At 69.2% G+C, this 57671-nt stretch carries 50 protein-coding genes (2 of these 50 only partly in view); 27 read left to right on the top strand and 23 right to left on the bottom strand.

What is annotated here, in order from left to right:
• A protein-coding gene (locus AB0H50_RS17795; RefSeq protein ID WP_357453234.1) for an alpha/beta fold hydrolase crosses the window boundary here: on the top strand, window positions 1-189 show its end. 858 nt of this gene lie to the left of the window's left edge; the window shows 189 of its 1047 coding nt (coding positions 859-1047); the start codon falls outside the window, past its left edge; it ends in the stop codon at window positions 187-189.
• Between the two features lie 72 nt (window positions 190-261).
• Entirely contained in the window at window positions 262-957 is a 696-nt protein-coding gene (locus tag AB0H50_RS17800) for a ferritin-like fold-containing protein (protein ID WP_357453237.1), read from the top strand.
• 215 nt (window positions 958-1172) lie between these two features.
• Here the strand turns inward: AB0H50_RS17800 and AB0H50_RS17805 are convergent, their stop codons facing one another.
• Window positions 1173-2012 carry a helix-turn-helix transcriptional regulator gene (locus AB0H50_RS17805; RefSeq protein ID WP_357453240.1) on the bottom strand — a complete coding sequence of 280 codons (840 nt, stop codon included), beginning with the start codon at window positions 2010-2012 and terminating at the stop codon, window positions 1173-1175.
• A gap of 101 nt (window positions 2013-2113) precedes the next feature.
• Between AB0H50_RS17805 and AB0H50_RS17810 the strand changes: the two genes are divergently transcribed.
• Both AB0H50_RS17810 and AB0H50_RS17815 read left to right on the top strand, forming a co-directional pair.
• Window positions 2114-2665 carry a YceI family protein gene (locus AB0H50_RS17810; RefSeq protein ID WP_357453243.1) on the top strand — a complete coding sequence of 184 codons (552 nt, stop codon included), beginning with the start codon at window positions 2114-2116 and terminating at the stop codon, window positions 2663-2665.
• A gap of 153 nt (window positions 2666-2818) precedes the next feature.
• On the top strand, window positions 2819-3046 hold the full coding sequence (locus tag AB0H50_RS17815; protein ID WP_357453246.1) for a DUF3107 domain-containing protein: 228 nt from the start codon (window positions 2819-2821) through the stop codon (window positions 3044-3046).
• Window positions 3047-3143: 97 nt separating this feature from the next.
• Here the strand turns inward: AB0H50_RS17815 and AB0H50_RS17820 are convergent, their stop codons facing one another.
• Window positions 3144-3830 carry a TetR/AcrR family transcriptional regulator gene (locus AB0H50_RS17820; protein ID WP_357453249.1) on the bottom strand — a complete coding sequence of 229 codons (687 nt, stop codon included), beginning with the start codon at window positions 3828-3830 and terminating at the stop codon, window positions 3144-3146.
• 569 nt (window positions 3831-4399) lie between these two features.
• On the opposite strand from AB0H50_RS17820, the gene AB0H50_RS17825 reads away from it, so the two are divergent.
• The 3 genes from AB0H50_RS17825 to AB0H50_RS17835 all read left to right on the top strand — a co-directional run bounded on the left by AB0H50_RS17825 (window position 4400) and on the right by AB0H50_RS17835 (window position 7916).
• Window positions 4400-5392: a DUF3152 domain-containing protein gene (locus AB0H50_RS17825; protein WP_357453500.1), complete on the top strand. Its 993-nt coding sequence runs from the start codon at window positions 4400-4402 to the stop codon at window positions 5390-5392.
• A 94-nt stretch (window positions 5393-5486) separates the two neighbouring features.
• Window positions 5487-6671 (top strand): adenylyltransferase/sulfurtransferase MoeZ, encoded by a 1185-nt coding sequence (moeZ, locus tag AB0H50_RS17830; protein ID WP_357453252.1) that lies wholly within the window; start codon window positions 5487-5489, stop codon window positions 6669-6671.
• Window positions 6672-7064: 393 nt separating this feature from the next.
• Window positions 7065-7916 (top strand): TIGR02569 family protein, encoded by an 852-nt coding sequence (locus tag AB0H50_RS17835; protein WP_357453254.1) that lies wholly within the window; start codon window positions 7065-7067, stop codon window positions 7914-7916.
• 258 nt (window positions 7917-8174) lie between these two features.
• On the opposite strand, the gene AB0H50_RS17840 is transcribed toward AB0H50_RS17835, so the two are convergent.
• Together AB0H50_RS17840 and AB0H50_RS17845 are read right to left on the bottom strand one after the other, a co-directional pair.
• Window positions 8175-9650, bottom strand: a complete 1476-nt coding sequence (locus tag AB0H50_RS17840; protein ID WP_357453257.1) for an MFS transporter — start codon at window positions 9648-9650, stop codon at window positions 8175-8177.
• 256 nt (window positions 9651-9906) lie between these two features.
• Complete coding sequence (locus tag AB0H50_RS17845) at window positions 9907-10578, bottom strand: FCD domain-containing protein (RefSeq protein ID WP_357453260.1); 672 nt, start codon at window positions 10576-10578, stop codon at window positions 9907-9909.
• Between the two features lie 173 nt (window positions 10579-10751).
• On the opposite strand from AB0H50_RS17845, the gene AB0H50_RS17850 reads away from it, so the two are divergent.
• From AB0H50_RS17850 to AB0H50_RS17895, 10 genes are all read left to right on the top strand, one after another.
• Window positions 10752-11900, top strand: coding sequence for an MFS transporter (locus tag AB0H50_RS17850; protein ID WP_357453503.1), 1149 nt, complete (start codon window positions 10752-10754; stop codon window positions 11898-11900).
• 264 nt (window positions 11901-12164) lie between these two features.
• Window positions 12165-13619, top strand: a complete 1455-nt coding sequence (locus AB0H50_RS17855; RefSeq protein WP_357453262.1) for a nitrate/nitrite transporter — start codon at window positions 12165-12167, stop codon at window positions 13617-13619.
• 28 nt (window positions 13620-13647) lie between these two features.
• On the top strand, window positions 13648-16185 hold the full coding sequence (nirB, locus tag AB0H50_RS17860) for a nitrite reductase large subunit NirB (protein WP_357453265.1): 2538 nt from the start codon (window positions 13648-13650) through the stop codon (window positions 16183-16185).
• Between the two features lie 64 nt (window positions 16186-16249).
• On the top strand, window positions 16250-16645 hold the full coding sequence (gene nirD / locus AB0H50_RS17865; protein ID WP_357453268.1) for a nitrite reductase small subunit NirD: 396 nt from the start codon (window positions 16250-16252) through the stop codon (window positions 16643-16645).
• Between the two features lie 6 nt (window positions 16646-16651).
• Complete coding sequence (locus tag AB0H50_RS17870; protein ID WP_357453271.1) at window positions 16652-17896, top strand: uroporphyrinogen-III synthase; 1245 nt, start codon at window positions 16652-16654, stop codon at window positions 17894-17896.
• On the top strand, window positions 17893-18672 hold the full coding sequence (locus AB0H50_RS17875; RefSeq protein ID WP_357453274.1) for a sirohydrochlorin chelatase: 780 nt from the start codon (window positions 17893-17895) through the stop codon (window positions 18670-18672). The genes AB0H50_RS17870 and AB0H50_RS17875 overlap by 4 nt, the downstream gene beginning before the upstream one ends.
• A gap of 173 nt (window positions 18673-18845) precedes the next feature.
• Window positions 18846-19535, top strand: coding sequence for a triacylglycerol lipase (locus AB0H50_RS17880; RefSeq protein WP_357453277.1), 690 nt, complete (start codon window positions 18846-18848; stop codon window positions 19533-19535).
• A gap of 128 nt (window positions 19536-19663) precedes the next feature.
• Window positions 19664-19999 (top strand): TfoX/Sxy family protein, encoded by a 336-nt coding sequence (locus AB0H50_RS17885; RefSeq protein WP_357453280.1) that lies wholly within the window; start codon window positions 19664-19666, stop codon window positions 19997-19999.
• A gap of 182 nt (window positions 20000-20181) precedes the next feature.
• The gene (locus AB0H50_RS17890) at window positions 20182-20625 is read left to right on the top strand and encodes a cupin (RefSeq protein WP_357453283.1); all 444 of its coding nucleotides are present in this window, start codon (window positions 20182-20184) and stop codon (window positions 20623-20625) included.
• A 108-nt stretch (window positions 20626-20733) separates the two neighbouring features.
• Complete coding sequence (locus AB0H50_RS17895; protein ID WP_357453286.1) at window positions 20734-21186, top strand: VOC family protein; 453 nt, start codon at window positions 20734-20736, stop codon at window positions 21184-21186.
• Window positions 21187-21268: 82 nt separating this feature from the next.
• Here AB0H50_RS17895 and AB0H50_RS17900 read toward each other — a convergent pair whose 3' ends face one another.
• The 5 genes from AB0H50_RS17900 to AB0H50_RS17920 form a co-directional block, all read right to left on the bottom strand.
• On the bottom strand, window positions 21269-21481 hold the full coding sequence (locus AB0H50_RS17900) for a hypothetical protein (protein ID WP_357453289.1): 213 nt from the start codon (window positions 21479-21481) through the stop codon (window positions 21269-21271).
• A gap of 127 nt (window positions 21482-21608) precedes the next feature.
• Entirely contained in the window at window positions 21609-22367 is a 759-nt protein-coding gene (narI, locus tag AB0H50_RS17905) for a respiratory nitrate reductase subunit gamma (protein WP_357453291.1), read from the bottom strand.
• Complete coding sequence (narJ, locus tag AB0H50_RS17910; RefSeq protein ID WP_357453294.1) at window positions 22364-23044, bottom strand: nitrate reductase molybdenum cofactor assembly chaperone; 681 nt, start codon at window positions 23042-23044, stop codon at window positions 22364-22366. The genes narI and narJ overlap by 4 nt, the downstream gene beginning before the upstream one ends.
• A complete protein-coding gene (gene narH, locus AB0H50_RS17915; protein WP_357453297.1) occupies window positions 23041-24816 on the bottom strand; it encodes a nitrate reductase subunit beta in 1776 nt (591 codons plus the stop codon). Before narH ends, narJ begins: the two co-directional genes overlap by 4 nt.
• Before the next feature lies 1 nt (window position 24817).
• Complete coding sequence (locus AB0H50_RS17920; protein ID WP_357453506.1) at window positions 24818-28498, bottom strand: nitrate reductase subunit alpha; 3681 nt, start codon at window positions 28496-28498, stop codon at window positions 24818-24820.
• 511 nt (window positions 28499-29009) lie between these two features.
• Between AB0H50_RS17920 and AB0H50_RS17925 the strand changes: the two genes are divergently transcribed.
• From AB0H50_RS17925 to AB0H50_RS17935, 3 genes are all read left to right on the top strand, one after another.
• Window positions 29010-29444: a YdeI/OmpD-associated family protein gene (locus AB0H50_RS17925; protein ID WP_357453300.1), complete on the top strand. Its 435-nt coding sequence runs from the start codon at window positions 29010-29012 to the stop codon at window positions 29442-29444.
• Between the two features lie 449 nt (window positions 29445-29893).
• On the top strand, window positions 29894-30754 hold the full coding sequence (locus AB0H50_RS17930) for a helix-turn-helix transcriptional regulator (protein ID WP_357453303.1): 861 nt from the start codon (window positions 29894-29896) through the stop codon (window positions 30752-30754).
• A 402-nt stretch (window positions 30755-31156) separates the two neighbouring features.
• Window positions 31157-31819, top strand: coding sequence for a hypothetical protein (locus AB0H50_RS17935; RefSeq protein ID WP_357453306.1), 663 nt, complete (start codon window positions 31157-31159; stop codon window positions 31817-31819).
• A 51-nt stretch (window positions 31820-31870) separates the two neighbouring features.
• Here the strand turns inward: AB0H50_RS17935 and mtnC are convergent, their stop codons facing one another.
• The 9 genes from mtnC to AB0H50_RS17980 form a co-directional block, all read right to left on the bottom strand.
• Window positions 31871-32554, bottom strand: a complete 684-nt coding sequence (gene mtnC, locus AB0H50_RS17940; RefSeq protein WP_357453309.1) for an acireductone synthase — start codon at window positions 32552-32554, stop codon at window positions 31871-31873.
• Entirely contained in the window at window positions 32551-33126 is a 576-nt protein-coding gene (locus tag AB0H50_RS17945) for a cupin (RefSeq protein WP_357453312.1), read from the bottom strand. Before AB0H50_RS17945 ends, mtnC begins: the two co-directional genes overlap by 4 nt.
• A complete protein-coding gene (mtnA, locus tag AB0H50_RS17950) occupies window positions 33123-34790 on the bottom strand; it encodes an S-methyl-5-thioribose-1-phosphate isomerase (protein WP_357453315.1) in 1668 nt (555 codons plus the stop codon). Before mtnA ends, AB0H50_RS17945 begins: the two co-directional genes overlap by 4 nt.
• 80 nt (window positions 34791-34870) lie before the next feature.
• Complete coding sequence (locus AB0H50_RS17955) at window positions 34871-35218, bottom strand: DUF1330 domain-containing protein (RefSeq protein WP_357453318.1); 348 nt, start codon at window positions 35216-35218, stop codon at window positions 34871-34873.
• Window positions 35219-35513: 295 nt separating this feature from the next.
• Complete coding sequence (locus AB0H50_RS17960; protein ID WP_357453321.1) at window positions 35514-35675, bottom strand: hypothetical protein; 162 nt, start codon at window positions 35673-35675, stop codon at window positions 35514-35516.
• A 125-nt stretch (window positions 35676-35800) separates the two neighbouring features.
• Window positions 35801-37540: an NTP transferase domain-containing protein gene (locus AB0H50_RS17965; protein WP_357453324.1), complete on the bottom strand. Its 1740-nt coding sequence runs from the start codon at window positions 37538-37540 to the stop codon at window positions 35801-35803.
• Between the two features lie 96 nt (window positions 37541-37636).
• Window positions 37637-38380, bottom strand: coding sequence for a VOC family protein (locus AB0H50_RS17970; RefSeq protein WP_357453327.1), 744 nt, complete (start codon window positions 38378-38380; stop codon window positions 37637-37639).
• A gap of 9 nt (window positions 38381-38389) precedes the next feature.
• On the bottom strand, window positions 38390-38710 hold the full coding sequence (locus tag AB0H50_RS17975) for an MGMT family protein (protein WP_357453330.1): 321 nt from the start codon (window positions 38708-38710) through the stop codon (window positions 38390-38392).
• A 77-nt stretch (window positions 38711-38787) separates the two neighbouring features.
• Window positions 38788-39564, bottom strand: coding sequence for an alpha/beta hydrolase (locus AB0H50_RS17980; RefSeq protein ID WP_357453333.1), 777 nt, complete (start codon window positions 39562-39564; stop codon window positions 38788-38790).
• Between the two features lie 172 nt (window positions 39565-39736).
• Between AB0H50_RS17980 and AB0H50_RS17985 the strand changes: the two genes are divergently transcribed.
• Both AB0H50_RS17985 and AB0H50_RS17990 read left to right on the top strand, forming a co-directional pair.
• Window positions 39737-43372 carry an ATP-dependent DNA helicase gene (locus AB0H50_RS17985; RefSeq protein ID WP_357453336.1) on the top strand — a complete coding sequence of 1212 codons (3636 nt, stop codon included), beginning with the start codon at window positions 39737-39739 and terminating at the stop codon, window positions 43370-43372.
• The gene (locus AB0H50_RS17990) at window positions 43369-46989 is read left to right on the top strand and encodes a UvrD-helicase domain-containing protein (protein WP_357453339.1); all 3621 of its coding nucleotides are present in this window, start codon (window positions 43369-43371) and stop codon (window positions 46987-46989) included. Before AB0H50_RS17985 ends, AB0H50_RS17990 begins: the two co-directional genes overlap by 4 nt.
• Here AB0H50_RS17990 and AB0H50_RS17995 read toward each other — a convergent pair.
• The gene (locus tag AB0H50_RS17995) at window positions 46975-47373 is read right to left on the bottom strand and encodes a hypothetical protein (RefSeq protein ID WP_357453342.1); all 399 of its coding nucleotides are present in this window, start codon (window positions 47371-47373) and stop codon (window positions 46975-46977) included. The genes AB0H50_RS17990 and AB0H50_RS17995 overlap by 15 nt on opposite strands.
• A 142-nt stretch (window positions 47374-47515) precedes the next feature.
• Between AB0H50_RS17995 and AB0H50_RS18000 the strand changes: the two genes are divergently transcribed.
• Complete coding sequence (locus AB0H50_RS18000) at window positions 47516-48580, top strand: potassium channel family protein (protein ID WP_357453344.1); 1065 nt, start codon at window positions 47516-47518, stop codon at window positions 48578-48580.
• Between the two features lie 25 nt (window positions 48581-48605).
• Window positions 48606-49505: an NAD(+) diphosphatase gene (gene nudC, locus AB0H50_RS18005; protein ID WP_357453347.1), complete on the top strand. Its 900-nt coding sequence runs from the start codon at window positions 48606-48608 to the stop codon at window positions 49503-49505.
• A 3-nt stretch (window positions 49506-49508) separates the two neighbouring features.
• On the opposite strand, the gene AB0H50_RS18010 is transcribed toward nudC, so the two are convergent.
• Window positions 49509-49739, bottom strand: a complete 231-nt coding sequence (locus tag AB0H50_RS18010; protein WP_357453509.1) for a mycoredoxin — start codon at window positions 49737-49739, stop codon at window positions 49509-49511.
• Between the two features lie 143 nt (window positions 49740-49882).
• Here AB0H50_RS18010 and AB0H50_RS18015 point away from each other — a divergent pair, with 143 nt between their 5' ends.
• A complete protein-coding gene (locus tag AB0H50_RS18015; RefSeq protein WP_357453512.1) occupies window positions 49883-52036 on the top strand; it encodes an ATP-dependent DNA helicase UvrD2 in 2154 nt (717 codons plus the stop codon).
• A gap of 632 nt (window positions 52037-52668) precedes the next feature.
• Window positions 52669-52959 carry a WhiB family transcriptional regulator gene (locus AB0H50_RS18020; protein WP_068067598.1) on the top strand — a complete coding sequence of 97 codons (291 nt, stop codon included), beginning with the start codon at window positions 52669-52671 and terminating at the stop codon, window positions 52957-52959.
• Between the two features lie 147 nt (window positions 52960-53106).
• Here the strand turns inward: AB0H50_RS18020 and AB0H50_RS18025 are convergent, their stop codons facing one another.
• The 3 genes from AB0H50_RS18025 to AB0H50_RS18035 form a co-directional block, all read right to left on the bottom strand.
• Window positions 53107-54453 (bottom strand): AarF/UbiB family protein, encoded by a 1347-nt coding sequence (locus AB0H50_RS18025; RefSeq protein WP_357453350.1) that lies wholly within the window; start codon window positions 54451-54453, stop codon window positions 53107-53109.
• A gap of 55 nt (window positions 54454-54508) precedes the next feature.
• Window positions 54509-55375 carry a hypothetical protein gene (locus tag AB0H50_RS18030; RefSeq protein WP_357453353.1) on the bottom strand — a complete coding sequence of 289 codons (867 nt, stop codon included), beginning with the start codon at window positions 55373-55375 and terminating at the stop codon, window positions 54509-54511.
• An 89-nt stretch (window positions 55376-55464) separates the two neighbouring features.
• Window positions 55465-56880 carry a zinc-dependent metalloprotease gene (locus tag AB0H50_RS18035; protein ID WP_357453356.1) on the bottom strand — a complete coding sequence of 472 codons (1416 nt, stop codon included), beginning with the start codon at window positions 56878-56880 and terminating at the stop codon, window positions 55465-55467.
• Between the two features lie 163 nt (window positions 56881-57043).
• Here AB0H50_RS18035 and AB0H50_RS18040 point away from each other — a divergent pair, with 163 nt between their 5' ends.
• Window positions 57044-57671, top strand: the 5' portion of a protein-coding gene (locus AB0H50_RS18040; protein ID WP_357453359.1) for a PDZ domain-containing protein. The gene runs 398 nt beyond the window's last position; only the first 628 of its 1026 coding nucleotides appear in the window; its start codon is at window positions 57044-57046; its stop codon lies off the right edge, out of view.

Consider the following 57671-nt stretch of genomic DNA (forward strand, 5'->3'; position numbering starts at 1 on the left):
CTGGTCGGCGGGCCGACCGACGTCATCACCCCCGCCGCGGCCGTCGAGGCGGGTACCCGCACGCTGACCGGCGCCGCGTCCGTTCGCTACGAGACCGCGCCCGGCAGTCACCTCGGCATCCTCGCCGGTGAGACCGCCCGCGATACCACCTGGGTCTACCTCGACAAATTCCTCGCGGAACAGGACTGATCGCGCGGCATTCTCCGGCGCGCGCGGGCTGTCGGCCGCCTTCGCCGGGCCGAGCCTATTAAGCTGGGCGGCATGGGAGCACAGTCATCTGCAGCGCTTGGCGTTTCGTTCGATCCAACCTCGCCCATCGCCGCAGACCACCCCGGCGTGACCGAGCTGTTCGCCGTGCTCGCCTACGGTGAGATCTCCGCGTTCTACCGGCTGGCCGAGGAGGCCAAGCTGTCGCCGACCCTGCGCGGGAAGGTCGCCGTCGCGAAGATGGCCTCCTCCGAGATGGACCACTTCAAGACCCTCGAGGCGGCGCTGGCCGAGCGCGGGATCGAGGTGTTCGACGCGATGGCGCCGTTCGTGCGCGCGCTCGACGCCTATCACGCGTCCACCGATCCCTCGACCTGGCTCGAGTCGATGGTGAAGTTCTACGTCGGTGACGGCATCGCGGCCGACTTCTACGGTGAGATCGCGGGCGCGCTGTCGCCCGACGTCGCCGCCGTCGTCCGCGACGTGCTCGCCGAGACCAGCCACTCCGAGTTCGTGGTCGAAGAGGTGCGGCGCGCGGTGTCGGCCAGCCGCTCCCAGCGCGACCGGCTCACGCTCTGGGGCAGGCGGCTGCTCGGTGAGGCGATCACCCAGGCCCAGTACGTCATGGCGCAGCGCGACGAACTCACCGATCTGGTGCTCACCGCGACCGGCGATCTCAACGGCATCGCCGCGCTGTTCGAGCGCATGCAGGACAGCCACGCCAAGCGGATGGCCGTTCTCGGGATCTGAGGCTCCGCCTGAGAAGGCGCAGCCGGACGGCGTCTGTCGGCAGGGCGCGTGTAGCCGGAGCGAAGGCGACGTGCGCCTTGATGGACGTAGTCCGGCGTAGCCCGTCGGCAGGCCGCGCACGGCCGCGGCGCGCAGGGGGAGTGCGCCTTGATGGGTGCGGTCAGGCGTCGCCCGTTGGCAGATGACACCTGGCTGGAGCGTCGGCGGAGGTACGCCTACTCGTTCGCGGCACGGTTGTGCACCAGCCGCAGCCCTTGGGAGCGGGTCGCGGCCTGATCGAGCAGCCAGACGATGACGCTCTGGTCGCGGTCGGTCTCCATGGTCTCGAATGGCACGTCGATCGGGCCGTGCACCGGGTGATCGAACTCCAGCACGCTCGACACCGGCCCACCGCCGACCCGGTGCGGCTTCCACCGCTGCAGGAACTCCGGCTCGCGCTTGAGCGCGTCGACCATCCCGAGCAGTTCGTCGTCGCCGGGCCAGCGCAGCTTCGCCCGCAGCAGCGCGGTCGCGAACGTGTCCGCGGCGGCGGTCCAGTTGCGCAGCGTCCGCCGCGCCCGCGGATCCGTGAACGTGTACCAGACCAGATTGGCCTCGCCGTGCTCGCCGATCAGGCCGAGCGGGGACGCGAAGTCGGCCCAGGCGTGGTTCCAGCCGAGCACGTTCAGCCGCCTGCCGATGACGAACGCGGGGGTCGGTTGCAGCGCGTCGAGTACCGCGCGGGTCGTCTCGGCCAGCTGTTCCGTGGGGGATTCGCTACCCGGACAACGGGATTCATTGCCGGAGGCCATCGCGAGCAAGCTGAAGTGATGCCGCTGCGCGCCGTCGAGCAACAGCGCGTCGGCGAGCGCGTCGACGACCGCCACCGACGGGTTGGTGTCGCGACCTTGCTCCAGCCGGGCCAGGTAGTCGGCGCTCACTCCCGCCCGCACCGCGACCTCCTCGCGGCGCAGCCCCGGCGTGCGGCGCCTGCCGCCCTCGGGCATCCCGACGTCGGCGGGCCGGAGCTCACCGCGGCGGGCGACGAGGAATTCGGCGAAACCATTGCGTGCCATGCCACCATCGTGCCCGTTCCCCGGACATCGAGCCTCGCCCTGGCAGGTCCAGGATAACGGCGGTCTGGCTACCGGACCGCGGTCCGGACAAGGTCGATGGCATGACGAACACTTCCGCACCCAGCACCGACACCCAGCAGCTGAAGCCCGGATCCTGGGCGCTGGACACCGCCCACTCCTCGGTCGCGTTCACGATCCGCCATCTCGGCATCTCGAAGGTGCGCGGCGGATTCACCCGCTTCGAGACCGAATTCGTCGTCGACGACGCGGGCGCCGCGACCCTCGGCGCCACCATTTACCTCGACTCGTTCGATACCGGCAACCCCGACCGCGACGCGCACGTCCGCAACGCCGACTTCCTCGACGTGGCCAACCGGCCGACGCTGACCTTCCGCGCCGCGCGGCCGGTGACGATCGCCGAGACCTTCACCGTCGATGGCGAGGCCACCCTCGGCGCGATCACCAAGCCCGTCACCCTCGAGGTCGAATGGGGCGGCGTCCAGGACTTCGGCCCGACCGGCGAGCGGCACGCCGGATTCTCGGCGACCGGCACCATCAAGCGCACCGACTTCGGCGTCGGCGGCCCGATGCCCGGCATGCTCAGCGACGCGGTGAAGATCGAGCTGGATATCGAGCTGATCGAACCCAAGTGACGGACCGTCGCGCCGACCGGGTTTCGCGATCAGCGTAGGCAGTGCGCTGCTGTGCGGCCGTTGCCCTGCACTAGCCTTGGACCGGACAGCAAGAGCGCTCGGGCGGACGCGACGTCCGACCGCCGCACAGGACTCTAGGTTCGGAGGTTGGCCGTGGAGGTCAAGATCGGTATTTCGGATAGCCCGCGCGAACTCGTGATCAACAGCGGGCAGACTCCGGAAGAGGTCGAGGCGATGGTGTCCGAGGCGCTGAGCGGCCCGAGCGGCGTGGTGGCGCTCACCGACGACAAGGGCCGCAAGTTCCTGATCCAGGCCTCGAAGGTCGCCTACGTCGAGATCGGCACCGCGACCAGCGGCCGGGTCGGTTTCGCCGCCGTCTGACGACATCCAGACAACGAGCCCTCGGATTCCCGGTCATCGACCGAGAATCCGAGGGCTCGTTCGCGTTTGCTGTGCGTTACCGAGACCGCGCGGGCGATCAGAAGCGGGAGTTGCCCGAGTTCTCGATCGGATGCAGCGGGACGTGCGACAGGCCGCCCCAGGCCAGCACGACGGTGGTGTCGACGGCCTCGTCCTTGGGGATCGGACGGTCCGCCTCCAGCCAGTAGCGCGCCGTGAACTGGCTCGCGCCGACCAGGCCGACGGCCAGGATGCGCGCGCGATAGGGATCCAAACCGGAGTCGTGCGCGACCAGGTCGAAGACGGCGTCCACGCACGCCTCGGTGGCCTGCTCGACCCGGCGCTGCACCTGCGGCTCGCTGGTCAGGTCGGATTCGAAGACCAGCCGGAAGCCCTGCATCTCGTTGTCGACGAAATCGAAGTAGGCCTGCACGGCGGCGCGCACGCGCTGGCGGTTGTCGGTGGTGGAGCGCAGCGCCTGCCGCACGCTCGACACCAGCATGTCGACATAGTTCTGCAGGACCGCGAGGTACAGCTCCAGCTTGCTGGTGAAGTGCTGGTACAGCACCGGCTTGCTGACACCGGCGACTTGCGAGATCTCGTCCATGCCCGCCGCGTGATAGCCACGGAGCACGAACACCTCGCTCGCCGCGTGGAGTAGCTGCTGCCGCCGTTCGTCGCGCGGCAACCGTGTACCGCGTTTGGTCGGCACCATGGCCTCGGACGACATTCTGCGGGACGTCATCCGGTCCACGAGGTCTGTCATTTCGGCTCTCCCAGTCGATTCCCCGGCAAAAGGGGTGGTGCACCGGGTATCCAAAGAACGATACCCGGTTGTAGCTCACATGCCGATCGGGGTCGTCGATCTCGTCCGGCCAATGAGACTTGACGCACAGCCGGACGCCGCTCCTGGGCGCAGGGCGCGCGGGCCGAGCGGCCGCGCATCGCGCCGAACCCCCGCTCAGGACGCACTCGACCGGCTGTCGTCGGCTCTGTGAGAACCTGTCTTATGTGACCCTGCGTGCAAACGGGGATCGGGCGCGTGATTCCGGCCCGTCCATCGTGTCCGGCGGCGGGCGCGATGCGCTCGGCCGCACTGGCTCCGGGTTGCCCGATTCCGTAGTCTCTGGACCCGTGGCAAGGTCCGGTCCCGAAACGCGTTCGGGTGCGGCTGCCCGATCGGGCGCTGTACCGCGGTCCGGGACCGCAGGTCGGCCCGGCCGATCCAGACCCGAGCGCGGGAGCCGCATCGACCCGTGGCCGCGGAAACCCGACGGCGACGAGGCGGCCACCGCGCCGACACACCTGCCGCCACGTGACGCCAAAGGCGTCGAGATCTACGACCCTCTCGGTCTCTATCCGGCCGCCGCCAACCGCTCCCACCAGCCACTGCGGGCGCGCTGGGACCCCACGGCGCCCGATCCGAATCGCGCCCGTGGACCACGACCCGAGCGCAACACCAAGAAGCAGAGCGCGCTCGGTCGTTTCGTCTCCACCTACGGCTGGCGCGCGTACGCCCTTCCCGTGCTGTTCGTCGTCACCGTGCTGGTGATCGTCGACGCGGTGCGCGGCGGCGCGAGCGGCGGTGGTTCGAGCGTGGCCCCCAGTTTCGGACGGCTCAGTCCGCGCACCGCGACCGCGGGCATCATCGGCGCACCGCCCGGCGACGGAAAGTTCCCCGCCGACCTGCCCACCGGTGCGTTGCCAGAGGGTGGCCCGTTCACCGAGAACGGAGCGGGCACCTGGCGGGTGGTCCCCGGCACGACCGCCGAGTTCGGCGCGGGCGTGGAGTACCGCTTCAGCTACACCGTCGAGATCGAGGACGGTGTCGACACCTCCGGCTTCGGCGGCGACGAGTCGGTGGCCAAGATGATCGACAGCACCCTGGCCAACCCGAAGAGCTGGGCGCACGACAAGAAGTTCGCCTTCCGCCGCACAGATCAGGGCAAGCCGGATTTCCGGATCTCGCTCACCTCGCGCCAGACCGCCAGGAAATCCTGCGGTTTCGACATCCCCATCGATTCCTCGTGCTTCAACGCCGGCCTGGACCGGGTGGTGCTCTCCGAGGTGCGCTGGGTGCGCGGCGCGCTCGCCTTCGAAGGCGACATCGGCTCCTACCGGCAGTACCAGATCAACCACGAGGTCGGCCACGCCATCGGCTACCACCAGCATCAGCCGTGCGAGACCGAAGGCGGTCTCGCGCCGATCATGATGCAGCAGACCTTCGGCACCAAGAACAACGACATCGCTGCGCTCGATCCCGACGGCCTGGTCCCGATGGACGGCAAAAGCTGTCGCTTCAACCCTTGGCCGTACCCGCGCGGCTGATCGCGGGAGTGGTGCGCGACGATAGTGGGAAGAACGGTTCGATCGTCGGCGTTGCATATCGCGATCGGTCAATTCGATTCGAGGAGTCCTGGACGTGTCATCACCGAAGTCCCTGCCGCCGCTGGTCGAGCCGGCCGCGGAGCTGAGCAAGGACGAGATCGCCCGCTACAGCCGTCACCTGATCATTCCCGACGTGGGTGTGGACGGGCAGAAACGTCTGAAGAACGCCAAGGTGCTGGTGATCGGCGCGGGTGGGCTCGGCTCGCCGGCTCTGCTCTACCTGGCCGCCGCGGGTGTCGGCACCCTCGGCATCGTGGAGTTCGACGAGGTCGACTCCTCGAACCTGCAGCGCCAGATCATCCACGGTGAATCCGACATCGGCCGTCCGAAGGCCGACAGCGCGCGCGACTCCATTCTGGAGATCAACTCCGGCATCGACGTGCGGCTGCACAAGATCCGCTTGGAGCCGGAGAACGCGGTCGAGCTGTTCCGCGACTACGACCTGATCCTCGACGGCACCGACAACTTCGCCACCCGCTACCTGGTGAACGACGCCGCGGTGCTGGCGGGCAAGCCGTATGTGTGGGGTTCCATCTACCGCTTCGAAGGCCAGGTCTCGGTCTTCTGGGAGGACGCCCCCGACGGCCGCGGCCTGAACTACCGCGACCTCTACCCCGAGGCCCCGCCGCCCGGTATGGTCCCGTCCTGCGCCGAAGGCGGCGTGCTCGGCGTGCTGTGCGCGTCCATCGGCTCGATCATGGTGACCGAGGCGATCAAGCTGATCACCGGCATCGGCGACCCGCTGCTCGGCAGGCTGATGGTTTACGACGCACTGGACATGAGCTACCGGACCATCAAGCTGCGCCGCGATCCGGAACGTCAGCCGATCACCGAACTGATCGACTACGAGGCGTTCTGCGGTGTGGTGTCCGAGGAGGGCCAGGCCGCTGCGGCCGGCTCGACCATCACCGCGCGCGAGCTGAAGGAACTGCTCGACGCGGGCAAGGACATCGAGATCATCGACGTGCGCGAGCCGGTCGAATGGGACATCGTGCACATCGAGGGCGCGCGGCTCATCCCGAAGGACCGCATTCTCTCCGGTGAGGCGCTGGCCGAGCTGCCGCAGAACAAGCCGATCGTGCTGCACTGCAAGACCGGCGTCCGTTCCGCCGAGGCGCTCGCGGTGCTGAAGAACGCGGGCTTCTCCGACGCCACCCACGTGCAGGGCGGGATCGTCGCCTGGGCCAACCAGATCGACACCAGCCTGCCGGTCTACTAGGCCGAGCTCCGGCTGCGTTTCGGCTGTGTGGAGTCCGGTGCCGGGCTCCACACGGCTGCGCCAGCCGGGACCGTCGCTTCGATTGGCCCGTGCGGGAACGGCGGCGGACTGGATTCGGCCTGATCATCGAGGCTTCGCGTCGACCGGGCGCGGCGTACGGGTGTACTCCGGCCCGGCTGCTCGGGCGCACCTCCGCTCTCGGTCCGGCCTTGCATGGGCGTCGGGCAGACCACGCGGCTTTCGCGGAGCGCGGTTGGTTCGCTTGGCGGACGCGCGCGGGCAGGATACGCCGGATACGCGCCGCGCAGGGACTGTATCCGTGCGGTAACCAGCCGCGCGCCCGGACCGGCGCGGCGTCCGAATCCGGCCCTTCACCGGCGGTACCGTACGGCCGTGACTTCTGTGGAACCCCCCGAGCACGTGCGCGCCACGTTCGGTCTGCGCGAAGTGACGCCGGTCCCGCTCGGAGACTGGGACGGTGGTTGGCGCTGCGGTGAGGTGGTGCTGACCCCGGTCGCCGATCACGCCAGGGCGGCATGGTCGGCCAAGATCCGCGAGACGCTGAAGGTCGACGGGTTGCGCGTCGCCCGACCGGTGCGCGCCACCGACGGTCGCTACGTGGTCTCCGGCTGGCGCGCCGACACCTACCTGGAAGGCAGTCCCGAGCCGCGCCACGACGAGGTCGTCTCGATCTCGTTGCGCCTGCACCAGGCGACCACCGAACTCGAGCGGCCCCGCTTTCTGGTGCAACCGCCGGTCGCGCCGTGGGTCGACGTGGACGTCTTCGTGGCCGCCGACCGCGCCGCCTGGGAGGCGGTGCCGCTGCGCAGCCTGCGCGCTGGCGGCGCGATGCCGGCCACCTCGCCCGACGGCAGGCGCAGCATGGAACTCATCGGCCAGCTGGCCACCCTGCGCAAGCCGGTGCAGACCCCCGCCCAGCTGGTGCACGGCGACCTGTTCGGCACCGTCCTCTTCGCGGGTGCCTTCACCCCTGGCCTCACCGACATCACTCCCTACTGGCGCCCCGTCGCCTGGGCCGCGGGCGTCATCGTCATCGACGCCCTCTCCTGGGGCGGCGCCGACGACGGCTTGCTCGACCGCTGGTCCGACCTCCCCGAATGGCCCCAGATGCTGTTGCGCGCAGTCATGTTCCGCTTGGCCGTGCACGCCCTTCATCCCCGCTCCACACCCCAAGCCTTCCCCGGGCTGGCCCGCACCGCGGACATGGTCCGGCTGATGCTGTGACCGGGACGGGTTTCGCCGCAATCCGATAGCGACCCAAAAGCCGATCGGCAGAGCGCGATTGGCCGCCGACGAAGCCGAAACTTCCACGATTTCGCGCGGACCGGGCGAACGATGCAGGCACGGCAATGCCGAATGCCGCTGGGAGGCCCTTGTTCCCAGCGGCATTCGGGGGCTCGGCAGGCCCGGAGGGGGTTTCGGGCTGCCTGGCCCTGACCGGTATTCGGGGTTCGGGGTCGAATACCGGACGGCGGGTGCGGTTTACACCTTCGCGTAGGCCAGCGAGGGGACGCGGCCGACGGCGAAGGAGGAGCGCAGGTAGAAGAACCAGGTGACGGAGGCCATCACGATGAAGGCCGCCGCGTAGGTCCAGAAGGCGGGCGCCATGCTGCCGAAGTTGATGTTGGACAAGCGAAGTGCCTGCTGCAGCAGGTATCCGCCGGAGGCGCCGACCGCGCCGATGACGCCGATCGCCGCGCCCGCCTGTCGCTTGGCCGACGCCGCGGCTTCGGTGATGTCCATGCCGTGCTCGGCGGCGTACTTCTTGGCCTCCGCGCTGAAGATCGACGGGATCATGCGGTAGGTGGAGCCGTTGCCGATGCCGGTGAGGATGAACAGCGCGAGGAAGGCGGCCAGATAGAGCGGGAAGCTCTTCAGTTCCAGCGCCGCCATGATCGCGGCAACCGCGACGGACATGCCGCCGAAGACGAACACGGTGATCTTGGCGCCGCCGACCTTGTCGGAGACCCAGCCGCCGAACGGACGGCTGAACGATCCGACCAGGGCGCCGAGGAAGGCCAGGTTGCCGAGCGTGGTGATCCAGCCGATCTTGGCCAGGTCGGGGAAGTTCGCCTTGATGAGGGTGGGAAACGCGAAGGAGAACCCGATGAAGGAGCCGAAGGTGCCGATGTAGAGGAACGACATCACCCAGGTGTGCCGGTTGGTGAGCGCCAGCTTGTAGGACTTGCCGTCGGACTTGGCGGTGCTGATGCTGTCCATGTAGCGCAGCGCGCCGAAGGTGGCGATCAGGATGAACGGCACCCAGACCAGCACCGAGAGCGTGATACCGAAGCGGTAGCCTGCCGGATCCTTGGCCATGAGATGGGTGCCGAGAGTGATCAGCAGCGGCAGCACCAGCTGGGTCTGCGCGACGCCGAGATTGCCGCCCGCGGCGTTGATGCCAAGGGCCGCACCCTTTTTCCCTTCCGGGAAGAAGAACGAGATGTTGGCCATCGACGAGGAGAAGTTGCCGCCGCCGAAGCCCGCCAGCGCCGCGAGCACCATGAACACCCACATCGGCGTGCCAGGCTGGTTCACGAAGTAGGCCAGGCCGAGAGTCGGTACGAGCAACATGGCCGCGCTGAACGCGGTGAAGGCGCGCCCGCCGAATTTCGGAATGGCGAAGGTGTACGGAATGCGCAGTGCCGCACCGACGAGCGTCGGGGTGGAGGTGAGCAGCAGCGCGTTGCTGACCGCGGTGGGGTTGCCCTTGCCGAGCCCGGCGAGGAAGTCGAAGCCCGCCGCCCCCATGCTGGTCACCACGGTGCCCCAGATGACCCACACGCTGAAGCCGAGGTTCTCGGCGAATACCGAGAAGGCCAGGTTTTTCCGCGCGGTCAGTTTTCCGCCCGACTCCCAGAATTTCGCATTGTCCGGTTCCCAGTGTTCCAGCCAGCGGCCACGCTTCTGGTGGCTGAACGATTCCTGCTGGCCGGTGGCAGCGACTGTGGCAGTCATCGGCTTCCTCTCGATCATGCTCGACCGACCCTCATCGCGGCAATCGTCGCGCCGTTGCGACGTTGTTCGTCTCGGGACGCCCCTCCATTCGACAGAGGGGCCGTCGAGTTGCCTTGTACGGTCGAGACAAAGGTAGAAGCCGGTTGTTGCGAGCCAATGGCGTTCCGTGACGTTCCGGGCAAATCCGACTCACATGGGGGAAACGCCCTCGGTGACCGGTTGGTTACCTGGTCGCCTGCTCTATGACCGGTTGGAATTATCGGGCATCCGGGTATTCGGCGATGAGCGATCCGAGGAAGCAGCGCGCGGCTTGCGCGGCGCGATCGGCGTCGCCGTCGATGACGGCTTGCACCAATTCATTGTGCTCCGCGTCGTAGGAGTCGTCGGATTTCGAAGTCCGCGAGCGGATCACCTGTTCGATGGTGGGCAGCAAGGAGTCGTAGAACTCGAGGTACACCGCGTTGTGGCTGGCGACCACGATCGCGCGGTGCAGCGCCACATCGACGGTGATGGCGGTGCGGGTGTCCTCGTCCCAGTGGTGGCTGCGTTCTTCGAGCAAACGGCGCAGGTTCGCGATGTCGGCGTCGTCGCGGCGGCGCGCGGCCAGTGCGGCGGCGGTGGTGTCCAGGGCAAGGCGCAACTCGAGGACGTCACGCTCCTCGGCATCGGCGAAGTACTTGCCCAGCGTGCCACCGACTTCCGACGCGGCGATCACATAGGTGCCCGAGCCCTGGCGTCGTTCCAGCATGCCGGCGTGCACCAGCGCTTGGACGGCCTCGCGCACGGTGTTCCTTCCCGTACCGGTGAGCTCGGTGAGCTCCGGTTCGGTCGGGATGCGGGAGCCGATAGCCCAACGGCCGGAACGAATTTCGGCACGCAGCTGTTCGGTTACCTGGGCGATGAGGCTGGTGCGCCGGACGGGTTGCACCGGAACAGAGTACCGCCCGTCACAAATTGTTGCCGCTGATCATGGGGTCATCCTATGATTTCTCGGTGACAGCGACCCTTCCGGCCACCGCGACCCATCACGAATCCGCCGCCCCCGAGCAGCGTAAGCGTGCGCTCGTCGAGGGCAGACTGCTCGTTCTCACCGCGATCGTGATGTCCGCACTGGTCCTGCGCGTCGCCGTCACCGCGTTCAGCCCCCTGGCCGAGCGGATCGGCGCCGACATCGGCTACTCGACGGCCGTCGTCGGCGTCTTCGGCATGATCCCGACCGCGATGTTCGCCCTCTCGGGCCTGCTGACGCCGCTGCTGGTGCGCCGCCTCGGCTTGGAGCGCACCGCGTTGACCGCGATGCTGATGGCGGGCCTCGGCATGCTGATCCGCGCCTCGGTGCACGGCACCGCCGAACTGCTGATCTTCTCCGCGCTCGCGCTCGGCGGCATGGGCATCGGCAACGTGGTGATCCCGCCGCTGGTCAAGCGGTACTTCCCGGACCGGCTCGCGGTCATCAGCTCGCTCTACATCACCATGGTGCAGCTGGGTACCGTGGTGCCAGCCCTGATCGCCGTGCCGGTGGCCGAGGCGCACGGCTGGCGGATCTCGGTCGGCCTGTGGGCGCTGCTCGGTTTCGCCGCCGCGGTGCCATGGCTCGGGGTGCTGCGCGCTCGGCGCGGCCGCGACCTGGCCGACACCACCGGTGTGAACGCGGAAAACGAGCCCGCGGGGCAGGCCTGGCGTTCGCCGGTGGCGTGGGGGATGGCCGGCATGTTCGGCATGACCTCGCTGACCACCTACGCGATCTTCGCCTGGCTGCCGAAGATACTGAGCGAAGCCGGCGCGAGCGCCGCGTTCGGCGGCACCATGGTCGGTCTGTTCGCACTCGTCGGGTTGGTTGCCGCGCTCTCGGCGCCGACCCTGGTCGCGCGTTTTCGCAACCCGTTCCCCGTCGTCGTGGTCTGCGCGACCTTGTTCTTCGTCGCGTTCGCGGGTCTGCTGATCGCGCCGATGGGCGCGCCGGTGCTGTGGGTGGTGATCCTCGGCCTCGGCCCGAGCACCTTCCCGATGGCGCTGACCCTCATCAATCTGCGCACCAGGACGCCGCGCGGTTCGGCGGCGTTGTCCGGATTCACCCAGGGCATCGGATACGCGGTGGCGTGTGCGGGACCGTTGCTGTTCGGCATGCTGCACTCGGCGACGGGCGGCTGGCTCGCGCCGTTCGCGATGCTGAGCGTCGCGGTGCTGATCTTGCTCGCGGGCGCGTGGCAGGCGTGCAAACCGCGCGTGCTCGAGGACACCTGGATCTGATCGCCGGGAGCCGTGCCGTTCGAGTTGCGGGTCGGCGCGGCGCGGCGCATGCTGTGCGCGTCACACCTCACTGACCGCTGTGCGCGAAATCGGCTGTTTGTCACCCGTGGAAACCCTTGTGTCACACGGGTGAAACATTCGGTTGAAACTCACCCCGATATCGGGGTAATCGTGAGCAACCGTTGATTTGACGGTCATTTCCCGCAGCATTTCGGCAATACCTGTTTCCTACCGTTGGGGCCAACCGATTTTGGGAGGCCCTTGTTGAGCACGCTGACGCGTAACCACAACATCGAGCACTGGGATGCCGAAGACGTCGCGGCCTGGGAGGCGGGCGGCAAGGACATTGCCAAGCGCAACCTGATCTGGTCGGTCTTCGCCGAGCACGTCGGATTCTCGGTCTGGTCGATCTGGTCGGTGATGGTGCTGTTCATGCCCGCCGACAAGTTCGGCATCGACCCCGCAGGCAAGTTCTTCCTGGTCGCGATGCCGACGCTGGTCGGCGCGTTCCTGCGCATCCCCTACACCGTGGCCACCGCCCGGTTCGGCGGACGCAACTGGACCATCTTCAGCGCGTTCCTGCTGCTCATCCCGACCCTGCTGACGCTGTACTTCGTCAACCAGCCGGGCACTTCGTACACCACCTTCCTGATCGTGGCGGCGTTCGCGGGCTTCGGCGGCGGCAACTTCGCCTCCTCGATGACCAACATCAACGCCTTCTACCCGCAGCGGCTCAAGGGCTGGGCCCTCGGCATGAACGCGGGCGGCGGCAACATCGGCGTTCCGGTCATCCAGCTGCTCGGCCTGCTGGTCATCGCGACGCTCGGCGACGGCTACGCCTCGCTGATCTGCGCGATCTACCTGGTGCTCGTCGCGCTGGCCGGTGTCGGCGCCGCGCTCTACATGGACAACCTGAAGAACCAGAAGGCCGACCTCTCCTACATGGTCATGGCGCTGAAGGTCCCGCAGTCCTGGGCCATCGCCTTCCTCTACATCGGCACCTTCGGTTCGTTCATCGGCTACAGCTTCGCCTTCGGCCAGATCCTGCAGATCAGCTTCAAGGCGGGCGGCGACACCGCCGCGCAGGCCGCGCTGCACGCCGCGCAGATCGCCTTCATCGGCCCGCTGCTCGGTTCGCTGGCCCGCCCCTACGGCGGCAAGCTGGCCGACCGGATCGGCGGCAGCAAGGTGAGCTTGTACGTCTTCGGCGCCATGATGGCGGCCACGCTCATGGTCGGTGTGGCGAGCACCGTCGCCGACGGCAACGGCGGCGTCGCCAGCGGCGGCGTGATGACCGTGCTTGTCATCGGCTTCATCGCCCTGTTCGTGCTCTCCGGCTTCGGCAACGGCGCGGTCACCAAGATCATCCCGTCGGTCTTCGACGCCAAGTCCAAGAGCCTGGACGCCGGTCCCGCCGCGCAGGCCGCCTGGTCGCAGAACACCTCCGGCGCGCTCATCGGCTTCGTCGGTGCGATCGGCGCGCTCGGCGGCGTCGGCATCAACCTGGTGCTGCGCTCCTCCTACGCCTCGACCAACTCGGCGACAACCGCCTTCTGGGTGTTCATGGCCTTCTACGTGGCCTGCGCCGCGGTGACCTGGCTGGTCTTCCTCCGCCGTCCCACCATGGCCGTCGACACCGATGTCGTGCACGAGGCCGAGGCGCTGGTCCTCGAGGCCGAGGCCGCCGCAACCAAGTCCAACTCGTCGGCTCGCGCCTGACGCCCGAACCATCCCCAGGGAGGTCACAATGAACCCCACAGTCGATCCCACCCAGCGCAAGACCGCGGTGGTCGTCGGCCACGGCATGGTCGGGCACCGCTTCGTCGAGGCGTTGCGTTCACGTGACGAGGCCGACCAGTGGCAGATCGTCATCCTCAGCGAGGAGCAGCTGCCCGCCTACGACCGCGTCGGACTGTCGTCCTACGTCGGCAGCTGGGACGCGAGCCTGCTCGCGCTGCCCGGCAACGAGTACGCCGGTGACGCGCTGGTCGAGCTGCGCCTCGGCCAGCGCGCCGAGAACATCGACCGCGCGGCGCGCAAGGTCGTCACCTCGGCGGGCGACACCATCGCCTACGACGCGCTGGTGCTGGCCACCGGTTCCTACGCCTTCGTGCCGCCGGTGCCCGGCCACGACTTGGACGGCTGCTTCGTCTACCGCACCATCGAGGACCTGGACGGCATCCGCGCGAGCGCCGAGGCTGCGGGCCCCGGCGCGGTCGGCGTGGTGATCGGCGGCGGTCTGCTCGGTCTGGAGGCGGCCAACGCGCTGCGTCTGCTCGGCATGACCCCGCACGTCGTCGAATTCAACGACCGGCTGATGCCCGCGCAGGTCGACGCGGGCGGTGGCGCGATCCTGGAGCGCCTGGTCACCGACCTCGGCCTGAACGTGCACACCGGGGTCGGCACCCAGGCGATCGAGGAAGCGGGCGAGGGCAAGCTGAAGCTGACCCTCTCCGACGAGTCGACCATCGACGCCTCGCTCGTGGTGTTCTCCGCGGGTATCCGTCCGCGCGACCAGATCGCCCGCGACGCGGGCATCGAGGTCGGTCCGCGCGGCGGCATCATCACCGATCTGGGCCTGCAGACCTCGGACCCGAACATCTGGGCCATCGGCGAGTGCGCCGCGGTCGAGGGCGTCTGCTACGGCCTGGTCGCCCCCGGCTACAGCACCGCCGAGGTCGTGGCCGACCGGCTGCTCGGCGGCGCGGGCGAGTTCCCCGGCGCCGACATGTCCACCAAGCTGAAGCTGCTCGGCGTCGACGTGGCCAGCTTCGGTGACGCGCACGGCACCACCGAGGGCGCGCTGTCGGTCGTGCTGCACGACGCGGCCAAGGGCACCTACGCCAAGCTCGTCGTTTCCGACGACGCGCAGATCCTGCTCGGCGGCATCCTGGTCGGCGACGCCTCCGCCTACTCCGCGCTGCGTCCGCTGGTCGGACGTCCGCTGCCCGCCGACCCCGCTTCGCTGATCTCCCCGGCGGGCGCGGAACTCGGCGCGGACGCCCTGCCCGACGACGCGCAGATCTGTTCCTGCAACAACGTCAGCAAGGGCGCGATCTGTGGCGCGATCGCCGATGGCGCTTGCGACGTGCCCGCCATCAAGAGCTGCACCAACGCGGGCACCTCCTGCGGTGGCTGCGTGCCGATGCTCAAGAAGCTGCTCGAGCAGTCCGGCGTCGAGGTCTCCAAGTCGCTGTGCGAGCACTTCACCCAGTCGCGCGCCGAACTGTTCCAGATCGTCCAGGTCACCGGCATCCGCACCTTCTCCGGCCTGATCGCCAAGTACGGCAAGGGAACCGGCTGCGACATCTGCAAGCCCACCGTCGCCTCGATCCTGGCCTCCACCTCGAGCGATCACATCCTCGACGGCGAGCAGGCCGCGCTGCAGGACACCAACGACCACTTCCTGGCCAACCTGCAGAAGAACGGCACCTACTCGGTGGTGCCGCGGATGCCCGGCGGCGAGGTCACCGCAGAGCAGCTGATCACCATCGGCGAGGTGGCCAAGGAGTTCGGCCTCTACGTCAAGGTCACCGGCGGCCAGCGCATCGACCTGTTCGGCGCGCGCGTCGAGCAGCTGCCGCAGATCTGGCAGCGCCTGGTGGACGCGGGCATGGAATCCGGTCACGCGTACGGCAAGTCGCTGCGCACCGTCAAGAGTTGCGTCGGCTCGACCTGGTGCCGCTACGGTCAGCAGGACTCGGTCGGGATGGCCGTGCTGCTCGAAAAGCGCTACCGCGGACTGCGTTCCCCGCACAAGCTGAAGCTGGCCGTCTCCGGCTGCGCCCGCGAATGCGCCGAGGCGCGCGGCAAGGACGTCGGCGTGATCGCCACCGAGAACGGCTGGAACCTCTACGTCGGCGGCAACGGCGGTCTGACCCCGAAGCACGCGGTGCTGCTCGCCGGTGAACTCGACGACGAGACGCTGATCAAGTACATCGACCGCTACCTGATGTTCTACATCCGCACCGCCGACCGGCTGCAGCGCACCGCGCCGTGGCAGGAGGCGCTCGAGGGTGGCATGGACTACCTCAAGGCGGTCGTCTGCGAGGACAGCCTCGGCATCGCCGACGAGCTGGAGGCCGCGATGTCCAAGCACGTCGACGGCTACAAGGACGAGTGGGCCGCGGTGCTCGAGGACGAGGAGAAGCTCTCGCGCTTCGTCTCGTTCGTCAACGCGCCGGAAGAGGCCGACCCGACCATCTCGTTCGACGACAGCGGCGAGCGGAAGGTGCCGGTGCTGTTGGGTGTGCCACAAATGCCGGCCGCCACGCACGGGAAATAACAACTTAACCGTGCGGAAACAGGACGCCGGTACCAATGAGTAAGGCGTTCGGAGGAGGAACCCGATGACCGTGATCGATACACCCAGCATCTCGCCAGCTACGGCCACCGGTTGGACACAGGCTTGCCGACTCGACTATTTGATACCCGGCCGCGGCGTTGCGGTGTTGCTGAAGGGTGGCCAGCAGGCCGCTCTGTTCCGACTGATCGACGGCAGTGTGTACGCCGTCGGCAATATCGATCCCTTCGGTCGCGCGGCCGTCATGTCGCGCGGGATCGTCGGTGACCGCGGCGGCGTGCCCGTCGTCGCCTCGCCGCTGCTGAAGCAGGCGTTCTCGTTGCTCGACGGACGGTGCCTTGACGACGAATCGGCGGCGCTGCCGGTGTATGAGGTGCGTGTCGACGACGGCATCGTTTCGGTTTCCAACGAGCCGACGGCGCTCGATTCCTCGGACGGGTGAACATCCATGACGACAACTGAAGCGGGCGCCTGTCTCGCCGGATTCACGGTGGGCATCACGGCGGCGCGGCGGGCCGAGGAGTTCGCCACCCTGCTGGTCAGAAGGGGCGCCACCGTCGTGTCGGCGCCCGCCATCCGGATCATTCCGCTGGCCGACGACAACGAATTGGAGCGGGTCACCCGGACACTGGTCGCCGAGCCACCGCAGATCACCGTGGCCACCACCGGCATCGGGTTCCGCGGCTGGATGGAGGCGGCCGAAGGCTGGGGGCTGGCCGAAGACCTGCGCAGCACGCTGGCCGCCACCCGCATGCTGGCCCGCGGCCCGAAAGCCAAGGGCGCCATCCGCGCCGCGGAACTGCGCGAGGAATGGTCGCCCGCTTCCGAATCCTCGGCCGAGGTGCTCGATCACCTGCTGGCCGAGGGCGTGGAGGGCGTGCGCATCGCGGTGCAGTTGCACGGCGCCACCACCGAGTGGGAGCCGGTCCCCGACTTCTGCGAGGTATTGCGTTGCGCCGGAGCGGATGTCGTTCCGGTGCCGGTGTACCGGTGGACTCCGCCCGCCGATCAGGGGCCGATGGACCAGCTGATCGAGGCCATCGTCACCGCGAGCCTGGACTGCGTGACCTTCACCAGTGCGCCCGCCGTGGCGTCGATGTTGATGCGCGCCAAGGAAACCGGGTTGTTGGAGGGTGTGCTGCACGCCCTGCGCGGCCGGGTGCTCCCGGCGTGCGTCGGCCCGATCACCGCGGCTCCGCTGGAAGAGCTCGGCGTGCCGACCTCGATGCCGGGACGCGCGCGGCTCGGTGCGCTGGCCAGGCACGTGGCCGAGGAACTGCCCAGGCGCGCCAACCGGATTCAAGCCGCGGGACACAACATCAGCGTGCGTGGCGCGTGCGTCGTCGTCGACGGTCAGGTGCGTCAGCTGGCGCCCGCGCCGATGGCGCTGATGCGTTCGCTGGCTCGCCAGCCCGGCCGGGTGGTCTCCCGCGAGGACTTGCTCGCGGCGCTGCCCGGCGGCGGTGACGACACGCACGCCGTGGAGACGGCGATCGCCAGGCTGCGTGCCGGGCTCGGCACGCCGAAGGCGATCCAGACCGTGGTCAAGCGCGGTTACCGGCTCGCCTTGGATCCGGCCGAGTGCACCGACAACAATCCGCGCCAGCTGCCGCAGACGCGGCCGCAGGCGCCCGGTGTCGGCGCGCCTGTTCGGGCTCCCAAGTACACCCCGCAAGCGATGGGGAGCTGGTGAGCACGCCGGCCCTGGTGCTGGTGGCGCACGGCACCCGAAGCACACGGGGTGTGGAGATGATCGCTGCGCTCGCTGAGGCGGTCTCCCGCGAACTCGGTGCGGCGCAGGCGATTCCGGAGCTGGGCGCCGCGATTTCGGGGCGCGGCGCCCGCACCGACGCTCCCGTGGTCCGCACCGCCTTCGTCGATGTGCTCGGCCCATCGCCGTCGGAGGTGCTGCGCGACCTGACCGGTGTGACGGAATCCGTTCCCGCCGTGGTGGTTCCGGCCTTCCTCGCGTCCGGCTACCACGTCTACCAGGACGTGCCGCGCGAGGTCGCCGAGAGCGGGCACGAGGCGGTGGCCGTCACCCCGGCCATGGGCCCGGACCCGGCGCTGGCCAGGATCATGGCGATGCGGCTGCGCGCGGCGGGCTGGCGGCCCGGTGACGCGGTCGTCTTCGCGGCGGCGGGTTCCTCGGATGCCCGTGCGCGCCAAGATGTCCGGCGCGCGGCAGCGATGCTGGCCGAGCACCTCGACGCGCCGGTGCGCATCGGCTTCGTCGCCACCGGCGCGCCCCGCGTCCCCGAGGTGGTCGCGGAAATCCGTGCCTCCGGCGCGCGGCGGGTGTTCATCGCGTCCTACCTGCTCGCGCACGGCCTGTTCCAGCAGCGCCTGCACGACGCGGGCGCGGACGGTGTCGCCGAGCCGATCGGCGTCCACCCCGCGGTTGTTCGGCTCATCGCGGATCGGTACAGCGCGGCCGTGCGGGAAATGGTCGACAGTCGCGTACGTTGAGCCCTTCGGTCCGGAGCGTTTCGCGCTCGCACCGCTCATAGCTTCCTCACCGCCCTCGGCACGCTGCGAAGATCTGAGTAACAAAGGGTTTCAAGTCGCGATGCCGTGGGTTCGCGAGTTGCTACGGTCGCCCTGCTCGTCGGATAAGGACGAGCCGAGCAAGGAGACCGAGCATGAACATCAGCTCGATGATGCGCCGAATCGGCATCACGGCAATAATTTTCGTCGCCAGTGCGGCGGCCACCCTGACAATCACGCCGCAACACGCGACCGCCGCGCCCACCAGGAATCCCATTTTGTTCGTGCACGGCTGGCTGGGGGCCGCGTGGAACTGGCAGAGCATGGTCTCGCGCTTCGAAGCCGCCGGCTACAGCTCCGCCGAACTCCGCGCGTTCAGCTACGACATCACCCAGTCGAACGAACTGATCGCTGAGGAGGTGAAGGCCGAGGCCGACGCCCTGCGGGGCGCCACCGGCGCGTCCAAGATCGACATCGTCTCGCACTCGATGGGCGGGCTCAACAGCCGCTGGTACCTGAAATTCCTCGACGGCACTCGCTACGTCGACGACTGGGTCTCCATCGGCGGCCCCAACCACGGCACCGAGATCGCCTACGGCTGCTTCGACGTCTCCTGCGAGGAGATGCGTCCGGGTTCGGGCCTTCTCGCCGACCTGAACAGCGGCGACGAAACGCCGGGTGGCGTGACCTACGGAACCTGGTGGTCGCCGTGCGACGAGATCATCAATCCGGACCAGAGCGTGCTCCTGAACGGCGCGGCCAACACCAAGACCGGATGCCTCGGCCACGTGGCACTGCTCGGCGATGCCACCGTCTTCGCCCAGGTCAGAGACTTCGTGGCCTGACTGGCCCCCGAGGAGCGACGAGGGCCTCGATCCGTATCCGCTGTTACCGGTCGGGGCCGTCTTCGCGTGCGGGACCGGTGCGAATCCAGGCGGTCGTATATGTCGGTGCCCAGGTCCACACTGTGCCCATGGCATACGACGAGGAACTGGCCGAGCGGATCCGCGACCTGATCGAGCCCGGCCCCGACGTGACCGAGAAGAAGATGTTCGGCGGCCTCGCCTTCCTGATCGGCGGCAACATGGCGGTGGCGGCCAGCCGCCAGGGCGGACTGCTCGTCCGCATCGATCCCGCCGAGGGCGACGCCCTGATCGACGGCGACTCCGTGACGCCCATGATCATGGGCGGCCGCGAAATGGACGGCTGGCTCCGCGTAACCTCAGCCGCCCTCCACGACGACACCACCCTGCGTCAGTGGGTCGATCGCGGAGTCGGCTACGCCCGCTCCCTCCCCGCCAAGCGCTAGCAATCCACTGCCCACTGACGTCAGCGACATTCGCGTCGGTGCCACCAGCTAGCGCGCGCAGCGTCGGCGCGAGAGGAGATCGGACGAACGATGCCGCGGATACCGATCCATCGAGTCGGACAGTTCGGACGGATTCGCCGCCGGTCCTTCCATGACCATCGCGGGCTCGATACGCTGCGGCGATGATGCCCATTGTGCGCGGGGTTGTCCTTGCGGCGGTGCTCGCCGGGTCGGTCGGGGTGGGGCGGGTGGAGGCTACGCCCGGATCGGACATCACGGCGGTCACCCTTGGGCAGGCGCAGATTCCGGCGGGGCTGGTGCCGTTCGTGGCGGGGACCGATCTGGTGGTTCGGGAGATCACGATCGGGCCGGGTGGGTCCACCGGGTGGCACTTTCACGACGGGCCGGTGTTCGGGTTCATTCGGTTCGGCACGCTCACCCATCCGGGGCCGGATTGTGTGGCGCCGGTGTATCGCGCCGGGGAGTTCATCTACGAACCGGCGGGGGAGTGGAACGTGCACATCGGACAGAATCTCGGTATGGAGCCGCTGGTTCTCGACGTCGTCTACGCTCCGCCGACGGGCGATCCGCTCTTCCGGGACGCGCCGGCCCCGGACTGCGCCTGAACCGCCGGAAAAAAAGTTCTCGAGATTTCCGCCGAAGTATGTCGAAGCCGTCGAATCGGCTCCGACCGAAGGGTGACAGCAAGGTCAAACCACCCAAAGGAGCCCGTCATGGCCGTCACCACCTTCTTCTGGTTCGAGTCCCAGGCCGAGCAGGCCGCCGCCCGCTACGTCGAACTGGTGCCCCGCTCCCGCGTCACCGACATCACGCGCCACCCCGATGGCTCGGCATTCGTGGTCTCCCTCGAACTCGACGGCCAGTCGGTCACACTCATGAACGGCGGCCCCGGCCACCCGCAGACCGATGCCGCCTCCATCCAGGTCACCGTCGACACCCAAGACGAGGTCGACCGTCTCTGGGACGCCCTCGTCGAAGGCGGTGCTCCCGGCCAATGCGGCTGGCTCGTCGACCGCTACGGCATGCACTGGCAGGTTGTCCCCGCGCCTCTCCTCGACCTGATGTCCGGCACCGACCCGGCCAAAACCGCTGCCGTCGGCACCGTCCTGCGCACCATGTCCAAACTGGACCTGAAAGTCCTCCGCGACGCCTACAACAACGCCTGACAGCCGAAATAGCCTCTGCGCCTGGGGAATTCGCCCTCCCCGCCGCGGTGAGGGCGAATTCAGTCAGTGTTCAGCACCGGTGTTACGTGGAGGCTCCACACGAGATCAACCGCGATTCCACCCGAGACAGCGGCACGTTGAGCTTCGCGGCGATGATGGTACGTGCTTCGTACCCGACCTCGGCGAGATGGCGCGCTTGGCCGCAAGGATCGACCCCGTAGAGGTCGGGAATGGTGATTTCCCACCACCGGCCCACAAGGCTCGCGTGAACGTCATAGGTGATTGCCTCGCTCACTGATTTCCTCCGAGCAGTTTCGGGATGCTCACATCGTGCTTGCCGGTGCGGCAACCGTAGATCGTGTGGCTGCCGGACGAGAAATTCGCCCCCGCCGGATCTCGGTGGGGGCGAATGGCATCGGAGTTCAGCGCCAGTGTTCCGGGGTGACCGGGGAGTCCCAGGCGCGCGCGTAGCGGCGGGTGTCGGTGGCGTTGGATTGCTTGTGGCGGTAGACGATGTAGGGGCGGGTGAGGTAGCCGATGGGGGCGCTGAACATGTGGACCAGGCGGGTGTAGGGCCACAGGGCGACCAAGGTCAGGACGACCAGCCCGTGCAGCTGGAACGGCCACGGGGTGTCGACCATCAGTTCCGGTTGCGGGTTCAGGGTGAACAGGCTGCGGAACCAGGGCGAGACGGTTTCGCGGTAGTTGTAGGTGCCGAACACCAGGTTGGCGCCCCAGGTGTTGGTCAGGCCGGTGACCAGCGCAGCGGTGAGCAGGGCGTACATCAGCTTGTCATTGGCGGTGGTCGCTTTGCGTACCGCGGTCACCGTGAACCGGCGGTACAGCAGAATGCCGACGCCAGCCAGCACGGAGAGCCCCGCCACCGAACCGGCGCCGACGGCGATCAGGTGATAGGTGTGCTCACTGATGCCGACCGCCGCGGTCCAGGACTCCGGGATCAGCACGCCGAGCACATGCCCGAAGAACACCCCGAGCATGCCGAAGTGAAACAGCGGGCTGCCCAGCCGCAGCAGCTTGCTCTCGTAGATCTGCGAGGACCGGGTGGTCCAGCCGAACTGGTCGTTGCGGTAGCGCCAGATGTGGCCGAGCACGAACGAGGTGAACGCGACGTACGGCAGGATCAGCCACAATTCGACGGGCAGGTGCGGGACGGCGTTCATCGACGGCCTTCCGATTGAGCGAACATCGTGGGGTCCATGGCGAAGGGCTCCAGGCCGACCTCTTCCTCCGGCGGGCCCTCGGCCGCGAGTTCGGCGATGCGCCGCCGATCGGCCGTGGTGAGCGGCGGCAGCGTCGCCACCACCGCGGCCAGCACCCCGGCGTACGGAGAACCGCTGTCGGACAACGAGAGCCGCAGCAGTTCGAGCACAGGAAGGTGCTCACCGAGCAGGCGCTCACCGCCGATCGGGTCCACCGTCGCGGCGAACTCGAGCAGCACGGGCAGGTGGTCGGGCAGTTCCTGATCGCCCAGCTCCACTCCGGCGTGCCGGTAGGCGTGCTTGAAACGCAGCAGCGCCATGCCCCGCTTGCGGGTGTCGCCGTAGGCGTAGAAGGTCAGGTGCAGGCTGGCGCGCCGTCGCATGTCGAAGGTCGCGACGTAGTCGGCGGCCGAATCGATCGGCGACGTCGTGCGCAGATAGGTCAGCATCCCGGCCAGATGCGGCCGCATCTCGTCGGGCAATTCCGCTGCTGCACTGGACAATTGGTCCACCAGGGCGAGCGTGTCCCGGCTCGGGTAGTCCAGCAGCAGCGCGGCGAGCCGCCACACCAGGCGACGGTCGCGCTCGGCCATCCGTACGGCCGGCTCGGGCCGCCGCCGCAGCTTGAGCAGACTCATCGGGCCGCCCCGCTGGAGGCCGCGGACACGTCGGACGAACCGTTCCCGGCAGCGCCGTTGCTGCCGTTCGCGGCCCCGCCCGTGGCAGCGCCGTTGCTGCCGTTCGCCTTCGCGTCGTCGGCCGCCGAGCCGTTCGGTCCAGAGCCGTTGGGAGCAGCACCATTCGATCCGGCGCCGTTGCCGGACGGAACCAATCCCGTGGTGCTCTTACCATCCCAATTCAGCAGATTGATCCGGTTCGACTTCTCATCCGGCGCAGCGCCATTGGTGTCGGTCAGATGGAACTTCTCCACCATCTGGTCGAATGCCGTCATGCCAGGCCCGCCGTCGGTGTCCAGGCTGCATCCGGTGGCCAGCGAATCCAGTTCGTGCGCCCGCGAAGTCGCGCCCTGTGGGATGACGTAGCGGTGCTCGTACTTCGCGATGGCCAGCAGCCGGTAGAGCGCCTCGATCTCCTCGGGCTCCAACCGCACCGAGGGCGCGATCGAGGGATCCGGCTCCTCGCCGAGGTTCACCGACCGCATGAACGACCGCATGGCCGCGAGCCTTTGCAGCGACGCGCGCACCGGACCGAGCTCACCCGCGGTGAACAGCTCGGCCAGGTACTCCACCGGAATACGCAGCGCGTCGATGGCGCCGAACAGGTTCGCGTGGTTTTCCCCGTCGTGCCCGGTCTCGGTGAGCACGTCCACCACCGGCGAGAGCGGCGGCACGTACCAGACCATCGGCATGGTGCGGTATTCCGGGTGCAGCGGCAGCGCGATCTGATAGTCGACGATCAGCTTGTAGACCGGCGAATCCTGAGCCGCCTGAATCCATTCCGGCGAGATGCCGGCACGCTCGGCCTCCGCGATGACGCGCGGGTCGTGCGGGTTGAGGAAGACGCCGAGCTGCGAGGGGTACAGATCCTTGGTGTCGGTGACCGAGGCCGCCTCCAGCACCTTGTCCGCGTCGTAGAGCATGACGCCGATGTAGCGCAGCCGCCCGACGCAGGTCTCCGAGCACACCGTCGGAATGCCGACTTCCACGCGCGGGTAGCAGAAGGTGCACTTCTCCGCCTTGCCCGTCTTGTGGTTGAAGTAGATCTTCTTGTACGGGCAGCCGGTGATGCACTGCCGCCAGCCGCGGCACTTGTCCTGGTCCACCAGCACGATGCCGTCCTCGGCGCGCTTGTAGATCGCGCCGGAGGGGCAGGACGCCGCGCACGACGGGTTCAGGCAGTGCTCGCAGATGCGCGGCAGGTAGAACATGAAGGTCTCTTCGAACTCCAGTTTCACCTTGTCCGAGAGCCGGTTCAGCAGCGGGTCCTTGCCCACCTGCTCGGGGCCGGAGCCGAGGTCGTCGTCCCAGTTCGCGCCCCAGGTGACCTTCGTGTCCTCGCCGGTGATCAGCGATTTCGGCCGCGCCACCGGCGTGGTGTCGATGGCGGGGGAGGACAGCAGGTTGTCGTAGTCGTAGCTCCACGGGTCGTAGTAGTCCGACACGGTGGGCAGGTCCGGGTTGGCGAAGATGTTGAGCAGCCGCTTCATTCGCGAACCGGACTTCAGGGTGAGCTTGCCGCGCTTGGTGAGCGTCCAGCCGCCCTTCCACTTCTCCTGGTCCTGGTACTGACGCGGATAGCCCTGTCCGGGACGGGTTTCCACGTTGTTGAACCAGACGTACTCGGTGCCACCGCGGTTTGTCCACGCCTGCTTGCAGGTGACGCTGCAGGTGTGACAGCCGATGCACTTGTCCAGGTTCATCACCATGGCGAGCTGTGCCATGACACGCATATCAGTACTCCACCTTCTGCGACCGCTTGCGAATAGTGGTCACCTCGTCGCGCTGGTTTCCGGTGGGGCCGTGGTAGTTCAGCGCGAAGGACTGCTGCGCGTACCCGCCGATGAGGTGCGAGGGCTTGATCATGATCCGGGTGAGCGCGTTGTGGATGCCGCCGCGCTTGCCGCGCGCGTCGTTCACCTCGGGCGTGCCCTCGATGCGCGGCACGTCCACCGCGCGGTCCTGCGCGTGGTACATGAACACGGTGCCCTCTGGCATGCGGTGCGAGACGATGGCGCGCGCGACCACGATGCCGTTACGGTTGATCGCCTCGATCCAATCGTTGTCGGCCACACCGATCTTCGCGGCATCCTTGTCCGACATCCAGATCGACTGACCGCCGCGCGAGAGCGTGAGCATGTGCAGGTTGTCCTGGTAGGCGGAGTGGATCGACCACTTCGAGTGCGGCGTCAGATACCGCACGGTGACGCCCTTCTCGGTCACCGAACCCACACCGGGCTCGCTGAACAGCGCGGTCATGTCCAGCGGCGGCCGGAAGATCGGCAGCTGCTCGCCGAGCTCGATCATCCAGTCGTGGTCGAGGTAGAAGTGCTGGCGTCCGGTGAGGGTGTGCCAGGGCTTGAGCCGTTCGGTGTTGATGGTGAACGGCGAGTACCTGCGTCCGCCGGTCTCGCTGCCCGACCATTCCGGCGAGGTGATCACCGGCACCGGCCGAGATTGGGTGTCGGCGAAGGTGATGCGCTTGCCCTCGTGCTCGGCCGCCAGGTCGGCCAGCTTCGTGCCGGTGCGGCGTTCCAGCGCCTCGAAGCCCTCCACGGCCAGGCGGCCGTTGGTGGTGCCGGACAGCGCGAGGATGGCCTCGGCGGCGTGGGTGTCCTTGGCCAGCGACGGACGTCCCTGCGCCACACCGGAAACCACGGTGCCGTTCACGCCGGCCAGGTACTCCACCTCGGCGTCGGGGTGCGTGGTGACGCCCTTGGTGGTGACGCCGAGGGTGTCGACCAGCGGTCCGAGCGCGGCCATCTTCTCGGCCACCTTCGGGTAATCGCGTTCGACGACCACCAGCTTCGGCATGGTCTTGCCCGGAATCGGTTCGCAGTCACCGGCTTTCCAGTCGAGCACGCGGCCACCCGCTTGCGCCAGCGCATCCGGCGAGTCGTGCTGCAACGGCACCGCGACGATGTCCTTGCGCTTGCCGAGGTGCTTCTCGGCCATCCAGGAGAAGCCGCGGGCGATCCGGTGGAACGCCTCGAAATCGGTCTTGGCCTCCCACGGCGGGGAGATGGCGGGGGAGAAGGCGTGCACGAACGGGTGCATGTCCGTGGAGGAGAGATCGTGCTTCTCGTACCAGGTGGCCGCCGGTAGCACGATGTCGGAGAAGAGCGTGGTGCTGGTCATCCGGAAGTCCAGGGACAGCAGCAGATCCAGCTTGCCGGACGGCGCCTCGTCGCGCCAGACCAGCTCCTGCGGACGCACGCCGGTCGCCTCGGTGGCCTGCAGGTTGGAGTCCGCGCCGAGCAGGTGCTTGTGGAAGTACTCGTTGCCCTTGCCGGAGGAGCCCAGCAGGTTCGCCCGCCAGACGGTCAGGCAGCGCGGGAAGTTCTCCGGCGCGTCCGGGTCCTCGCAGGCGAAGCGCAGTTCGTCCGACTTCAGCCCGGCCACCACGTGGTCGGCCGGGGTGGCGCCCGCGGCCTCGGCCTCGTCGACGAGGTCGAGCGGGTTGCGGTTGAAGGTCGGGTAGCTCGGCATCCAACCAAGCCTGCTGGCCAGCGCGATGTTGTCGGCCGCGGTGCGACCCGCGAACGCGCCCTTGCCGAGCGGCGAGGCGAACGACTGCGCGGTGAACGGGTCGTAGCGCCACTGATCGTTGGTCAGGTACCAGAACACGGTGCCCTGCATCTGGCGCGGCGGACGCTGCCAGTCCAGGCCGAAAGCCAAAGTGGACCAACCGGTCACCGGGCGGCACTTCTCCTGCCCGACGTAATGCGCCCAGCCGCCGCCGTTCACGCCCTGGCAGCCGGTGAGCAGCGTCAGGGTGAAGAAGGCGCGGTAGATCTGATCGGAGTGGAACCAGTGGTTGGTGCCCGCGCCCATCAGGATCATCGAACGTCCGCCGGAACGGTCGGCGTTGTCGGCGAATTCGCGCGCGATGCGCTCGGCCTGCTTGGCCGGGACGCCGGTGATGGTCTCCTGCCACGCGGGGGTGTACGGGGTGGAGGCGTCGTCGTATCCCGTCGGCCATTCACCCGGGAGTCCGTCGCGCCCGACGCCGTACTGGGCCAGCAGCAGATCGAACACGGTCGTCACGCGCTTGCCCGCGACGGTGATCGTCGGCACGCCGCGCAGCAGCACGCCCGCCTTGTCGGTGTCGAAGCGCGGCAGGCGCACCGCGACGGGCTGATTGCCTTCCGCGCCATAGAGACTCAGCAGCGGGTCGACATCGCCCAGGTCCAGGTTCCACTTGCCCGCGTCGCCCTCGGAGAAGCGGTGGCCGAGAGAACCGTTGGGCACCACGGGATTTCCCGCGTCGTCGAGCAGCACCGGCTTGTGCTCCGCCCCCTCGACGGTCTCGCCGAGGTCGGCGGCGGTGAGGAACTTGCCCGCCAGCGCGCCGTCGTGGTGGTACACGCCCTCGGCGTCCCAGCCCTCCGGGTCGTCCAGGCAGACCAGGTACGGCAGGTCGGTGTAGCGCTTGACGTAGTCGAGGAACCGCGGGGTGTCGCGCTGGAGGAAGAACTCCTTCAGGATCACGTGACCCATCGACATGGCAAGCGCCGCATCGGTTCCCGGCCGCGCGGGCACCCACTCGTCGGCGAACTTGGTGTTGTCGGCGTAGTCAGGGGAGACCACGACCACCTTCTGGCCGCGGTAGCGGGCCTCGGTCATGTAGTGCGCGTCCGGGGTCCTCGTGACGGGCACGTTGGAGCCCCACATGATCAAGTAGCCCGCGTCGAACCAGTCGGCCGATTCCGGCACGTCGGTCTGGTCGCCGAAGACCTGCGGCGAGGCCACCGGCAGGTCGGCGTACCAGTCGTAGAACGACAGCATCGATCCGCCGAGCAGCGAGATGAACCGGGCGCCGACCGCGTGGCTGACCATCGACATGGCCGGAATGGGCGAGAAGCCCGCGACCCGGTCGGGGCCGTAGCGTTTGATGGTGTGCACGTGCGCGGCCGCGGCGATCTCGGCGGCCTCCCACCATTCGGCGCGCACGAAACCGCCCTTGCCGCGGGCGGATTTGTAGCGCTTGGCCTTCTCCGGGTCCTCGACGATGGACTCCCAGGCCAGCACGGGATCCTTGAGCCGTTCCTTGGCCTCGCGGTACAGCTCGAGCAGGGTGCCGCGCACGTACGGGTAGCGCACTCGCGCGGGGGAGTAGGTGTACCAGGAGAAGGACGCGCCGCGCGGGCAGCCGCGCGGTTCGTATTCGGGCTTGTCCGCGCCGACCGAGGGGTAGTCGGTCTGCTGCGATTCCCAGGTGATCACGCCGTCCTTGACGTAGATCTTCCAGGAGCACGAACCCGTGCAGTTCACGCCGTGAGTGGAGCGCACCACCTTGTCGTGCGCCCAGCGGTCCCGGTAGAACTCGTCGGCCTGGCGGCCGCCGACCTTGTGCAGGCTGCGCTGGTCCGCGGAGACCTCGCCGCGCTGAAAGTACTTGCCCAGCCGGAGCAATGCGTCACCGGCGTCGGAGGAAAGCGGGCCCGCCGGATCGGAGGGTGCCGAAACATGAGTGCGTGAGTTAACCACGACGCCCCCTTCGAGCTGTGAAATCGGGCTGTTGCACCGACTGTAAGGAGGTGAAGACGCGCGGCCAAACGATTCTCTCACAGCGCGCGATGGCCGCCGGTGAGTTGTGAGGTCGCGGCAACCTGCCGGTCACTGGGCGGTTGCGATCGGCCGCCGATGACGTGTACGTGACCTGGGCCGATGCGAGCTGACCGGGCTAAATGCGACAGCGGGCAGGTGTTTCGGGGCCTTGCCGGTGAAGCTTTGGAAACCGGGGGTTCTCAGGCGGTTTACAATCGTTAACACAATGCGGCGGGCTCGTTCAGGCCGAATTGTGGCGCCGCCCACTACCCTCGTGGCTACCATGTCGGACCCCGATTCGTCCAGGGCCTTCTGGTTCGCCACTCGTTTGCCGATCGCGGGCGACGGTCCTGGGTGGTGTGATTACGCTGCGCGTATGCAGCGATTCGAGGCCGAAATCGAGACCGCGCGCGGTGGCGGCGCGTACATCGCGGTACCCGCTGCCGTCGTCGCCGCGCTCGGCGGTGGCGGGCGGATTCCGGTCCGTGTCACTTTCGACGGCATCGAGTACACCGGCTCCATCGTGACGATGGGCGGGGGCCCGTGCCTCGGCATGCTGAAGGCGATTCGCGAGCGGCTCGGCAAGGGCCCCAGCGACACCGTTGTTGTCACCGTAAGTCGCGACACGGCCGAGCGGACGGTCGAGGTGCCCGAGGATCTGGCGGCCGCGTTGGCCGCGGCGGGTGCGCGTCCGGCCTTCGACGCGCTCTCCTATTCGCGACGCAGGGAACTCGTCGGTGCGATCGAGTCCGCCAAGCGGCCGGAGACACGCGCCCGGCGGATCGACGCGGCGGTCGCCGCGGCCGGGTGAAACGCGCACTCGATTCTTTCCTGGCTCGGCCGCCTTTCTCGATGCGTGAAATCGGACCCGCTCGAATGTTCTTGGGAGCGGTGACTTTTCGCACGTAAGAAACCGACCGGTTGGAAATAGCGCGAAATCGCGTTGTGCCGGCTGATCTGCCCGTTTGCTCGGCGTCCTGCCGAATCGGCGGCTCGATGTGAATGGCAGTGGCGGAGGTCGCCTTTCGGGGGCGTGAAGATTGCCTAAATATAGCCATGACACGAAGCCTGTGCGGAATATAAAGAAGGGATGTCAGTTAATATCTTCCGCTATAGGTAACAGCCGGGATCATTGACGATTGGAGCCATGGACAACCCCCTCGCGGCCGCGGTGCTGTCATCTCGGGAGATTTGGCGCCGCTGCCACCTGGAAGTAGCCAAATGGTTGATACATCTACGGGTTCATAGGAGCGAATAGCTGTGTCACGCAAGTCGACCGAAGTCAGCCCAGAGGATCTGCTGCGTCCGCCGACCTTCGGCGGGTTGTTGCGTAGATTCCGTGACGACCGGCGGGTATCCAGGGAAAAGCTGGCATTCGCAGCAGGGGTGAGCTCCAGCTATATCACGCACCTGGAGAGCGGCGACCGAGCGCACCCGACCAAAGTGGTGGTCGAGGCGCTCATCGGATACCTGCACCGGATCGCGCCGTTGTCCGATGCCGAGCGCAGGCACCTGTTCGACCTGGCCGGATTGTCCGAGGCCTCGGCTCCGACGGTCGCCGAGCTGCGCGCCGAGATCACCGAGGACATGCGCAACGGTCTCGCGGTGCACGAGCCGAACGCGGCGGGCTACCTGGACACCCGATGGAACGTACTGTCCTGCAACGGCCCCTACGCTGCGATTTTCCCCGGCCTTGTCGAGGACGTGAACGTTCTGCGCTGGTTCTTCGGCAACGCGCTCTCCAGGCGGGTGATGGTCGAATGGGAGCGCGAGGCCGCGCTCACCGTCGACTGGCTGCGCGGACTCATCGGGCAGTCCGCTGGCGGCGACTGGTCCAGCGAATTGCTCGACGAACTCGGGCAGTATCCGGAATTCCGCCGGATGTGGGCGGCGGGCGGAACCGCGTACGGCCGGGAAAGCCCGCAAATGCGGCTGCGCGATATCGAAACAGGCGAGCACTTCAGCCTGGATGTCCAGCTGTTCCGGGTGGATTCCGGGAGCCACCCGGGACGCATTCAATTCTTCCTCGGGATCCGCACGCCGCACCCGGCGCCGCACGGTGCGGCGCTACGGACTGTGGTCAACGGCTCCCGCGGCGCTCGATCCGCTGTGAACCCCTAGCGGCAGCGCGGTTTTCGCGTAGCACGCCAGGGTCTCCGCGCGTCCGCCGGCTTCTCGGCGCGACGTAGCCTCGTCGTGCCACGGGTCCGCGCGTGCGTGAAATCGCTTGGGGCGAAACATGATCGGGCGAAGCTCCGCAGTTTCCGGTGCCGCGCGGGTTACGCTGTCGAAATGTGTTGCGGGATAAATGCCGTGGTCGTGAACGGGTAACCGATGTGGCGGTACTTCCACTGGTCGGTGTAGGTACCTCACAGGGCGCGCGGGAAGTCCCACTTCGCCTGGACAACGGTCCGAGAAACGTATTTGATCCGTTTATCGTCGAGGTCGGTCAATTAGTTGCGACACTGTGCATCGATCTCGAACGACAACGGATTGCGCGAACATTGCGGGGAGTGAGTGCTCATGGTCGATGACGTCGGTTCGGTACCGCATATCTCGCTGGCCGCGGCCGCGAACGACAATCCGGCCCTGAATTGGTGCCATGTCTTCGGCAGCCTCCACTGGAATCCCGGCGCTCTGGTCAGTGTGGTCGACGCCGAGGCGCCCGACCCGAGGTCCGGCAGGCATCTACGCGCAGTCGACACCCCTACGAACAACGACATCGAGGAAAGGTTGCCCATGATCCGCAACGCAGGAGACATCGGTCCGATGGGTGCGAAGCCGACGGTGGACCCCGGCGTGGAGCTGCGGGCCGCGCTCGAGGCGCTGTTGCTGCACGACGCCGTCGGCCTCGACGCCAAGATGCGGCACGCGATCGCGGCCGCGGTGCACCTCGCGGTGGACACGCCGCACGGCCCGCCGGAGGACGCGGACGAGTTCCTCGGCCGCCTGGACGCGGCCTGGCTGCTGGCCGCCTGGGCCGGGAACGACACCGAGATGTCGCTCATCGCCACGCTGGCCGCGGGCGACGTGCCCGCACTGTCCTGGTGCGAACTGATGTTCACCACCGCGCTGGCGCCGTGGTCGACCAGCCCCGTCGCGGTGCACGCGCGCCGGATCTTCGCCACGGTCCAGCACGGTCGCATCGGCGCCGTGCGTCAGCAGGTCCGGGTGTCCGGGGCCTGACATCCGGCACGCCTGTCCGCGTCCGGGTGGTAGGGACCCGGAACCGGACGATCAGGCCGGATCGATCTCCGCGAAGGATTCGATCCACCGATGCGGTGGGCGCGGGGGATTGGGCTCGCCCGGCCGGTGCACCCCGATGGCCGACCATCCCGCCGCGACGGCCGCGTCGAGTTCCTCCGGATGGTCCGAGAGGAACAGGATCTCGGCCGCGGTCACGCCGATCGCGCTCGCGATCTTGTCGTAGGACGCGGCTTCGCGCTTCGGGCCCGCGGTGGACAGATCGAAGTACCCGCTGATCAACGAGCCGAGCTCGCCGCCGCGCGCGAAATCGAACCAATCGCGCTGGTTGCGTACCGAACCCGACGAGTACACGTAGAGCGTCAGCCCCGCGGCCTTCCAGTTCGTCAGCGCGGGCGCGACGTCGGGGAAGAACTCGCCGTGGAGTGCGCCGCTGCGGAAGCCCTCGTGACAGATCAGGCCCTGCGCGGTCTTCAGCGGCTCGGCCTTCACGTCCGAGCCCAGCCAGCCGCGCAGAATCTCGGCCACCTCGGCGGTGTCCGCGTCCTGGCGTCCGGACAGCTCCCTGGCGCCCGCGAGGACCGGTGCCGCGGCGTCGGCGCTGTTGTCGGCCAGCCACTGCGGTAGCCGGTCCCGGGTGTAGCCGTAGAGATCCTCGCGCACCGAACTGGTCGGGCTGGTGGTGCCCTCGATATCGAGGACGATCGCGCGGGTCACGACGCGGTGAGCAGTTCGTCGAGAGTGGGGAAGCCCTCGCTGATCCGGTCGCCGGTGAAGTCGCCGACCCAGCCGTCTTCCTCCTCGAAGAAGCGGATGGCGATGAAATCGGGGCGGGTGCCCATGTCGAACCAGTGCAGCGTGCCCGCCGGGACCGAGAGCAGATCGCCGCCCTCGCAGACCACCGCGAGCACCTCGTCGCCCAGGTGCAGGTAGAAGCAGCCGCGGCCTGCGGCGAAGTAGCGCACCTCGTCCTCGGCGTGCCGGTGCTCGTTCAGGAACTTCTCGCGGGCGCCCTTGGCGATCGCGGGCCACTCGGGGTTCGCGTCGTCGGGGTGGATGCGCGCGATATCGATGTGCTTGTAGCGGCCGGAGTCGTTCAGCTCGGCGACCCGATCGGCGTAGTGGGCCAGCAGGTCGTCCGAGGAGGTCGCGGCGGCGTCCTCGAGCGCGGGCCAGCGGTCGAACGTGATGCCGTGCGTGGCGAGCTCGGCGGCGATCACGGTGTCGTCGGTGGTCCGTACCCGCACGTCGGCGGCGTTGCCGGCGGCCATCACCTGGAGCAGGGTCATGTCAGTCCAATCTCGAGTTGCTCGGCGGGGGTGGCGAAGGCGTGCCTGCGTCCGGTGCGAATCACCAGCTCGCACAGGGCTTCCAGGCATTCGGCGCGATCACGTGCCCGGGAGAGATTCTCCCCCCAGGTGGTGATGCCGTGCCCGGCGATGCACAACACCGGTGGGGCGGAGGGATTGTCGCGCAGATAGCGCTCGATATCGGCGCCGATGCGCGGGACGTCGCGCCAATTGGGGAACACCGGGATATCGATCGCCGTCGGATCGGCGGAACCGAGCCCTTTGATGAGCTCGAAATCGGTTATGCGCAGGGTGGTTTCCCGCTCGGCCGCGCCCGCTTCGGTCGCCAGGGCGGTCGCGTACGGCGAGTGCACGTGGACGACGGCCGCGGCGTCGGTGGTGCGGTACACCGCGGTGTGAATGGTGGTCTCGGCGGAGGGTTTCCGTCCCTGCCCCGGCAGCGGGGCGGAGTCCTCGACGGACACCGTCACCATGTCCGCCTGCGTCAGCTCGCCCTTCGACAGTCCGCTGCCGGTGACCACGGCAGTCGCGCCAGCGCGCACCGAGAGGTTGCCCGCGGTGCCCGGCATCCAGCCGCGCACGTAGAGTTCCTTCGCGATGGCGGCGAGTTCCGCGCCCGACGCCGAATCGTCTTCTCCCGCTGAGCCGTTCGTGCCGTACACCACTCCGTTCTCGGTGACGACTGCGGTGACCAGCTCGCTCGGCGTCACGTCGAAGGCCGGGTTGAACACCTCGGTGTTCGCGGGAGCCGTTGCGACGCCGCCGAATCCGGTCACCTCCGCCGCGGCCCGCTCCTCCACGACGATGTCGCGGCCGGTGGCCGTGCCCGGGTCCCGCGTCGATTCGGGAGCCACCACGACGAACGGAATGCCGTGCCGGTGGGCGGCCAGTGCGACGGCGTAGGTGCCGATCTTGTTGGCCACGTCGCCGTTCGCGGTGACCCGGTCCGCCCCGACCAGCACGCAGTCGACCTGACCGGTGGCCATCGCCCACGCTGCGGCCGAGTCGATGGTCAGCCGGTGCGGGATGCCCGCCTCGGCCAGCTCCCACGCCGTCAGCCGCGCGCCTTGGAGCAGCGGGCGGGTCTCGTCGACCAGTACGTTCTCGATCGCGCCGCGCTCGGCGAGCACCCGCAGCGTGCCGATGGCGGTGCCGAACGCGCTGGTCGCCAGTCGGCCGGTGTTGCAATGGGTCAGTACCCGCAGCGGCCGGTCCTCGCACAGCCGCTGCACCAGGTCGGCGGCATGCGTGGCAGCGGCCCGGTTGACCCGGCCGTCCTCGGCCAGCATGTCCAGGGTCTCGGCGAGCACCGCGTCGGCGCCCGCCGGAACACGGGTGCGAACCCGCTCGACAGCCCACGCCAGGTTCACCGCGGTCGGCCGCGCCGCGGCGATGCGGTCGGCCTCGGCCTGCACTCGCGCCTCGTCGACGACGCCGTCGACGGTGTGCGCGGCGGTCGCGATGACCACGCCGAACGCGCCGGCGATCCCGATCGCGGGCGCGCCGCGGATGGCCAGCGTCTTGATGGCCTCGATGATCTCGTCCACCGTGCCGAGGCGCAGCTCCCGCACCTCGTGCGGCAGTCCGCGCTGGTCGATGGTGACCAGAGCACCGTCGTCCCAGACCAGGGAACTGTCGTCCATTCAGGCGCATCCTTTGTCGCGAAGAACTGCATACTGCCTGGTAAACGGTATCCGACCGGGCCCGGTGACCGACACCCGGCTCAGTGCTCCGCGGACTCCGCGCGCAGCTTCGCGGCCCGTTCGCGCGGGTCGTAATCGGGGCCGACGCCCTCGATGAGCAGCAGGTCCCCGTCGATGTGATCGGCCCGCAGGCGCAGGATCGCCTGGTACGCCGGGGAGTGATACCAGTCCCTGGCTCGCGCTATGTCCGGGAACTCGATCAGCACCATGCTGCCCGGCCAGTCTCCCTCCACCACCTCGACCGGCGGTCCGTGGATCACGAACCGGCCCTCGAACGGATCCAGGGTGTCCTGGATGCGTTCCAGATACTCCAGGATTTCCGGGTGTGGACGGCGGCTGCGCAGATGGGCGAAGCCATACGCGGACATGAGCGATCCCTTCGACGCGGTGGGCCGCTGCGGGTCGAGCGGTGCGCCGAACGTATCGCCGTCCGCGCCGCGCGTCGATTACCCGCGAGGTAATAAAAGGACCGCGCGAGGAGGGAACTGCCATCTTTTCAGTAGACGATCGAAAAGGTATGGCTTACCAGAGTTTGGCGCAGGGTGCGCGAAACCCGGGTGAGAGGCATCGGACTCCGGCTGGGTGTCCGAATTGGGAAACGTGGGAAAATAAAAACCGCGTCTGCCGGTTCCGCAGAAACCGGCAGACGCAGTTCGGAGTCATTCAGTTTTGGCCGCGACGTCGATCCTGCTCGCGCTCTTCGTTCATGCGCTCGTTGGGATTCGACCCTGACCGGCCCATGCCCTGCTCCTGGCGCTGCTGTTGCTGCTGCCTCGGCATCTGCTTGGGCATTTTCTTAGGCGTTTTCTTCGACTTTTCAGCCATCTCCACTCGGTCCTTTCCGAAGTGATTTGATTTCGCCTAACGACAAACAACGATAGCGAGCGGGAATCAATCGGGGAAGAGAAGAGCGAAAATATGTAGAGACGCCCCGGTCGGCGGCCGTTTTTTCAGAGCGGCAGGACCAGGAATTCCACGGAAATCCCGTCGGACGCCTCGGCGGGCACCACGACGAGGCCGTCGCGGTCGACGAGGCCGCCCAGATGGGCGGTGCGCACGGTCGGATCGCCGATCCAGCCGCCGGTGGGCGCGATGCGCGCCGGAACGATGCGCGGGACCGGTCCCGAGACGTCGGCGGCATTGTGCAGCGGTCCGGTCAGCGGGCGGGCCGGATGCGCTCCGGTCCGCCCCTCGACGATGGCGGGCGCGAGCGCGAGCAGCGTGGCGACGGCCGCGAACGGATTCCCCGGCAGGCCGAGAATCGTTGTGCCGTCCTGTGTTTCGGCGACGACGGTGGACCCGCCCGGACGCAGCCGCAGGCGGGGTACCAGGATCCGGGCCTCGGCGCGCGCGATCGCGCCGCGCAGCTGATCGGCCGCGCCGCCGCCCGTCGCGCCGACGATGACGAGCAGATCGCAATCGTCGGCGGCGGCGAGGACCTCGTCGAAGCCGTTGGGGGTGTCGCGCAGGTGCACCCGGTCGACGGTGCGGATGCCCGAGCCTGCGAGCAGGTCGGGCAGGATCGGACCGATCGAGTCCCTGGTCTGCCCCGTGCGCAGCGGGCCCTCGCTGCGGATCTCGTCGCCGGTCATCACGATTCGCGCGCGGACCGGGCCGCGCACCGCCGCCTCGGTGACCTCGACGCTGGCGGCCGCCGAGATCAGCGCGGCGGTCACCGGGGCGCCCTCCGGCGCGACCAGGTCGCCGGGGCCGCGGTCCTCGCCGCGGCGGCGGATGTCCTCACGGATCGGTGTGCCGGGTAGCCGGTGCAGGGTTTCCCGCGCGTCCACCCGCACGAACTCGTCGCGGACCACGGTGGTGGTGCCGTCGGGCACGTGCGCGCCGGTGGCGATGCGCACCGCCTCGCCGGGCAGCAGACCGACCGGACGCTGTCCGCCCGCGAAGCCGATGTCGCGGCGCAACCGCCACGGTCCGTCCCCCGCGACGGCGTACCCGTCCATCGCGGACACATCGAAGCGGGGCAGCGCGTCCGCCGCGGTGAGCGGCGCGGCCAGCGCGGCGCCGCGCACGCTCGGCAGGTCCGTTCGGTAGGCGGTGAGCCGGGTGAGACTGTCGCGCAGCGTGTTTCGCGCTTCATCGAGCGTCATGGGCGTGGTGTCCGCGGCCAGTGCCCGCGCCATGCGCACTTCTTCCTCGGTGTCGCAGTCGGCGATACCGGCCAGGCCGACGATCACGGTGTCGGCGGGCACCAGTGCCTTCATCGGCTGGTTGATCAGCGAATCCAGTTCGGCGAGTGCGGAACTGAGCGCTGAGCGCCGCCAGACGCCGATCAGATATTGCGGGCGGCCGGACTCGTCGGCGGCGAACACGGCTTCGGCGCCGGATTCCGCTTCGTGCCTGAGCAGTTCGGCGATGGCCGAGGGTGTCAGGAACGGCATGTCGGCGGCAAGCACCACCACGAGCGGCGCGGTGGAACCGGCCAGCGCGCGCAGCCCGGCATCGATCGCGGCGACCGGACCCGAACCCGGCGGCACCTCGCGGACCTGACGGATCTCCGGATTCAGCTCCGGCCGGTGCGGTCCGACGACCACGGTGCGCCCGCGACCCGCGACCGCGGCGAGCGCGGCGTCCAGCATCGAGCGGCCGCCGATCACGATGGCGGGTTTGTCCACCCCGCCCATGCGGCTGGCCCGTCCGCCCGCGAGCACGATCGCGTCGGCGGCTGTCACCGGATTGGCTCCGCAGCGAGGTACACCATGTCCGAAATGCTAATTCGGGCGCTGGGGCCCCGGCGCAGGCAGCCCGTCGGCGGGGCGATCCCGCGCTCAGACCCGCGACAGGTCGGGCGAACGGCGCAGCAGGCAGAACTCGTTCGTCTCGGGGTCGGCGAACACAGTGTTCGGCGCGCTGCCGGTGTCGCCGAGCGGGATGGCGCCCGCCGCCAGCAGCCGCTCCGCCTCGCGCGCGGGATCGTCGGTGGGGAACGCCGCGAGATCGAGGTGCAGCCGGTTGCGTCCGCTCTTCACGTCCGGGGTGCGGACGAACTCCAGCCAGGACCCCAGCCCAGTCGCGGAACGCAGCCCCGCCACGTGCGGGCCGGAATGCGCGACCGGCCAGCCCGAGGCGGCCGACCAGAACCGAGCGAGCCGCACCGGTTCGTGGGTGTCCATCACAATGGCCGCCACCGCGCCGGTGTCCACGTACTGCTCCCGCGGTTCCAGTACGCAGAATTCGTTGCCCTCCGGGTCCGCGAGCACCGCCCACGGCGCTCCGCCCTGCCCGATGTCGACGCGCCGCGCCCCGAGCACCAGCGCCCGGTCCACCTGGACGCGCTGATGGTCCAGCGAACGGCTGGCCAGGTCGAGGTGCAGGCGGTTCTTGCCGCTCTTCGCGGTGTCGGCGGGCAGGAAGGTCAGCGCGATGTCCAGGCCGTCGGGGTCGGGCGCCGCGACGTCGACCCGGTCGGCCCGGTCGACGGTCACCGACCAGCCGAGCAGCTGCGCCCAGAACTCCGCGACGACGCGCGGCCGCTGCGCATCGAAGACGACACACGCCAGGCGGGTGGACATGATTCCACGTTAACGCCTTGGCGGATCCGGAAGTTCGGGAAACCGGAAACGAGCCGCGCGCAGATCCACCCGCCCGTCACTGATCGGCACGCCCTCGGCCGCGAGCAGCCGCAGCTGGCGGCCTGCCAGGTGGGCGGCGGGCTTGCCGCCCGCGCCGAGCACTCGGTGCCACGGCAGGTCCGCGGCGTCGGTGCGCATGATCCAGCCGACCGTGCGGGGAGTGGACAGCCCGACCGCCGCGGCGATGTCGCCGTAGGTGGCGACCTTGCCGGAGGGAATGCTCGCGACGAGCTCGCGTACCCGCTCGATATCGGCGTCGGAGGTCGGCACCGGACAAATGTGCCTCGCCGAGCGGGGGCCGTCAACAGCAGGCGCGGAGCGGAAGGGCTCCCTCTGGGCCGGAATGACTACAGGGCCGCGCGGATCAGGGCGGCGGTCTCGGCCGGCCGGGCCTGGGCCACCATGTGGTCGCAGTCGAATTCGTGCACGGTCAGCCGCGGTCCCAGATGCGCGGCGAGTGCGGCACGGAACTCGGGCGTCACGAACGGCGGCTGTACCTTCATCGCCTGCACGAGCACCGTCGGCACGTCGGCGGGCGGCAGCACGAACGCGCGGGCCAGCTGGCCCCAGTAGGAAATGACGGCGGGCAGGCTCAGCCGCCAGCCGACCCGGCCGTGCTCGGTGGGCGTCAGGTGCTCGGCGAGCTCGGCCTCCAGCAGCCGGGGTTCGACGTCGTGCCAGGCGCTGGCGAGTTTGTCCCGGCGCGCATGGTCGACATCGGCGTAGTCGGGGTGCGCGACGGTCCTGGCCGCGATGTCGGCGAGCAGGCCCGCTTCCTCCGCGATCGCGGGATCGAGCAGGACGAGCCCGCGCACCAGCTCCGGATGGCGGGCGGCCAGGTGCACGGCGACCGCGCCGCCGAAGGAATGGCCCACGACCAGCACCGATCCGTCGGTCTCTGCGGCGAGCAGGTCGACGAGGTCCGCGACCACGGTCTCGAAGTCCCACGGCGGCAGCGCCGTCGATCGGCCGTGTCCGCGCAGGTCCGGCGCCACGACGCGGATATCGGGCAGGTGCTCGGCGGCCAGCGCGGCCCAGCGGTGGCCGTGCCCGGTCAGACCGTGCAGGGCGAGCACGGTCGGGCCTGCGGCGGGACCGAAGCGGTGAACGTGGAGAGTCGACACCGGCCCATTCTGTCGGGTCGGACGGCTCGTCCGCTCGGTTGGGCCGCCGGTGCCTGCGATGTCCCGGTGTCGCGGAGGTGGCCGTGACGTGGACAACGTCCGGCCGGAGCGGGCCTACGGCGTGTCGGCCCTGTCTGTTGCAATAGCCCACGTGGTGCGATCGGATAGCGCGGTGCGACTTGTTCGCCGGAACGCAACGACACCCCGGGCGCGGCTCTGGGGCGCCGAGGTGCGCCCGTTGCTCGAGGCGATCGCGGGCGCCGCGCCCGCGCCCGCGGGATGGCGGCCGTGGCAGGTGCTCGGCGGCCCGGGGACCGGTAAGACCGCGCTGCTCACCGATCTGGCGGCCACCCGCATCGCGGCCGGAGCCGATCCGGAATCGGTGCTGCTCCTGACCCATTCGAAGCAGGCGGCCTCCGCGGTGCGCGACGCCGTCACCGCGCGATCGATCAGCGCAGGCCCCGACGACGAGGGCGGCGTGCCCGGCGCGACCAGGGAACCGCTGGTGCGCACCCTGCACTCCTACGCGTTCGCCGTGCTGCGCAGGCACGCGGCCGCGCACGGCAACCCGCCGCCGCGTTTGCTGACCGGTGCCGAGCAGGATGCCGTGCTACGCGAGATGCTGCGCGGCGACCTCGCCGACATCGCGGGCGGCGCGACCGATCTGTGGCCGGAGCGGTTGCAGCCCGCGCTCGGCCTCGCCGGGTTCGCCGAGCAGTTGCGCAATCTCATGCTGCGGGCCACCGAACGCGGCGTCGGCCCGGAGGATCTGATCGCGCTCGGCCGCGAACACGGCAAGCCGGAGTGGGTGGCGGCGGGCCGCTTCGCGGAACGCTACGAGCAGGCCATGCTGCTGCGCTGGTCGGTCGGCGTCGAGGCGCCGGAGGCCACCGCCCCGGCGCTGGACGCCGCGGAACTGATCGGCGCGGCACTCGACGCGCTGGCAGGCGATCCGAATCTGCTTGCCGCCGAACGGTCCAGGATCGACTACCTGCTGGTCGACGACGCGCAACACCTCGATCCGCAGGCCGCGACCCTGGTCCGCGTGATCGGGGCCGCGGCGCACTGCGCGGTCGTCGCGGGCGATCCGGATCAGGGCGTCTTCGCCTTCCGCGGCGCCGACCCCCGGTTCGCCGCCGATCCCGGTGCGCCGGAGGAGCGGCGCATCGTGTTGCGGCACAACCACCGATCCGGCGCCCAGGTGCGGCTGGCCGTCGCGCGGGTCGCGGCCAGGTTGCCGGGCAGTGCGCCGCAACGGTTTCCGCTGCCCGACCCCGAGGCGACGCAGCAGGACGACGGCGCCGCGGTCCGTGTCCGCGTGCTCGCCACGCCTGCGAAAGAGGCGGCGCTGATCGCCGATCATTTGCGGCGCGCCCATCTCACCGGCGGTGTGCCCTGGTCCGAGATGGCCGTGATCGTCCGCTCGGTGCCGCTCTCCCTCGCCCCGCTGCGGCGCGCGCTGCTCGCGGCGGGCGTGCCGGTGCGGCAACCCGCGCTGGACGTGCCGCTGGCCAGGCGGCGCGGTGCGGCCTGGATGCTGCTGGCGTTGCGCGCGCTGCTCGCGGGCGAACGGTCGCGGCGGGCGGGGGAGACGATGTTCTGCGCCGAGGACGCGCTGGATCTGCTCTCCGGCCCACTGGGCGGCGCGGACCAGATCACCCTTCGGCGCTTGCGCCGGGGTGTTCGGCGCGCGGTGCTGGAGGTGGAGCGCAAAGCGGCGAAAAAGGCCGAGGGGCAAGCGTGGGCGGAGGCGAACGACACCGAATCGGACTGGAGCCCAGCCGAACCCGAGTGGACCGCCGCCGATCCGGACTGGGTCGTCAGCGAATCCGAGTGGCGGGAAGCCGATCTCGAGTGGGGTTTGGAGGTCGCCGAGCACGCCGACGACAGCTACGTGCCGAGCCGCCCCGGCGACGAGCGTCCGGACACCGGCGGTGAAGCCGGTAACGGAACCGTGTCCGACGACGCCGGTGGCGACGAAAACCGCGGCGACACCGTACATCCCACGCTGCTCGAGCAGTCGTCGGCCGAGGTACTGCGCGATCTGCTCGTCGGCATCGGCGATCGGGCGATCATCGACCGTCTCACCGACGTCGAGGCCGCGCCACTGCACCGCGTGCTCGACGCCTTGGACCGCGGCCGCAAGGCGCGCAGGCGGGCCACCGGCCTGGAGGACGTGCTCTGGGCGCTGTGGACCGCTTCCCGCCTGGAACGGCGCTGGGTGGCGCAGTCCGAACGCGGCGGCGCGGTCGGCATGCAGGCCGACCGTGACCTCGACGCCGCCGTCGGACTGTTCGACGCCGCGGCGGCCTACGTCGACCGTATTCCCCGCGCCGGTATCGAGGGCTTCGTGGAATACCTTCTCCAGCAGGAGATCCCGCAGGACACCGCACCGCTGACCGCGCCGGGGGAGGCCGTAGCCCTGATCAGCGCGCACGCAGCGGCGGGCCGGGAGTGGGACGTGGTCGCGGTCGCGGGCGTGCAGGAGGGCATCTGGCCCAATCCACGGCCGCGCGGCACCCTGCTGCACACCGAGGATCTGGTCGACCTCAGCGCGGGCATCGGCCTGGTGGGCGAACAGGTCAGCCGCGCCGCGCCGATCCTGGCCGAGGAGCGCAGGCTGCTGCTCGTCGCGTGCAGCAGGGCCAGGCGCTCGCTGTTGGTGACCGCGGTCGAATCCGTCTCGGGCGAACGGGATCTGGTGCCATCCCGCTTTCTGTCCGAGCTGCTCGGGCACGACGACGACACCGAGCCGGGCGCACTGCCGGTCGCCGATCCAGGTCGCGCGCTGGTCATGCATTCGCTGGTGGCCGAGTTGCGCGGCGTGGTCTGTGACGCCGAGGCCGACCCGGAGCGCCGCCGCAGGGCCGCGCACCAGCTGGCCAGGTTGGCGCACGCCGGGGTGCGCGGCACCCATCCCGAGGAGTGGTACGGCACCGTCGAACTCAGCTCGGCGCGCCCGCTGTGGGACGACGAGGAGACCGCGGTCGCGCTGTCGCCGTCCACCGTGGAACTGCTGCGCACCTGCCCGCTGCGCTGGGCGCTGGAACGGCACGGCGGCACCGACGGCGACAATCCGCACGCCGTCAAGGGCAATCTGGTGCACACCCTGGTGCAGGCGCTGGCGGGCAAGGTCCCGGAGGCGCAGGTGCGGGCGGCGCTGGACCGGGCGTGGCAGGCCATCGATCCCGGCACCGGCTGGCATTCCCGCCAAGAGCTGCGGCGCACCGAGGCGATGCTGGAGACGTTCATGGCCTGGGTGCGCAACACCCGCGGCGAACTCACCCAGGCCGGTGTCGAGGTGCCCGTCGACTGCGTGTTGCCGCCGCGCGGGGACGACGAACCGCCGGTGCGCATCAAGGGCCGGGTGGACCGGCTGGAGCGAGATGCCATGGGCCGCTTCGTGATCGTCGACGTGAAGACCGGCAAGACCCCCATCAGCAAGCAGGCCGCCGCCGACCACGCGCAGCTGGCGACCTACCAGGTCGCTGCCGCGCTCGGCGCTCTCGACGGATCGGACCCCGCCGAGAGCGGCGAGACGCCAACGGAATCCGCGTCCGTCGGGGCGCCGGGCGGTGCCCGTCTGGTGTACGTGGCCAAGCCGAGCAGCAAAGAGGGCGCCACCCAGCGCATGCAGGAGCCGCTGGATCCCGAGGCGCTCGACAAGTGGCGAACGACGATCCACGATGCCGCCGCGTCCACCCGCGGCCCGAGCTACCTCGCCATGCGTAACGACGGCTGCCGTCACTGCGCGGTGGCGGGCAGCTGTCCGGTGCAGGACACCGGAAGGCAGGTGACCGACGAGTGAGTCACCCCGCCGTGACGCCTCAGCGGATCGCCGAGGCGCTCGGCCTGCCACCCCCGACCGATGAACAAGCCGCGGTGATCGCCGCCCCGCCCGGACCCACGCTGGTGGTCGCGGGCGCGGGTGCGGGTAAAACCGAGACGATGGCCGCGCGCGTGGTGTGGATGGTGGCCAATCGGCTGGTGCTGCCCGATCAGGTGCTCGGCCTGACCTTCACGCGAAAAGCGGCCCAGCAGTTGACCGCTCGCATTCGCACCAGGTTGGCGCGGCTGGCGGGTTCGCCGTTGCTGCGCGAGCTGGACGCGTCAGGGGAGTTGCGCGCGCAGCTCTCCGGGGCCGAGCCCGAGATCAGCACCTACCACTCCTACGCGGGGCGGCTGCTCACCGAGCACGGCCTGCTGCTTCCGGTGGAGCCGTCGGCCACGCTGCTCACCCAGACCCAGCTGTGGCAGCTCGCGCACCAGGTGGTGCGGGCATGGGACGGTGACCTGGACACCGACCGCACCCCGGTCTCGGTCACCGAGGCGGTGCTCGCGCTCTCCGGTCAGCTCGCCGAACACCTGGTGGAGGCCGAACAGCTCGCCGAGGCGCACACCGAGCTGGAGAAGCTCGTACACACCCTGCCCGCCGGTCCGCGGCAGCGCGGCGGGCCGAGCCAGGCGCTGCTGTCCATCGTGCAGGTGCAGCGCGAACGAGTGGCGCTGTTGCCGCTGGTCCAGCAGTTGGCCGCGGCGCTGCGCCGCCGCGGCGCACTGGATTTCGGCGCCCAGATGTCGCTGGCCGCGCGGCTCGCGGCCGAGCATCAGGAGGTGGCCACCGCCGAGCGAGGGCGCTTCCGGTTGGTGCTGCTCGACGAGTACCAGGACACCGGCCACGCCCAGCGCATCCTGCTGGCCGCGCTGTTCGGCGGCAAGACGCCCCCGGCGTCCCAGTCGCGCGATGAATCGGGCCGCGCCGCAATGCGTTTGGCGGTGACCGCGGTCGGCGACCCGATGCAGTCCATCTACGGCTGGCGCGGCGCGTCCGCGGCCAACCTGCCCCGCTTCGCCACCGACTTCCCGTTGGCGCCCGGCGTGCCCGCGCCGATCCTGCCGCTGCTGACCAGCTGGCGCAATCCGCCCGAGGCCCTCGCCCTGGCCAATCTGGTCGCCGAGCCGCTGCGCCGCACCGCGCTCGACGCGGGCGGCGTCACCGTCGACGCGCTGCGCGCCAAGCCGAACGCGGAATCCGGCGTGGTCGCGGTGGCGCTCACCGAAACCGTCGCGGACGAACGGGATTGGGTCGCCGAGCGGATCGCCGCCGAATGGTCGGCGCGACACGCCGCCGGAGAGCCGCCACCGACCTCGGCGATCCTGGTGCGCCGCAATGCCGATGCTGCCCCGCTCGCGGAAGCCCTACGCGACCGAGGGCTTCCGGTGGAGATCGTGGGCCTCGGCGGCCTGCTCGCCACGCCGGAGGTGGCCGACATCGTCGCCACCCTGCGCCTGATCGCCGAACCCGCCGCGGGGAGCGCGGCCGTGCGCGTGCTCACCGGAGCACGTTGGCGCATCGGTGTCGCCGACCTCGCCGCTCTGGCCCGCCGCGCCAGGGAGCTGTCCATCAGCAGACTGTCGGGCGGCGAGACCGACGAGATCACCGACGGCGCCGCGCTCGCCGCCGCGTTGCGCGAGGTGGCCCCGGAACCGGCCGAACAGGCGGGGTTGGCCGACGCGCTCGCCGATCCCGGTCCGCGGGAGAACTATTCGGCCTCCGGCTACACCCGCATCGAGGCGCTCGGCCGGGAACTCGCCGCCCTGCGGGAACGCAGCGGCCAGCCGCTGGTCGAGCTCGTGTCCGACGTGGAGCGCACCATCGGCGTCGGCGTCGAGACCCAGGCGCGCCGCGCCATGGCCGGTACCGGAGCCGGCCGCGAACACCTGGACGCGTTCGCCGAGGTGGTGGCGGGCTACGCCGCCGACACCGGCGCCTCGCTGACCGGTCTGCTCGCGTTCTTCGCCGCCGCCGAGTCGGTCGAGAACGGGCTGGAGCCGGGCGAGGTGGAGGTGGCCAAGGATCGCGTGCAGGTGCTGACGGTGCACGCGGCCAAAGGACTGGAGTGGGAGATCGTCGCGGTGCCGCACGTGGTGCGCGGGGTGTTTCCCTCCGGCGCCGCCTCGGCGACGTGGCTCGGTGCGCTGGCCGAGCTGCCCACCTCGCTGCGCGGCGACCGCATCCAGGACGACGCCGCCGAGGGCGTCCCGGTCCTCGATCTCGCGGATCTGTACGACCGGGCCGACTTGGAGGCCGCCATCAAGGCGCACAAGTCGGCGCTGGACCGAAGGCGACTCGACGAGGAACGGCGGCTGTTCTACGTCGCGCTCACCAGAACCGAACGGGTGCTGCTGGTTTCGGCGCATCACTGGGCCGAGACCGGCTCCACTCCGAAGGGGCCGTCGGACTTCCTGCTGGAACTGAAGAACGCGAGCGAGTCGGCCGACGGGCCGGCGTTCGGCGTGCTCGACATCTCCAGATGGGACGATCCGCCCGAGGTCGACGCGGTCAATCCGTTCACCGACAATCCGGCGACCGCCGAGTGGCCCCGCGACCCGCTCGGGCCCCGCCGCGATTCGATCGAGCAGGGCGCCGCCCTGGTCCGCTCCGCGCTGGCGGATCTGCGCGTCCAGCCCGCCGACGCGCGAGCCGCTGCGGGAACGCCCGCCACTGGCGCCCGTCCCGCTGGGCTCGCGCCGAGCGTGCAACCCACGGCGGAACCCGACGCCTTGTTCTCGGTCGACGAACTCCTCTCGCCGACCTACGATTTCGCCCCGTTCCCCGACGATTTCGAGCCGCCGCCGGACGAATTCGTCCCCGGGGAGCAGGCCGCCGACCCGGACGATCCGGAGGGCTGGGCCGCCGACGTGGACGCCCTGCTCGCCGAGCACGAGGCGGGCCTCGCCGCGGCCCAAGAGGTGGAACTGCCCGGCCAGATCCCGGCCACCGCCCTGGTGGAGATGCGCGCCGATCCGGCGAAACTGGCTCGGCGCCTGCGCCGTCCGCTGCCGTACCCGCCGAATCCGCTCGCCCGGCGCGGCACCGCGTTCCACGCCTGGGTGCAGCGCTGGTTCGCGGGCACCAGGCTGCTCGGGCTCGACGAACTTCCCGGCGCGGGCGAACCCGATCCGCACGACGCGAGCGTCGACGCCGAACTCGCCAGGATGCAGGACGCGTTCCTGAATTCGCCGTGGGCGCACCGCAGTCCGCTCGATGTGGAGGTGCCCTTCGAGACCTCGATCGCGGGGACCGTGATCCGCGGCCGGATGGACGCGGTGTTCGCCGAGCCGGGCGGCGGCTGGACCGTGGTCGACTGGAAGACCGGCGCCGAACCAGGTCCCGCCGACGAACCTGCCGTGGCCATGCAGCTGGCCATCTACCGGCTGGCCTGGGCCCGCCTGATGGCCGCCAGGCACGGCGGAACGGAACGCGAGATGCTGGAAAAGATCGGCGCCGCTTTCCATTATGTGCGTTCGGGACGCACCATCGCGCCCGCCGAGCTGCCCGGACCCGAGGAGCTGGCCGCGCTGATCCGTTCGGCCGCGCCCGCCAGACAGGACGATCGAAGCGAAACTTCAGCTCCGGCGTGAAACTTTCAGCGCCGTGGTGACCAGCGGGATCTGCAACGGAAGCCGGAGCACGGTACCGATCTTCAGCACCGGCGAAGCCTTCTCGCTGCGCGTCACGTCGAGGGCCATCTGCACGTTCGCCGGGAACACAGCGATGAACACCAGCGCCGCGAGCCGTCCGCCGACGCGCCTGGTGCTCGGCATCGCGAGCGTGGCGGCCACGCCCAGCTCGGCGACGCCCGACGCGTAGGTGTAGTCGCGGGCCCGGCCGGGCAGCACCCTGGGCACGATGGAGTCGAAGAACTTGGGCTTCGCGAAGTGCATGACCCCGCTACCGAACAGCAGGGCCGCCAGCAACAGTGCGGGCCGCCTGCCGTCTCCGGTGGTCGGTCGAATGTCTGCCATGAGTACTCACCCTGGCATTCACCGAGTGTTCGCGTCGAGTCCCGGCGGTGTGATGTACACCCGGTAGGCTCCCGTGCTGTGCCGGAGGGAGAAACAGTGCCGGAGATGGACCGCGCGGCGAACGGGCGGGTGGGTGCGAACGATGCCCGGTGATTTCGGAGATCGCGCGGCGAGGGTCGGCCTGTCGACGCGTCCGGACTTCGCGCTCGTCGGTCTGCTGCGGATTCCCGAGACGCAGATCAGCCCGTGGGTCTCGCTGAGCCGCAGGATCGCGTTCGCCATCGCATTGCTGTTCACCGCGGCGATGGTGGTGTACCTCGGGCGGGCGGGCTACCGCGACAACACCGGCGACGAACTGTCCTTCCTCGACGCCTTCTATTACGCGACGGTGTCGCTGTCCACCACCGGCTACGGCGACATCACCCCGGCTTCGCCCGAGGCGCGGCTGGCGAACATCATCATCATCACCCCGCTGCGCGTCCTCTTTCTCATTGTGCTCGTCGGTACCACCATCAGCGTGCTCACCGAACGGTCCCGTCAGGCATTCAAGATTCAGCGTTGGAGGCGCAGCGTGCGTAATCACACCGTGGTCGTCGGATACGGCACGAAGGGGCGTACCGCCATCGACGCCATGCTCGGCGACGGCGTGCACCCCGCGGAGATCGTGGTGGTCGACACCGACACGGTCGCGCTGGAGCGAGCCGCCAACGCGGGCCTGGTGACCGTGCACGGATCGGCCACCCAGTCCGACGTGCTGCGGCTGGCCAGCGCACATAACGCCGCCGCCGTGATCGTCGCCGCCAATCGCGACGACACCGCGGTGCTGGTCACCCTGACCGCCCGCGAGCTGAACAAGAAGGCCAAGATCGTGGTCGCCATCCGCGAGGCGGAGAACACCCACCTGCTGCGCCAGTCCGGCGCGGACTCGGTGGTGGTCTCCTCGGAGACCGCGGGTCGCCTGCTCGGCATCGCCACCACAACCCCGACCGTGGTGGAGATGATGGAAGACCTGCTGACCCCGGAACAGGGTTTCGCGGTGGCCGAGCGCGAGGTCGAAGCGAGCGAGATCGGCGGCTCCCCACGGCATCTCAGCGATATCGTGCTCGGCGTGGTGCGCGGCGGCGAGCTGATCCGGGTCGGCGAGCCGGAAGTGGACGCGATCGAGGCGGGCGACAAACTGCTCTTCATCCGGCGGGCGGCGAAGTGACACCGTTCGGAAGTAGTCTCGAAGCGTGTCATTTCAGCTGAACGCCATCCCACTGCTGTCCCGTGCCGCGGTCGATCGCGCCGAGGAGATCCGCGCGGACGAGAACGCGCTGAAGGAGGGGTGGGCAAAGGCCGGGCTACTCCGCGTGAACCGCCGCGGTCAGGTGCGTTTCGAGGGCGGCGCACTGGTGTTGGACGCGGCCGTGGAGCTGTCCGCGGAGCCGAGCCCGGCGGCGGTGTTCCTCGGCGTCGGCGACGGCAGGCACCTGTGGGCGGTGCGTGACGACGAACTCGCCGGCGCGCTCACCGACCTGCGCGTCGTCGCGGGCGAGCTGGACGATTTCACCGCCGGCCTGCTCTCCACCGCCATGGCCCTGCTGAATTGGCACGACAAGTCGGGCTTCAGCGCGTACGACGGGAGCACGACCGCTTCGACCAAGGGCGGCTGGTCGCGGGTCACCGCGACAGGGCACGAGGAATTCCCGCGTATCGACCCGGCCGTCATCTGCCTGATCCACGACGGCGGCGACCGGGTGCTGCTCGCGCGCCAGCACACCTGGCCGAAGACGCTGTTCTCGCTGCTCGCCGGATTCGTCGAAGCGGGCGAGTCGCTGGAGCGCTGTGTGGCGCGCGAGATGCGCGAGGAGGTCGGTCTCGACGTCCGCGACATCCACTACCTGGGCAGTCAGCCGTGGCCGTTCCCGAGATCGCTGATGCTCGGGTTCGCCGCGGTCGCCGACCCGGAGCAGCCGCTGGCCTTCTCCGACGGCGAGATCGCCGAGGCGCACTGGTTCACCAGGGCCGAAGTGCGCGAGGCGCTCACTGCCGGAGACTGGTCGGGCCAGCGGGAAGGCGTGCGACTGCTGCTTCCCGGTTCCATCTCGATCGCCCGCACGATCGTCGAATCGTGGGCAGCGCTGGACTGAGCGTCAGGCCAGGGCGGCGAGAGCCTGCTTGACGGTGGCCAGCGACGGGTTGGTCGCCGTCGAGCCGTCCGCGAACTTCACCGTCGGCACCACGTGGTTGCCGTTGTTGACGCTACCGACGAACTCGGCCGAGGCCGGGTCCTGCTCGATATCGATCTCTACATAGCTGATACCCGACTCGTCCAGCTGCTTCTTCAGCCTGCGGCAATAGCCGCACCAGGTGGTCGAGTACATGGTCAGAACGGGGTTCACGTCAGTCACGGAACCATTCAACACGGTACGGCCTCGTCCTGTTCCGCGGTGACGGGCGCCACAGTGCGGGCTTGTCGTCGTCCGGGGCCGACAGGCGTGGCGGCCGGTTGTCGCCCCCGGCTGTCATGATGGTGCCCGTGCCCGTCTTCGACCTCGACGCCCTGGATCCCGAGCAGGCCGCCGCCGTCCGGGCGCCGCGCGGTCCGGTCTGCGTGCTCGCCGGTGCGGGCACCGGAAAGACCAGGACCATCACGCACCGGATCGCGCACCTGGTGTCGGCGGGACACGTCAAGCCGGACCAGGTGCTCGCGGTCACTTTCACCGCGCGGGCCGCGGGCGAACTGCGCGCCCGGCTGCGCGGACTCGGCCTCGCGGGCGAGGCAAAGCAGGTGCAGGCCCGCACCTTTCACGCCGCGGCGCTGCGCCAGCTGAAGTACTTCTGGCCGCAGGTCGTCGGCGACGTGCCATGGCGATTGCTGGACAACAAGTTCGCGGTGGTCGCGCAGGCGGCGAATCGGGCGGGGCTGAGCACCGCGACCGACAGCGTCCGCGACCTGCTCGGCGAGATCGAATGGGCCAAGTCCACGCTGCTCGCGCCGGAGGACTACCCGGCGGCGGTGGCCAAGCAGCATCGCGATCCGCCGTACGACCCGGCGCGGGTGGCCGAGGTCTATGCGGGATACGAGTCGCTGAAGACTTCCGCCGAGGGACTGCTGCTCGATTTCGACGATCTGCTTCTGCATACCGCGGCCGCGTTGGAGGACTATCCGGCCGTCGCCGACGAATTCCGCGGTCGCTACCGGAGTTTCGTGGTCGACGAGTACCAAGACGTCACGCCATTGCAGCAGCGAGTGCTCGACGCATGGCTCGGCGAGCGCGACGACCTGACCGTCGTCGGCGACGCGAACCAGACGATCTACTCCTTCACCGGCGCCACTCCGAGCTACCTGCTCGACTTCTCTCGGCGTTTCCCGGACGCGACGGTGGTGCGGCTGGAGCGTGACTACCGGTCGACACCGCAGGTGGTGTCGCTGGCCAACCGGGTGATCGGCGCCGCGCGCGGCCGCATCGCGGGCACCAGGCTCCAGCTGATCGGTCAGCGCCCGGACGGCCCCGAGCCGGAGTTCACCGAATACGACGACGCCCCTGCCGAGGCCGCCGGGGTGGCGGGTGCGATCAAGCGCCTGATCGGGGCGGGCACCCCCGCGGCGGAGATCGCGGTGCTCTACCGTGTCAACGCCCAGTCCGAGGCCTACGAGCAGTCGCTCACCGAGCGCGGCATCCCGTATCAGGTACGCGGCGGCGAGGGGTTCTTCCAGCGCGCCGAGGTCAGGCAGGCCGTGCAGGCGTTGCGCCAGGCCGCGGCCCGCGACGACCTGCCCGATCAGTCCCGCCGCGGAAAGGCGCTGGTCACCCTGGTCAAGGCCGTGCTCGCACCGGTCGGCCTGACGGCCACCGAGCCAGCGGGCGCACAGGCGAGGGAGCGGTGGTCGTCGCTGGTCGCGCTGGTGCGGCTCACCGAGGAACTGGTCGAGCACGACGCGGAGCTCGAACTGCCCGGCCTGCTGCGCGAGCTCGCCGCGCGCGCCGAGGCCAGGCACCCACCGACCGTGCAGGGCGTCACCTTGGCCTCGCTGCACGCGGCCAAGGGGCTGGAGTGGGACGCGGTCTTCCTGGTCGGGCTCGCCGACGGCACATTGCCGATCGCCCATGCGCTCGCCGACGACGGATCGGTCGGCGATCAGGCCGCGCTCGAAGAGGAACGCAGGCTGCTCTACGTGGGCGTGACCAGGGCGCGCGAGCATCTGCGGTTGTCCTGGGCGCTGTCCCGTGGCGAGGGCAGCAGGCGCACCCGCCGCCGTTCCCGTTTCCTCAACGGCCTGGTACCCGACGATTCGCCCGCGTCGCGGATCGCCGCGTCGACCGGCCGACCCGAGAACAGCGGGATACGCCCGTCCTGCCGGGTCTGCGCCAAGCCGTTGATCGGCACCTACGCCACCATGCTCGGCCGTTGCCGCCGCTGCCCCGCGGAACTGGATGCGGCGCTACTGGAGGCGCTGAAGGAGTGGCGCGCGGAAAAGGCCGAGGCACTTCGGGTCCGGGAGTTCGTGGTGTTCACCGACACCACGCTCACGGCGATCGCCGAGCAACTGCCCGCTGACGACCGTGCGTTGGAGGCGATCCCGGGCATCGGCGCGAAGAAGATCGTCGACTACGGAGCCGACGTGCTCGCCATCGTCGCGTCGCGAGTCCGCTCGACATCACAAAACCGCAGGTAGAAAATAGGTTGTCGGTTTCGCCGACATTGCTTATGGTGGGAATCACGCACCGGGAGGGCATTCCGGCGCGGGAAGTTTCGGACAACGGTTCGATACCAGACAGTTTCGACACAACGAGAACAGGAGGGAGGCAGACCAATGAACGGCATCAACAACTTCGACGCCATCGGCGTTGCGGGCAATGCGTCCATGTCAGCCTCCCGGGGGATCCTCGCTTTGCAGGGGATCGGTCTGTCCTCGGTAGGAGTGTGCGGATTTGGTACGCCGGTGAAGATTTCGCCGGCGCTTCGCCAAGTTCACACGCTGCTCCAGGGCAAGCCCAGCGGGGGCTGGCACCCGACCGCCAACGCGGCAGTCGGCGTCTTTGCGCACGGAGCCGGCTATGAGCCGGCGGCCGAGCCCATGGCAGACATCGATCTGCGGGCAGCACGCCTCCGCACCGCACACCCAGCGACCGTGATCAGGAATCGACCCAGGTGTCGACCTAGGTAGGGGACCCACCCCACACCTCCTGGCCACGGATCGCAAGAAGCGAAACCGTGGCCAGTACTTTTAAGCGGCCCTTCAGCCGTTTGCCACCGGTTTCGTGGACAACTAACGAACCGCTGCAGAACGAACTGAAGGAGAACGACGTGTTCCCCGCAGAGAGCTGGCCGCAAGCCACCGCTGTCACCCGGGAGGTCACCAGGGTCCTGCCCTGTCGAGCCGGAGATCCCGATCTCTGGTTCGCGGAGAGCCCGGTCCAGTTGGAACAGGCCAAGGCGCTGTGCGCGTCTTGCCCGATCCGCAAGGGCTGCCTGAGCGCGGCCATCGATCGGCGCGAGCCTTGGGGCGTGTGGGGCGGTGAGATCTTCGACCAGGGTGTCGTGATCGCCCGCAAGCGTCCGCGTGGTCGTCCGCGCAAGGTCGCGGTCCCGGCATGAGAGTCGGGCCGCGGCCTCACCTCCCTCCGGTCGCTGAGGCCCCATCGTCCGACCCGGACCCCAGCGGGGCCCAGGAACGAGAAAGCAAACCAGCCGCTCACCTCGAGATCAGGTGGGCGGCTCGTTTGCGTTGTGGGGGAGAATCTTTCAGCTCGCCGAGCGTTCGTCGCGCAGGCCGGGCAGCCAGGTGGCGGCCAGCTGCATGAACGGAACCTCGGCGTCCAGCTGCGCGAGAATGCCCACCGAACCGCCCAGTACCCGGAAGATCATCACGTGCTCGGCCGGAAGTTGCAGCGCCCGAGCGGTTTTCATTTCCGTGCTGGTGAAGTCGGTCGCCTTGCCCGCGACACGCTGCATCCATCGGCGGGTGAAGTGGAACGAATCGGTCTTGATCGGATCGGAGAACGGGCGCAGGTAGTCGGCGATCTCCCGATGGGTGATCGTGCGACCGGGGATCACCCAGCCGTTGTCGTACATCAATTGGGTGAGTGCGTCGTAGTCCTCCTCGACGGCCATCGACAGCATCCGCCCGAGGATCTCCGGGAAACCATTGGGCAGCGGCGCGCACGCGCCGAAATCGATCACCGCCAGCCTGCCGTCGGCCAGCATCATGAAGTTGCCCGGATGCGGATCGGCGTGCAGCAGGCCGACGGTCTCGGGCGAGGAGAAGTGGAAACGGCCCATCAGCAGCGCGACCCGGTTGCGCAGGGCCATGGTGCCTTCCGGGTCGGCGGCGCCCGACTTGATGATCTGCGAGACCGGGGTGCCCTCGAGCCATTCGGTGACGATCACCTTCGGCGCGGAGGCCACCACCTTCGGCACCACCAGCTCGGTGTGCCCGTCGAAGGCCTTGGCGAAGGCGCGCTGGTTCGCCGCCTCGTTGCGGTAGTCCAGTTCCTCCTCGGTGCGCTCGGTGATCTCGGCCAGGATCGGCTTGACGTCCGCGCCGGGGATCACCGAGGAGATCAGGCCGGTCATCCGCGACAGTGTCTTGAGATCGGCGCGCAGAGCTTCGTCGGCGCCCGGATACTGCACCTTCACCGCGACGGTGCGACCGTCCGACCACACCGCCTTGTGCACCTGTCCGATGCTGGCGGAGGCGGACGGGGCGTCCTCGAAGGAATGGAAGCGCTGCCGCCACTGCGTGCCCAGCTGTTGATCGAGCACCCGGTGCACCGTCTCGGCGGGCATCGGCGGGGCGGCGGCCTGCAACTTGGTCAGCGCGTCGCGGTAGTGCTCGCCGAACTCCTCGGGAACCGCGGCCTCCATCACACTCAGCGCCTGTCCGAACTTCATGGCGCCGCCCTTGAGCTCGCCGAGCACGGTGAACAGTTGTTCGGCGGCCTTCTGGTTCAGTTGAGCGTTGATCTCCCCCTTGTCACCACCCGCGAGCCGCTTTCCGAAGCCCACGGCGGCCCTTCCGGCGATGCCGAGCGGAATCTTGGCTAACTTGGCGTTGCGGGACGAGCTCCGGCGCACGATCTCAGACACCACCCCATCATGGCGGACGCACCCGGAGCTTTGCCATGGCAATTCGAAGTTTTCGATCTCACGTTGCGCTCGCCGCGCTGATCGTGCGACAACCGCACGCGGCGTGTGGCGCCCAGTACCTTCGCTGCAGCAGGTGCGAATCGAGGTCCAACTCGAGCGTGGCGTCCAGGGTGGCCGGCGGTCTGCGCGGCGAACAGTCCAGGATCGCCTCGAGTTCGCCGAGGGCGAGCGCCGCGGTCGCGGCGATGGCGGCGGGGGAGGCGTGACCGACCCGGCCGAGCAGCTGGGCGGCCAGATGCGGCCAGTCGGCGTCGTAGTCGACCCGCGTCAGATCGGCGCAGCGCAGGCAGCTGGTCTCGCCGGGCAGCACCAGCGGGCCGACGATGCCGCGGCCATCTCGGATTCGCACCGAGAGATGCGGGATGCGTTGCAGCACAAGTTCGCTCGCCAGCCGCGGATCGGTGACCACGGTGTCGGCCAGCACCACCAGGTCGGGTGCGCGCCTGCCCGCGGGCCACACCTCGGGAGCGTTCCCGCGCGATCGATCGGGACGTATGCCTACCCGGCGCAGCCCCGCCGAGATGGCATCCGAGAGCGGTCCGAGACCGTGCACGCGCACCGTGCGAATCGGACCGGGACTCTCCCGCGGCTGCACCAGCAGACCGGCGGCATCGATCTCGTCCAGCAGCGCACCGGCCTGTTCGGCGGCGATGCCGCTGCGGCCCGCCTGCCACACGATCTGCGGCCGGGTCCGCAACCCGTCGAGCAGGCGCAGGAAGCCGAGCACGGTCTGGGTGTCCAGATCAGGCGGGTCGAGGAGCAGGGCGCGTTCCGGATCCCAGCCGAGCTGGACCACCCCGGAGGGGCGAACCAGGATCGTCACCCGGGGATGCAGCATCGGGCCGTGCGGGCGCAACGTGGTCATGCCCAGCAGTATGCGCGCCGCCCATCCCGCGAACGGCCGCGAATCCTGTCGTTATCCACAGGAATTCGCGCTGTTCACAGGGCGAATTCTCAGGACTTGCCGTTGTCCTTGCCCAGGTCGGGGGTGTCCGGTCCGTCGCCGCCCTCGCGGTCGGACTCCGCGCGCTCACGCGCCTCGGTCTCGGCCAGCTGCGCCAGCGGATCGTCGAACGCGGTCGCGCCGCCGCCGATGACCGAGTCGATGAAACCGGCGGGGGAGTCCAGGTCCTCGGAGTCGGGCAGCAGATCCGGGTGCGCCCACACGCCGTCGCGAGCGTCCACCCCCGCGTCGGTGGTCAGTCGCTGCCACAGCTGCGCGGCCTCGCGCAGCTTGCGCGGCCGCAGCTCCAGACCGACCAGGGTGGCGAAGGTCTGCTCGGCGGGTCCGCCGGTGGCGCGGCGGCGGCGCAGCGTCTCGGCCAGCGCGCCCGCACCGGGCAGCCGCTCGCCGACCGCGTCGGCCACCACGACCTGCACCCAGCCCTCGATCAGGGCGAGCAGCGTCTCCAGCCGTTCCAGCGCCTGCTTCTGTTCGGGCGTTGTCTGCGGTTCGAACGTGCCCTGCGCCAGGATCTCCTCGAGCTTCGACGGGTCGGTCAGCGACATCGGGTCGATGCCCTGGGCCGCCTGCTCGAGTGCGGAGAAGTCCATCTTGATGCCGCGCGCGTAGTCCTCCACCGCGCCGAGCACCTGCTGACGCAGCCACGGCACGTGCGCGAACAGCCGCTGGTGGGCAGCCTCTCGCGCCGCGAGGAAGACCAGAATCTCGCTCTCCGGCTGCTCGAGGCCCGCGCTGAACTCCGAGATCGCGGCGGGCAGCAGCGCGCCGGTGCCGCTCGGGCCGAGCGGCAGACCGATATCGGTGGAGGTCAGCACCTCCTTGGCCAGCTGGCCCAGCGCCTGGCCGAGCTGCGAGCCGAACGCGAGACCGCCCATCTGGCCGAGCATGCCGACCATCGGCGCGGCGAACTCCCTCGCCTCCTCGGGCAGCTGCGCGGTCCACATGCCCGAGATCTGCTCGGCGACCGGATCGCACAACCGCTTCCAGGTGGACAGCGTCTCCTCGATCCAGTCGTTGGCCGTCCAGGCGACGGTCCTCGTCGCGCCGGCGGGCAGCGTCGTCGCGCCGTCCAGCCAGAGTTCGGCCAGGTGCGCCGCGTCGGCCACCGCCTTCTTGGCGCCCGCCGAGACGGGCGTCACACTCGCGCCGAGCTGCTGGCGGGCCAGCCGCTTGGCGACGTCGTAGTTGACCGGACCCGATGCCGCGCCGCCGGGTTGCCCCATGCCGCTGAGCATTTGACCCAGTGAGGTCAGCATCTGGCCGAGCTGCGCGGGATCGAACCCGCCCGCTCCGCCGCCGATCGGGAACCCGAACGGATTGTTCGCCCCGGGACCGTTCGGCTCTTCGCCGCGCTTGCGCGGGTCATCGTCGTCACGGTTCGAGAATCCGAACGGGAAGTCAGTCATGCCTATCACGTTACGCGCGGACAATCGGCGCGTGACCGTCGGCGGGCCGCCCCCGGGCCGCTGGAGCTCGCATTACGCGCACAGCGAACGACCGGGCGGCGCGCGGCCGCGGATTCCGCGCCTGCGCAGTCCAGCGGCGAACGAGATCACTATGGTGGGCGGGGTGAATCGTCGGATCCTCACCCTCCTTGCCGCGCTCGTTCCGGTGCTCGTGCTCGGTGTCATCGGCGCCGTGGTCAAGGTGCCGTTCGTCGCGCTCGGACCCGGGCCAACCTTCAACACGCTCGGCGAGGTCGAGGGCAAGCAGGTCGTCGATGTCGTCGGCACCGAGCTCGACCCGACCTCGGGCAACCTGAACATGACGACGGTCGCGGTGCGCGACGGGCTGAACCTGTTCGAGGCGTTCGGCTTCTGGGTGAGCGGCCAGCACGGTCTCGTCCCGCGCGCCGAGGTCTACCCGCCCGGCGTGCCGCGCGAGGAGATCGACAAGTCCAATCAGCAGGAGTTCAAGGATTCCGAGGGCAATGCCGAGGTCGCGGCGCTGCACTATCTGGATCTGCCGACCGTGGTGCTGATCCGCAAGGTCGGCGACGACGCTCCCGCCAAGGATGTGCTGCGGCCGGGCGATCAGCTCGTCAGCGTCGACGGCGCGCCGATCGCGACGCCGAAAGACCTGGTGTCCGCGGTGTCCTCGGTGCCGCCGGGCAGCCTGCTGACCGTGGTGTTCCGTCGCGACAACGCCGAGCAGACCGCGACGATCACCCTCGGCGCGCGCCCGGACGATCCGGCCA

The sequence above is a fragment of the Nocardia sp. NPDC050793 genome (assembly GCF_040654065.1).
GTDB lineage: Bacteria > Actinomycetota > Actinomycetes > Mycobacteriales > Mycobacteriaceae > Nocardia.

Coding starts and splice junctions, on each gene's coding strand:
- AB0H50_RS17800 (WP_357453237.1), top strand. CDS start 262: ATGGGAGCACAGTCATCTGCAGCGCTTGGCGTTTCGTTCGATCCAACC.
- AB0H50_RS17805 (WP_357453240.1), bottom strand. CDS start 2,012: ATGGCACGCAATGGTTTCGCCGAATTCCTCGTCGCCCGCCGCGGTGAG.
- AB0H50_RS17810 (WP_357453243.1), top strand. CDS start 2,114: ATGACGAACACTTCCGCACCCAGCACCGACACCCAGCAGCTGAAGCCC.
- AB0H50_RS17820 (WP_357453249.1), bottom strand. CDS start 3,830: ATGACAGACCTCGTGGACCGGATGACGTCCCGCAGAATGTCGTCCGAG.
- AB0H50_RS17840 (WP_357453257.1), bottom strand. CDS start 9,650: ATGACTGCCACAGTCGCTGCCACCGGCCAGCAGGAATCGTTCAGCCAC.
- AB0H50_RS17850 (WP_357453503.1), top strand. CDS start 10,752: ATGTCCGCACTGGTCCTGCGCGTCGCCGTCACCGCGTTCAGCCCCCTG.
- nirB (WP_357453265.1), top strand. CDS start 13,648: ATGAACCCCACAGTCGATCCCACCCAGCGCAAGACCGCGGTGGTCGTC.
- nirD (WP_357453268.1), top strand. CDS start 16,250: ATGACCGTGATCGATACACCCAGCATCTCGCCAGCTACGGCCACCGGT.
- AB0H50_RS17870 (WP_357453271.1), top strand. CDS start 16,652: ATGACGACAACTGAAGCGGGCGCCTGTCTCGCCGGATTCACGGTGGGC.
- AB0H50_RS17880 (WP_357453277.1), top strand. CDS start 18,846: ATGAACATCAGCTCGATGATGCGCCGAATCGGCATCACGGCAATAATT.
- AB0H50_RS17885 (WP_357453280.1), top strand. CDS start 19,664: ATGGCATACGACGAGGAACTGGCCGAGCGGATCCGCGACCTGATCGAG.
- AB0H50_RS17890 (WP_357453283.1), top strand. CDS start 20,182: ATGATGCCCATTGTGCGCGGGGTTGTCCTTGCGGCGGTGCTCGCCGGG.
- AB0H50_RS17895 (WP_357453286.1), top strand. CDS start 20,734: ATGGCCGTCACCACCTTCTTCTGGTTCGAGTCCCAGGCCGAGCAGGCC.
- narI (WP_357453291.1), bottom strand. CDS start 22,367: ATGAACGCCGTCCCGCACCTGCCCGTCGAATTGTGGCTGATCCTGCCG.
- narJ (WP_357453294.1), bottom strand. CDS start 23,044: ATGAGTCTGCTCAAGCTGCGGCGGCGGCCCGAGCCGGCCGTACGGATG.
- narH (WP_357453297.1), bottom strand. CDS start 24,816: ATGCGTGTCATGGCACAGCTCGCCATGGTGATGAACCTGGACAAGTGC.
- AB0H50_RS17925 (WP_357453300.1), top strand. CDS start 29,010: ATGCAGCGATTCGAGGCCGAAATCGAGACCGCGCGCGGTGGCGGCGCG.
- AB0H50_RS17935 (WP_357453306.1), top strand. CDS start 31,157: ATGGTCGATGACGTCGGTTCGGTACCGCATATCTCGCTGGCCGCGGCC.
- AB0H50_RS17945 (WP_357453312.1), bottom strand. CDS start 33,126: ATGACCCTGCTCCAGGTGATGGCCGCCGGCAACGCCGCCGACGTGCGG.
- mtnA (WP_357453315.1), bottom strand. CDS start 34,790: ATGGACGACAGTTCCCTGGTCTGGGACGACGGTGCTCTGGTCACCATC.
- AB0H50_RS17955 (WP_357453318.1), bottom strand. CDS start 35,218: ATGTCCGCGTATGGCTTCGCCCATCTGCGCAGCCGCCGTCCACACCCG.
- AB0H50_RS17960 (WP_357453321.1), bottom strand. CDS start 35,675: ATGGCTGAAAAGTCGAAGAAAACGCCTAAGAAAATGCCCAAGCAGATG.
- AB0H50_RS17970 (WP_357453327.1), bottom strand. CDS start 38,380: ATGTCCACCCGCCTGGCGTGTGTCGTCTTCGATGCGCAGCGGCCGCGC.
- AB0H50_RS17995 (WP_357453342.1), bottom strand. CDS start 47,373: ATGGCAGACATTCGACCGACCACCGGAGACGGCAGGCGGCCCGCACTG.
- AB0H50_RS18000 (WP_357453344.1), top strand. CDS start 47,516: ATGCCCGGTGATTTCGGAGATCGCGCGGCGAGGGTCGGCCTGTCGACG.
- AB0H50_RS18010 (WP_357453509.1), bottom strand. CDS start 49,739: ATGTACTCGACCACCTGGTGCGGCTATTGCCGCAGGCTGAAGAAGCAG.
- AB0H50_RS18015 (WP_357453512.1), top strand. CDS start 49,883: ATGATGGTGCCCGTGCCCGTCTTCGACCTCGACGCCCTGGATCCCGAG.
- AB0H50_RS18030 (WP_357453353.1), bottom strand. CDS start 55,375: ATGACCACGTTGCGCCCGCACGGCCCGATGCTGCATCCCCGGGTGACG.
- AB0H50_RS18035 (WP_357453356.1), bottom strand. CDS start 56,880: ATGACTGACTTCCCGTTCGGATTCTCGAACCGTGACGACGATGACCCG.